The sequence below is a fragment of the Erwinia sp. L03-1 genome, assembly GCF_058686115.1.
The window spans coordinates 2,354,927-2,412,597 of sequence record NZ_CM178762.1 but is presented as its reverse complement, the minus strand read 5'-3'; the positions used below and the strand labels follow the sequence as shown (position 1 = coordinate 2,412,597).

Annotated in this window: 36 protein-coding genes and 7 pseudogenes (1 of these 43 cut by a window edge); 25 read left to right on the top strand and 18 right to left on the bottom strand. The window is 51.6% G+C overall.

Annotated features, from left to right (window positions below; all coding sequences use genetic code 11):
- Window positions 1–241: 241 nt before the first annotated feature.
- A complete protein-coding gene (locus AC4PCC_RS11165) occupies window positions 242–1,786 on the bottom strand; it encodes a methyl-accepting chemotaxis protein (protein ID WP_492127425.1) in 1,545 nt (514 codons plus the stop codon).
- Between the two features lie 496 nt (window positions 1,787–2,282).
- On the opposite strand from AC4PCC_RS11165, the gene AC4PCC_RS11160 reads away from it, so the two are divergent.
- The gene (locus AC4PCC_RS11160) at window positions 2,283–6,071 is read left to right on the top strand and encodes an NAD(P)-binding protein (RefSeq protein ID WP_492127424.1); all 3,789 of its coding nucleotides are present in this window, start codon (window positions 2,283–2,285) and stop codon (window positions 6,069–6,071) included.
- A gap of 96 nt (window positions 6,072–6,167) precedes the next feature.
- Here AC4PCC_RS11160 and idnD read toward each other — a convergent pair whose 3' ends face one another.
- Window positions 6,168–7,211 (bottom strand): L-idonate 5-dehydrogenase, encoded by a 1,044-nt coding sequence (gene idnD / locus AC4PCC_RS11155; protein ID WP_492127423.1) that lies wholly within the window; start codon window positions 7,209–7,211, stop codon window positions 6,168–6,170.
- 927 nt (window positions 7,212–8,138) lie between these two features.
- Between idnD and AC4PCC_RS11150 the strand changes: the two genes are divergently transcribed.
- From AC4PCC_RS11150 to AC4PCC_RS11130, 5 genes are all read left to right on the top strand, one after another.
- Entirely contained in the window at window positions 8,139–9,110 is a 972-nt protein-coding gene (locus tag AC4PCC_RS11150) for a glycosyltransferase family 2 protein (RefSeq protein ID WP_492127422.1), read from the top strand.
- Window positions 9,111–9,359: 249 nt separating this feature from the next.
- The gene (locus AC4PCC_RS11145) at window positions 9,360–10,889 is read left to right on the top strand and encodes a lipopolysaccharide biosynthesis protein (RefSeq protein WP_492127421.1); all 1,530 of its coding nucleotides are present in this window, start codon (window positions 9,360–9,362) and stop codon (window positions 10,887–10,889) included.
- Window positions 10,886–11,896: a glycosyltransferase family 2 protein gene (locus tag AC4PCC_RS11140; RefSeq protein ID WP_492127420.1), complete on the top strand. Its 1,011-nt coding sequence runs from the start codon at window positions 10,886–10,888 to the stop codon at window positions 11,894–11,896. Before AC4PCC_RS11145 ends, AC4PCC_RS11140 begins: the two co-directional genes overlap by 4 nt.
- 547 nt (window positions 11,897–12,443) lie before the next feature.
- On the top strand, window positions 12,444–13,253 hold the full coding sequence (locus AC4PCC_RS11135; RefSeq protein WP_492127419.1) for a DUF1460 domain-containing protein: 810 nt from the start codon (window positions 12,444–12,446) through the stop codon (window positions 13,251–13,253).
- Between the two features lie 80 nt (window positions 13,254–13,333).
- Window positions 13,334–14,086: a hypothetical protein gene (locus tag AC4PCC_RS11130; protein WP_492127496.1), complete on the top strand. Its 753-nt coding sequence runs from the start codon at window positions 13,334–13,336 to the stop codon at window positions 14,084–14,086.
- A gap of 165 nt (window positions 14,087–14,251) precedes the next feature.
- Here AC4PCC_RS11130 and AC4PCC_RS11125 read toward each other — a convergent pair whose 3' ends face one another.
- The 4 genes from AC4PCC_RS11125 to AC4PCC_RS11110 all read right to left on the bottom strand — a co-directional run bounded on the left by AC4PCC_RS11125 (window position 14,252) and on the right by AC4PCC_RS11110 (window position 19,606).
- Window positions 14,252–15,610, bottom strand: coding sequence for an amidohydrolase family protein (locus AC4PCC_RS11125; protein WP_492127418.1), 1,359 nt, complete (start codon window positions 15,608–15,610; stop codon window positions 14,252–14,254).
- 139 nt (window positions 15,611–15,749) lie between these two features.
- A complete protein-coding gene (locus tag AC4PCC_RS11120) occupies window positions 15,750–17,075 on the bottom strand; it encodes a c-type cytochrome (RefSeq protein WP_492127417.1) in 1,326 nt (441 codons plus the stop codon).
- Window position 17,076: 1 nt separating this feature from the next.
- Window positions 17,077–18,849 carry a GMC family oxidoreductase gene (locus AC4PCC_RS11115; RefSeq protein ID WP_492127416.1) on the bottom strand — a complete coding sequence of 591 codons (1,773 nt, stop codon included), beginning with the start codon at window positions 18,847–18,849 and terminating at the stop codon, window positions 17,077–17,079.
- 40 nt (window positions 18,850–18,889) lie between these two features.
- Window positions 18,890–19,606, bottom strand: a complete 717-nt coding sequence (locus tag AC4PCC_RS11110; protein WP_067702014.1) for a gluconate 2-dehydrogenase subunit 3 family protein — start codon at window positions 19,604–19,606, stop codon at window positions 18,890–18,892.
- A gap of 317 nt (window positions 19,607–19,923) precedes the next feature.
- Here AC4PCC_RS11110 and AC4PCC_RS11105 point away from each other — a divergent pair, with 317 nt between their 5' ends.
- From AC4PCC_RS11105 to AC4PCC_RS11095, 3 genes are all read left to right on the top strand, one after another.
- Window positions 19,924–20,964 carry a Gfo/Idh/MocA family protein gene (locus AC4PCC_RS11105; RefSeq protein ID WP_492127415.1) on the top strand — a complete coding sequence of 347 codons (1,041 nt, stop codon included), beginning with the start codon at window positions 19,924–19,926 and terminating at the stop codon, window positions 20,962–20,964.
- Window positions 20,965–21,007: 43 nt separating this feature from the next.
- Complete coding sequence (locus AC4PCC_RS11100; protein WP_492127414.1) at window positions 21,008–22,027, top strand: LacI family DNA-binding transcriptional regulator; 1,020 nt, start codon at window positions 21,008–21,010, stop codon at window positions 22,025–22,027.
- An 83-nt stretch (window positions 22,028–22,110) separates the two neighbouring features.
- Entirely contained in the window at window positions 22,111–23,001 is an 891-nt protein-coding gene (locus AC4PCC_RS11095; protein ID WP_492127413.1) for an oxidoreductase, read from the top strand.
- Window positions 23,002–23,175: 174 nt separating this feature from the next.
- Here AC4PCC_RS11095 and AC4PCC_RS11090 read toward each other — a convergent pair whose 3' ends face one another.
- On the bottom strand, window positions 23,176–23,874 hold the full coding sequence (locus AC4PCC_RS11090; protein ID WP_492127412.1) for a hypothetical protein: 699 nt from the start codon (window positions 23,872–23,874) through the stop codon (window positions 23,176–23,178).
- Window positions 23,875–24,123: 249 nt separating this feature from the next.
- On the opposite strand from AC4PCC_RS11090, the gene AC4PCC_RS11085 reads away from it, so the two are divergent.
- The 8 genes and pseudogenes from AC4PCC_RS11085 to AC4PCC_RS11050 all read left to right on the top strand — a co-directional run bounded on the left by AC4PCC_RS11085 (window position 24,124) and on the right by AC4PCC_RS11050 (window position 33,332).
- The gene (locus AC4PCC_RS11085; RefSeq protein WP_492127411.1) at window positions 24,124–24,516 is read left to right on the top strand and encodes a YgiW/YdeI family stress tolerance OB fold protein; all 393 of its coding nucleotides are present in this window, start codon (window positions 24,124–24,126) and stop codon (window positions 24,514–24,516) included.
- A 417-nt stretch (window positions 24,517–24,933) separates the two neighbouring features.
- Window positions 24,934–25,077: a con-10 family general stress protein gene (locus tag AC4PCC_RS11080; protein WP_067701999.1), complete on the top strand. Its 144-nt coding sequence runs from the start codon at window positions 24,934–24,936 to the stop codon at window positions 25,075–25,077.
- Window positions 25,078–25,659: 582 nt separating this feature from the next.
- On the top strand, window positions 25,660–28,545 hold the full coding sequence (locus AC4PCC_RS11075) for a M66 family metalloprotease (protein ID WP_492127410.1): 2,886 nt from the start codon (window positions 25,660–25,662) through the stop codon (window positions 28,543–28,545).
- Between the two features lie 254 nt (window positions 28,546–28,799).
- Window positions 28,800–29,825, top strand: coding sequence for a methionine ABC transporter ATP-binding protein (locus AC4PCC_RS11070; protein ID WP_492127409.1), 1,026 nt, complete (start codon window positions 28,800–28,802; stop codon window positions 29,823–29,825).
- A complete protein-coding gene (locus AC4PCC_RS11065) occupies window positions 29,818–30,486 on the top strand; it encodes a methionine ABC transporter permease (protein ID WP_345831494.1) in 669 nt (222 codons plus the stop codon). The genes AC4PCC_RS11070 and AC4PCC_RS11065 overlap by 8 nt, the downstream gene beginning before the upstream one ends.
- A gap of 16 nt (window positions 30,487–30,502) precedes the next feature.
- Complete coding sequence (locus AC4PCC_RS11060; RefSeq protein WP_067701985.1) at window positions 30,503–31,315, top strand: MetQ/NlpA family ABC transporter substrate-binding protein; 813 nt, start codon at window positions 30,503–30,505, stop codon at window positions 31,313–31,315.
- A gap of 996 nt (window positions 31,316–32,311) precedes the next feature.
- Window positions 32,312–32,641, top strand: a pseudogene (locus tag AC4PCC_RS11055) (ABC transporter permease); the annotation flags it as partial.
- Between the two features lie 160 nt (window positions 32,642–32,801).
- Entirely contained in the window at window positions 32,802–33,332 is a 531-nt protein-coding gene (locus AC4PCC_RS11050) for a colicin immunity protein (protein ID WP_492127408.1), read from the top strand.
- A gap of 16 nt (window positions 33,333–33,348) precedes the next feature.
- Here AC4PCC_RS11050 and AC4PCC_RS11045 read toward each other — a convergent pair whose 3' ends face one another.
- Together AC4PCC_RS11045 and AC4PCC_RS11040 are read right to left on the bottom strand one after the other, a co-directional pair.
- Window positions 33,349–34,593: an MAP7 domain-containing protein gene (locus tag AC4PCC_RS11045; protein ID WP_492127407.1), complete on the bottom strand. Its 1,245-nt coding sequence runs from the start codon at window positions 34,591–34,593 to the stop codon at window positions 33,349–33,351.
- Between the two features lie 366 nt (window positions 34,594–34,959).
- Complete coding sequence (locus AC4PCC_RS11040) at window positions 34,960–35,478, bottom strand: GNAT family N-acetyltransferase (RefSeq protein ID WP_067701968.1); 519 nt, start codon at window positions 35,476–35,478, stop codon at window positions 34,960–34,962.
- Between the two features lie 329 nt (window positions 35,479–35,807).
- On the opposite strand from AC4PCC_RS11040, the gene AC4PCC_RS11035 reads away from it, so the two are divergent.
- Window positions 35,808–36,791 (top strand): MsnO8 family LLM class oxidoreductase, encoded by a 984-nt coding sequence (locus AC4PCC_RS11035; protein ID WP_492127406.1) that lies wholly within the window; start codon window positions 35,808–35,810, stop codon window positions 36,789–36,791.
- Window positions 36,792–36,800: 9 nt separating this feature from the next.
- Window positions 36,801–38,144 carry an LLM class flavin-dependent oxidoreductase gene (locus tag AC4PCC_RS11030; RefSeq protein ID WP_492127405.1) on the top strand — a complete coding sequence of 448 codons (1,344 nt, stop codon included), beginning with the start codon at window positions 36,801–36,803 and terminating at the stop codon, window positions 38,142–38,144.
- A gap of 64 nt (window positions 38,145–38,208) precedes the next feature.
- Here AC4PCC_RS11030 and AC4PCC_RS11025 read toward each other — a convergent pair.
- The 4 genes and pseudogenes from AC4PCC_RS11025 to AC4PCC_RS11010 form a co-directional block, all read right to left on the bottom strand.
- Window positions 38,209–38,325: pseudogene (locus AC4PCC_RS11025) on the bottom strand (sulfonate ABC transporter substrate-binding protein); the annotation flags it as partial.
- 108 nt (window positions 38,326–38,433) lie between these two features.
- Window positions 38,434–39,558, bottom strand: coding sequence for an MFS transporter (locus AC4PCC_RS11020; protein ID WP_492127404.1), 1,125 nt, complete (start codon window positions 39,556–39,558; stop codon window positions 38,434–38,436).
- Between the two features lie 68 nt (window positions 39,559–39,626).
- On the bottom strand, window positions 39,627–40,721 hold the full coding sequence (locus AC4PCC_RS11015; RefSeq protein ID WP_492127403.1) for an amidohydrolase family protein: 1,095 nt from the start codon (window positions 40,719–40,721) through the stop codon (window positions 39,627–39,629).
- A 162-nt stretch (window positions 40,722–40,883) separates the two neighbouring features.
- Window positions 40,884–41,549, bottom strand: a complete 666-nt coding sequence (locus AC4PCC_RS11010; RefSeq protein ID WP_492127402.1) for a TetR/AcrR family transcriptional regulator — start codon at window positions 41,547–41,549, stop codon at window positions 40,884–40,886.
- Between the two features lie 512 nt (window positions 41,550–42,061).
- Here AC4PCC_RS11010 and AC4PCC_RS11005 point away from each other — a divergent pair.
- Together AC4PCC_RS11005 and AC4PCC_RS11000 are read left to right on the top strand one after the other, a co-directional pair.
- The gene (locus AC4PCC_RS11005; RefSeq protein WP_492127401.1) at window positions 42,062–42,766 is read left to right on the top strand and encodes a hypothetical protein; all 705 of its coding nucleotides are present in this window, start codon (window positions 42,062–42,064) and stop codon (window positions 42,764–42,766) included.
- 180 nt (window positions 42,767–42,946) lie between these two features.
- Window positions 42,947–43,207: pseudogene (locus tag AC4PCC_RS11000) on the top strand (acyl-CoA dehydrogenase family protein); the annotation flags it as partial.
- Between the two features lie 148 nt (window positions 43,208–43,355).
- Here AC4PCC_RS11000 and AC4PCC_RS10995 read toward each other — a convergent pair.
- The gene (locus tag AC4PCC_RS10995) at window positions 43,356–43,874 is read right to left on the bottom strand and encodes a hypothetical protein (protein ID WP_492127621.1); all 519 of its coding nucleotides are present in this window, start codon (window positions 43,872–43,874) and stop codon (window positions 43,356–43,358) included.
- Between the two features lie 80 nt (window positions 43,875–43,954).
- Between AC4PCC_RS10995 and AC4PCC_RS10990 the strand changes: the two genes are divergently transcribed.
- The gene (locus tag AC4PCC_RS10990; protein WP_492127400.1) at window positions 43,955–45,298 is read left to right on the top strand and encodes a hypothetical protein; all 1,344 of its coding nucleotides are present in this window, start codon (window positions 43,955–43,957) and stop codon (window positions 45,296–45,298) included.
- Between the two features lie 814 nt (window positions 45,299–46,112).
- Here the strand turns inward: AC4PCC_RS10990 and AC4PCC_RS10985 are convergent.
- Both AC4PCC_RS10985 and AC4PCC_RS10980 read right to left on the bottom strand, forming a co-directional pair.
- Window positions 46,113–46,777: pseudogene (locus AC4PCC_RS10985) on the bottom strand (SOS response-associated peptidase family protein).
- A gap of 95 nt (window positions 46,778–46,872) precedes the next feature.
- Window positions 46,873–47,139, bottom strand: a complete 267-nt coding sequence (locus tag AC4PCC_RS10980) for a helix-turn-helix transcriptional regulator (protein WP_492127399.1) — start codon at window positions 47,137–47,139, stop codon at window positions 46,873–46,875.
- Window positions 47,140–47,825: 686 nt separating this feature from the next.
- On the opposite strand from AC4PCC_RS10980, the pseudogene AC4PCC_RS10975 reads away from it, so the two are divergent.
- The 3 genes and pseudogenes from AC4PCC_RS10975 to AC4PCC_RS10965 all read left to right on the top strand — a co-directional run.
- A pseudogene (locus tag AC4PCC_RS10975) lies at window positions 47,826–47,909 on the top strand (hypothetical protein); the annotation flags it as partial.
- A pseudogene (locus tag AC4PCC_RS10970) lies at window positions 47,902–48,252 on the top strand (recombinase family protein); the annotation flags it as partial. The pseudogenes AC4PCC_RS10975 and AC4PCC_RS10970, both read left to right, overlap by 8 nt.
- 74 nt (window positions 48,253–48,326) lie before the next feature.
- Complete coding sequence (locus AC4PCC_RS10965; protein ID WP_492127398.1) at window positions 48,327–54,899, top strand: anthrax toxin-like adenylyl cyclase domain-containing protein; 6,573 nt, start codon at window positions 48,327–48,329, stop codon at window positions 54,897–54,899.
- A gap of 73 nt (window positions 54,900–54,972) precedes the next feature.
- Here the strand turns inward: AC4PCC_RS10965 and AC4PCC_RS10960 are convergent.
- Together AC4PCC_RS10960 and AC4PCC_RS10955 are read right to left on the bottom strand one after the other, a co-directional pair.
- Window positions 54,973–55,987 (bottom strand): annotated as a pseudogene (locus tag AC4PCC_RS10960) (Tn3 family transposase); the annotation flags it as partial.
- Between the two features lie 218 nt (window positions 55,988–56,205).
- Window positions 56,206–57,671, bottom strand: partial view of a glycoside hydrolase family 15 protein gene (locus tag AC4PCC_RS10955; protein WP_492127397.1) — the 3' portion only. 376 nt of this gene lie beyond the right edge of the window; only the last 1,466 of its 1,842 coding nucleotides appear in the window; its start codon lies beyond the right edge, outside the window; the stop codon is at window positions 56,206–56,208.

The following is a 57,671-nucleotide window of genomic DNA, read 5'->3' as shown; positions in this document are numbered from 1 at the left end:
ACGTGGAGAATTTGGCTGTTATATAGCAAAGAAAATTTAAGGCCGCAAATAATGTCGCTTTTTAATTTTCTTTATCATCCATCCAGAAAGGCGACAATAACTCAAACACAATAGCGTTATTAATACGTTAATAAATCCCCTGGGAACTTTTTACCCATATTGCGGGCAGGACAGAACATTTGCTGGCGACGCCGCAGCCCCTTGCCGTTGAACGGACCTGCGGCGGCGTGGGGGTATCCGGTTAGCCAGAAGTCAGGTGAAAGGCGGAGACCGCCTGGGTGAGATGACTGACCTGTTCTTCGAGCGAGGCGGAAGAGGCAGCGGACTGATGAACCAGCGCGGCGTTTTGCTGGGTCACGCTATCCATCCCGGTCACTGCCTGTTCAATCTGGCTGATGCCGCGGCTCTGCTCTTCAGACGCAATGGAAATCTGGTTCATCAGTGCATCCACCTGAGTAACCGAAGTGATAATGGCGTTGATGACGTCGCCCGTCTCTGATACCAGCTGTGAACCCGACTGAATACTGGCTACTGAGGCGACAATCAGACCCTCGATCTCTTTTGCAGCGACGGCACTTCGCTGTGCCAGCGAGCGGACTTCTCCTGCCACTACGGCAAATCCGCGTCCCTGTTCACCCGCTCTGGCCGCCTCTACCGCCGCGTTAAGCGCCAGAATATTGGTCTGAAACGCAATGCCATTAATTACCCCAATGATATCCTCAATTTTTTTGGAACTGCTGTTGATTTTCTCCATCGTCTGAATAACGTCGCGGGAGACGCGATCGCCTGAACGGGCATTTTCTACCGCCTGCTGCGTAAGGCGACTGGCTTCATAAACGTTCTCATTATTCTGTTTTACCGTGGCACCCAGCTCCTCCATGCTCGCTGCCGTTTGCGTCAGGGCGGCAGCCTGCTGCTCGGTGCGCGAGGCCAGATCGGTATTTCCGGCGGCAATTTCCTGCGAGGCGCTGGAGACGGTCTGTGCCGAGTGCCGCACCTGACGAATAATATCGGTGAGCGCGCCGCGCATCTGCTCCATCGCGCTCATTAATGCCTGGATTTCACTGCGTGACGGCGTCACAGGCAGCGGCTTATCCAGCACACCGGCCGCTATCTGACGGCAGTGGTCGCGGGCAAGCGTGAGCGGAGCCAATACGAAGCGGCGCAGCAGGATCAGCACGGCTGTAATGACGATCAGAAACAGCAGGCTAAAGGTGGCGATCAGACCCAGTCCGAACGTGAAGTTCCCCTGGGCCGTGGTATTAAGGTGTTTAGCATATTGCTCATGCAGGGCCAGAACTTTATCAAGCACGATCTCATACTGCCTGTCGAGCCGGACTACGTTCGGGATCTGACGATCGAATCCTGCCCGGTCGCTGGCCGTAGCCGCCAGGATAAGCGGTTGCAGGCCCTGCTGACGGTAGGCGAGATAAGCCGTGCGATACTCATCAGCCAGCGCCTGTTCATCAGACAGCTTTGGCGCTGCGAGATACGACTGGAAGGCCGCATCCGCTTTTGACATGACTTCATTAACACCTGCAAGCGTCGGTTTCGAGTAAAGCGTGGCGTTATTTTCCATGGCCTTCATATATTCCATCAGGCGAACGCGCAGGGTACGACTGTGGTTAATAGGATCAATAATTGAAAGCACCACGCGTATTTCTTTGTTGACCTTATCCAGCGAGGTGTTACTGCGCGTCAGAAGCCAGACGTTAGAGAGCATACTGGTTATAAAGAGGGTAAATAACACAAGCAGAACAAGCAGGGAGGACTTTTTCAGTGACATCGTAGCATCCTTATCTAAGAAAAGTTAAAAGTAATATCGGCAGCACTGCGGGAAAAATTACCCTTTTTTAAAAATGAGTAAGCTCTGGGTTGCTTTAATTTTCCACAATAATTTTAACGAGTTACGATGTTAGCGAGAAAAAACCGTGCGACCCGTCGCAATTTTGCAACCGCAGCGGAATAATTATTTTTTGCTCGCAGGCTTTGTTAATGATTTGCAAGGTTATTTGCCAGTGGGTGAAGAAATGATTTGTTAAAAATTAAATAATGGCTGAGTGATTAAGAGCTAATTTCTTTATTTGACTATACTTGGATGAAAAGGCTCGCTATTTTTAGTTGTCCCGTTCTGTTGTTAACATAATTCTACTACCAGTTTAACCTGAAGAATAATGTAGTCGAATAATAATCTTCCCTGAATATCATCGTATTTAACATTTATTTCATGCCCCTCGCGGGGAGAAATAGTTTTTAAACTGGATCTGGAACGGAGGAGAGGAATGGCCCCGTATGCTTCATTCTGGCAGGCAGGATTTGAGGGTGCCGATCACCTCAACCGACAGGGCGTGCGTCTGTCGATGATCGACGCTAACGGACACGGGGCGAAGGCAGGGGAAGATTACCTGGCGCTCGGTGAATTTGGCATCAGGACCGTACGTGAAAGTGTAGGCTGGCGGCTGTGCGACAGGGTAACAGGGTTTGATTTTAGCAGCGTCGACAAACGTATGCGGGCGGCAAAGCGGGCAAACGTACAGATATGCTGGACGATTTGCCACTATGGCTGGCCGGAAGGGACCGATCCCTTTCAGGTCGATTTTGTGCCGCGCTTTGCCCGGTTTTGTGCCGCCCTGGCAGCCCATCTGGCCCCTTACTACGAAACGCCGCCGGTCTATTCGCCGGTAAATGAAATTTCCTTTACCAGCTGGGCGCTCTCCGTGGGGTATTTTCCCTCGTCGGCCGGGCCGGGTCACTTAACCGGGATTGAGTCCAAACGGCAGCTGGTTCGCGCCGCCATTGCCGCCTGTGATGCAATCTGGCAGGTCGATCCCCGGGCGAGGATCATGCACTGCGATCCGCTTATCCATATTGTTCCGCCCCTGGGCGAGGAGGCGACATGGGGGGAGCAGGTGGCAGGTGAATGTCACGCCCAGTACCAGGCATGGGACATGCTTTGCGGCAAACTGGAGCCTGAGCTGGGCGGGGCGCCGCGCTATCTCGATCTGATCGGGGCCAATTATTATCACGACAATCAGTGGGAATACGTCAGTAATCACCGCCTGTGGTGGCACCTCGGCGATCCGCGCCGCGCGCCGCTGCATACGATGCTTCACTTTCTCTCACTGCGCTACCAGCGCCCCATACTGATCGCGGAAACCAGCCACGTGGGCAGCGGGCGGGGCGCCTGGATTAATCATATTGCCGCTGAGGCCGCTCAGGCCATGCTGATGGGCACGGAACTTACCGGCATCTGTCTCTACCCGGTGACCGATCGCCCCGAATGGGATAATGCCGATATCTGGCATCGCAGCGGCCTGTGGGATGTTATCCCTGGCGCCGCGGACCCTTTTATCCGCGAACTGGACCAGCCCTATGCCGACGCGCTTTATCAGGCGCAGGCGACGACAGCACATTTTCAGAACAAATGGATTCAACAGGATCATAATGAGGAGAGTGCAATGACAACCCCTACGCTGATTGTTTTTAGCCACTTACGCTGGGATTTTGTGTTCCAGCGTCCGCAGCATTTACTCTCACGGCTGGCCAGGCATTATCGGGTGGTGTTTATCGAAGAGCCGGTTTACGAGGCGGGTGAGGCCGGACTGCATCTCTCTCATCCGGCCCCCAATGTGACCGTGGCGCGACCGCATACCGACGTTCGCCAGCCTGGCTTTCATGACGATCAGATTGCGCGTCTCCAGCCGCTGATGGCGGCGCTCAGCCCCGAGGGGCGACCCATCGTCTGGTTCTATACGCCGATGGCACTGCCGCTGCTTACCCCGCTCGATCCTGCTCTGGTTATCTATGACTGTATGGATGAGCTGGCCGCCTTCGATCAGGCGCCGCGCCAGCTGTTACAGCGTGAATCTGCACTGCTCAAGCGGGCCGACCTGGTATTTACCGGTGGTCCCAGCCTGTATGATGCCAAACGCGCGCGGCACGCCAATGTGTACTGCTTTCCCAGCAGCGTCGATGCCATTCACTTTGAGCAGGCGCTGGACAGAAGCAATGAGCATCCTTTGCAGACGGCGATACCTCATCCCCGGCTCGGTTACTATGGCGTGATCGATGAACGGATCGACACCGCCCTGATGGCTCAGCTGGCCGATGCCCATCCTGAATGGCACTTTATTTACGTCGGCCCGGTCGTGAAAATCAGCCAGGCGGCGCTGCCGGTGCGCGACAATATTCACTATTTTGGTATGCAGCCCTATCAGGCGCTGCCGCAGTTTCTGGCCGGCTGGGACGTCTGTCTGATGCCGTTTGCGCTCAATGCCTCCACGCAGTTTATCAGCCCGACGAAGGTGCTGGAGTATATGGCCGCGGCGCTACCGGTAGTGAGCACCGCTATCAAAGATGTGGCCACGCCCTATGGCGAACTGGTGATGATTGCCCGCGACGGAGCCGATTTTGTGCGCCACTGTGAGCGGGCCATCGCCCTCTCCACCACCCAGCGGACCGCGATGACCGCCGGGATGAAGGCCGTGGTGAGCAACACCTCATGGGAGAAGACGGCAGATGAGATGGCTGGTCTGATCCAGCATGCGCTGGCCGGCCGCCAGGCGGCCTCCCCGCTGCGGCAAAAAACCTATCAGGCTGCGCTGACTACCGCGTCGCAGCGAGCGGCTCAGGCGGGATCCGTACAGCCCGAGACCACTCACCATGCCCGCTACCTGATCCTCGGTGCGGGACCCACCGGGCTGAGCGCGGCGCTGCAGCTGGGCAGTGAGTCGGTGCTGCTTGAGCGTAACAGCCGCGTGGGTGGCTGGTGCCGATCGGAGGAGCAGTCGGGATTTGTCTTCGACTATGCCGGGCATATTATGTTTTCCAACGATCCCTGGGTGCTGGAGATGTACCAGCTGCTGCTGGGGGATAACCTGCACTGGCAGATGCGTGAGGCCTGGATTTATACCGGGGGGACCTATACCCGTTATCCTTTTCAGGGGGCGCTTTACGGCCTGCCGCCAGCGGTCATTAAGGAGTGTGTGCTGGGCGCGATAGAGGCGCGCTACGGTCAGCCCCAGGCAGAGAAGGCCGCCCCGGTTGTCATTAAAGACTGCTGCGCCGACGGAAGCATCGCGGAAGCAGAGGGATGTTCGCTATCGCAGCGTGACCAGGCGGAGGAAAATTTTGAGCAGTTTATCTATCACACCTGGGGCCGCGGCATCGCCAGGCATTTCGCGATCCCTTACAACTGCAAGCTGTGGAAGGTGCCGCTAAGCGAGATGGAAACGTCGTGGCTGGGCGGTCGCGTACCGCTGCCGGATCTTGCCGCAATTATTGAGGGGGCGCTGGAGCCGGTGGGTAAACCGCTGGGTCCCAACGCTCGCTTTGGTTATCCGCTGCATGGAGGATTCCAGGCGCTGATGTCCGGTTTTCTCCCGCTGCTGCAAGGCACGCTGGAGACCGGCGCAGAAATTGTCCAGCTCTTTCCGGCACAGCATATTGCCGTTCTGCAGGATGGCCGACGCTATCAGTATGACCACCTGATCAGTACCGTGCCGCTTCCGGCCTTGATTGCCATGCTGGGTGTCCAGGCACCCGCGGAAATTCATGCCGCGGCGTCCGGGCTGCGTCACACCTCGGTACGCTGCGTGAATCTGGGGATTGGACGAGCTAACCTGTCCGAAAAACACTGGATCTACTATCCCGGCGAGACGGTATTTCACCGGGTTTTCCTCCAGGGTAACGCCAGTCCGCACTGCAATCCGGAAAATGGTTTTGGCCTGACCTGTGAAATCACCTATACGGATGAGATACCCCTGGCTGAGGAGGGGGAAGCCCTGATCCAGCGCTGTATCCGGGAATGTATCAGCGTCGGGCTGTTTACCGCCGAAGATAAGGTGCTTACCGCCACCGAGGCTGACATTCCCTATGCCTATGTTATCTACGATCATGCGCGGGAAACTAACGTCAGCCTGATCCGTGAATGGCTGCTGCAATACGATATCACCCTTGCCGGACGCTACAGCGAGTGGGAATATTATAATTCCGACCATGCATTTATTGCCGGTAAGAAGGCCGCTGAAAAAATTATGGCGCAGCCGGCTACGCGCGGCGCGGCAATATAATCGCCTGCTCAGGCGTCAGGCGTCAGGCGTCAGGCGTCAGGCGCTATGGGGTGCCTGACATCCTCAGGTCTGGCGTAGCGGCCGACAGAGGAGGGCTTAAAATACCACCTGCACCTTGGCGGCAAGGTTTTTGTCACAGGCGGTTTCCAGCGCCTTAACCACATCCGACTGGGGGAACTCGGCGGATAAGAGCGGCAGCGGGTTGATGCGGCCGCTCTCCAGCCAGCGCACGGCGGTTGCAAACTCGTTGATAAAACGAAAGGAGCCGACCAGCGTAATCTCTTTTACCAGCAGCAAGCCCAGCGGGAAAGCCGGACTTGCTGCGCCCATGCCCAGCTGAACAATGCGTCCTCCCGGGCGGGTGAAGCCAGGGGTGGAAGCGATAGCGGCCGCGGCGCCCGACGCCTCAAAGCAGACGTCAAAATAGCCACCATTTTCCTGCCAGGCATCGGTCACGTCGCTATTGCCCGGGTCTGCCGCACGGGAGGCACCCATCTCCAGCGCCAGCTTGCGGCAGCGTTCGCTCATATCCGTTGCCACGATTTCCGCCGCGCCGGAGGCCAGCGTAGCGGCGATGACCAGGCAGCCAATCGGTCCCGATCCGGTGACCAGCACTTTTTTCCCGACCAGGCTACCCGCCCGGTTAACGGCATGTATCGCCACGGCCAGCGGTTCGGCAAAGGCAATCACTTTCGCATCTGAGCTATCCGCATAGGGAATACACTGCTGCTCACTCACCGCCACGTAGTCAGCAAACCCTCCGTTTACGTGCGGAAGAAACTGAGCGCTGCCCATAAAGCGCATCTGCCCGCAGAGATTCTGTTTTCCCTCAAGACAGCGCGGGCAGCGGTTGCAGGGCAGCGAGGGATTGATGGCCACGCGCTGACCGACCTTAAGCGCACTCTCCGGTGGCGTTTCAGTCACGCGCCCAACGAATTCGTGCCCGAGAATCATTGGCTGCTTCAGCACGGACATTCCCGCCCGGCCATGTAAAAAATAGTGAATATCAGACCCGCAAATACCGCCACGCTCAACCCTGACTAACACCTGGTCTGCACCGTACGTCAGGGTACGGCGCTCATTGCGGACATCATGTGCCGCGCTGACCACGCTGGCGGTGATTTCTCTGCTGTAAGGCATAGGGATTTCCTGTTTAAAAGTGGAGGTTAGCGCTTATCGCGTTTTTAATCCGCTACCGCCCGATTGTCAGGCCAGCTTAACATTTGGCCGATAGCAATAACGACATGCTTAACTATAGAACGAATATGAATTCCGTTTCACCGCAGGATTGTATAAAAATCAGCCATTACAGGGACGCCGGGCAGTTCAATAATAACGACTGGTTTTTTATAGTGGAATTGTCTCAGAACACAGTTAAGGTTTTCTGTATAATCACAGCAGCGTGGCTAATGTTTCAGGGCAGGGGGTTGATACTTAAGTGGCATAGCTGTGGCTGAAGGCAGGAGAGGATCTGCTATTTCTGACTTAGAATTGTATCAAAGTTTCCCATTGCAACAATTCCCGCTCTCCACTGAATCCCTTCGTAGTTGTAAATAAAAAATAGTGTTATTACCACAACATCTCCATGCCGGGCAGGTTTTTTTGCGACGCGCCTCGCAATTTCTCTATATAATTCATTAGCTCCACTCCTAACGGCAAAAGCGTGTCGCAGGTCAGCTGGCGTGAGCTTATCCTCTCATGGAAATATTTAGAAACCGATTTCACCTAAGAATTATCCCATAACGTTACTTGTTTGCGTCCTGGTTAACGCTATTTTATTCACATTTGGCGGATTGAAATGTGCCAGGGGAGAAGTAAACTTCGAATAAATAAATTTAACGGAAGGTAAAGGAGGAAACGCTTATAAGGGCTTTTAAGGAAAACATACTCAAGAATAGATTGAGCATTGCAGACCAGCCAAAAATAGAATGACGCGTGAAAATTCTTAATTTCGCACAGAACAAGCCCTGAGCTTATTCTTATTAGTCTGCTGATTAAGATGTTCGCATTGATTTTACAGGGGCGCTGTTGTTTATTAAGAGGCAGCTTAAAGGTTGAGATAAAACTATGATGAAAAAGAATCTGTCAGTCGTGATCCCGGCATACAATGTGGGAGCATACATTATTGAGTGCGTTGATTCATTGCTGAGCCAAATTGCACTGCCAAATGAAATTATTATCGTCAACGACAGTTCAACGGATAATACGCTGGAACTGATCGAGCAAAAATATGGCGACTCACCCGTAGTGACTATTGTCACCATCCCCAATGGCGGTGCCGGAAATGCGCGCGATAAGGGCATCAGCCTCGCATCCGGTGAATTCGTCTTCTGCTGCGATCCCGACGATATCGTTTGCGCGGGATTTTATCAGGAGTTCAGCGAGGTCATTACCCGACATCCCGAGGTTGAGCTGTTTTGTTTTAATTCACAAACCTTCGTCGACGGTAATCCAACGCAGACCGGCGGTAAGGTAAAGCATGATACCTTTGGTCTGGTGCCCTCGCAGCACGTGATGGCCGGCCTGCTGCGTAACGGATCTTATACCTCTGCGCCCTGGAACTATGTGCTAAAACGCGAGATTATTACGCGCTACAACCTGCAATATCGCGATCGTCTGCACGAAGACCACCGCTATACGCTACAGGCCTTTATGCGTACGGGTATCGCGTGGGTAAGTAAAAACCTTTATTATCGCCAGCGTATCCGTCAGGGGTCCTTAACCAACAGTACGAAAGAGGAGGCCTATTTCCGTCATCGCTATGATGCTTTCCTCTGTTCGTACGAAAAATTAACCAGCCTGCCGGGGAACGATCCTTCCCGTAATGAACTCCGTCGTCTCTATTTGATTCACTCTTTTAAATTGATGATCCATTTATCGCTGTCTAATGGTACGCCGCTGCCGGAGTATGTTAAACAGGCGATTGGTTATTTAGGTCGCGATTTGGAGCCGGGTTCATTTATTAACTGGCTGATGCTTCGCCACCCCGACACGTACACCACTTTACTCGGTTTAAAAAAGAGAGTGCGTAAAGCCTGAACCCTTTCACCACCTGCAGCAGTATAAGGTAAATATTTAACCTCTATTCCTGTGTTGTAAGGTAACTATTTCCTGTCGGTTTTTACACCGATGGGTCTTTCCGGGCGGGAGAGTGGTCATGATTTGTTACGCGATAACATCTTTAAGGTCACTCTTTTAGGAAAAGTGCCCCTATCCCAGTTTCACCCCGATTGTTAGGGTGAATCACTTTATGGTGAATGGCGCTCCGCTAAGATAAAAGAAGAGACTATGTCGATTAAGCGTAATGCACTGGCGAATTATGTTGGACAGATTTACTCAACGCTGGCCGGAATACTCGTGGTGCCAATGTATATCCATCAGCTGGGCATGGAAGCCTATGGTCTGATTGGCTTTTTTTCCATCCTGTTAACCTGGCTTCAGCTGCTGGACGTTGGCGTATCGACCACGCTGCTGCGAGAGGCGGCGCGCTATCGTGCCAACAGTGAAGATAATCCCTACTTCCCCTCGCTGTTTGCCAGCCTGGGCAAATTCTTCCTGCTCACCTCCGTGGTGCTGGTGGTGCTGGGCTGGATTTTCACCCCCTATATTGCCGAGCACTGGCTTAACGCCAAAACGCTGCCGTACCGCGATCTGGTGATAGCCGTGGCCGTTATGGTGGTTACCGCCGCGATCCGCTGGCGCACCGGGCCATTCCGCAGCGTGATTGTGGGCTATGAACATCAGGTGTGGCTGAACGTCCTGAACGTTATCTCCATTACCCTGCGTACCTTCGGTGCGGTATTTGTTATCAGCTTCGCGCCCAATCCGGTAATATTTTTCTTTGCTTTCCAGCTCTGTATCTCCATTGCGGAAGCCGCCTGCTGCGTCTACAAATCTTACCAGCTGGTACCACGAGCTAAGCGGCAGAATCACTCCGCTGAGCTGAAAGGGGTCCTGAAGCCCTTTTTACGCTTTGCGGTAGGTGCGGCCTTTTCCAGCGCGATCTGGACCTTTATTTCGCAGATTGACCGTCTGGTGCTCTCTAAAACGCTGCCGCTCTCTACCTACGGTGCCTTTACCGTGGTGGCAACCGCCGCGACGGGCATTGTGATGCTCAGCAGTCCGATTATGCAGGCCATCGTGCCGCGTATGACCGGGATGCGCGGCAACAAAGAGCAGGGCGAAGCTGAGACGCTGACCCTTTACCGTTACACGACCCAGGCGGTCAGCATCTTTATGGCGCCGCTGAGCATTACCATCGCGCTCTATTCCGGTCAGCTGATCTGGGCCTGGACGCAGAATCCGCAAATTGTACAGCAGATGTCATTTGTAATGACGCTGTATGCGCTGGGAAGCGGGTTACAGGCGATTTGCGGTCTGCTGTACCACCTGCAATATGTTAACGGTCGCCTGTCGATGCACGTTAAGGGCTTCAGCCTGTTCGCCATCGTGCTTATCCCGATGAATATCTATGCCGCCATCCACTACGGTGCGCTGGGAACCGGTATCGTCTGGCTGGGGCAAAATATTTTCTATCTGCTGGTCTGGGCGTGGATTGTCCACCGCAAATTTGCGCCGACCATCCATGCGCGCTGGCTGACGCGGGATGTGGCGATGATCTGGCTGGTGTCGGCTGGCGTAGCGCTGCTGACGCACCTGATCCCCTTCGAGTGGAATCAGAACCGCTGGCTTAACCTGCTCTACCTGGGACTGATTGGACTGGTCAATCTGAGCGTATGCTGCCTGCTGCATACTAAGGTGCTGGAAAAAATTGGCAGAAATACGTTCAAGCGTATCAGCCTGAGGAGTGAGCCATGAGCCTGATAAATGCTGCGGATTTCCCCTCCATCGCCGTTATTATGCCGGTGTGGAACGGGCGGGAGTATATCGGTGAGGCAATAGATTCGCTGCTGAATCAGACGATACTGCCCACCCAGGTGATCGTTATTGACGACGGGTCGACGGACGGCACGCTGGCGCTGCTTGAGGAGTACGCCAGTAAGCACCCGCAGGTACAGCCGGTTCGTGCCGCGCACGGTGGCGTGAGCGCGGCCCGTAATAAAGGACTGAGTCTGGTTAGCAGTGACTACGTGTACTTTATGGATGCCGATGACGTGGTCGCACCCGAACTGTTTGCCGATTTTGCCCGCGTCTGGCGCGATCGTCCTGACCTGGAGCTGTTTGGCTTTTCGGCCCGCAAGTTCAATAATGCCCTGCCGGCGGAGCGCCACTATGAAGGGACGCACCCCCGTCATCTCAGCGGTGAGTTGAACGGTGGGGCGGAACTGCTCAGCAAACTGATCGCGCGGGGGTCAGCGCATCGGGTGCTGTGGACCAGCATTATTTCTAAGGCGCTGATCGACCGGATTAACAGCCCGTTTTTACCGATCCAGAACCACGAGGACGCCCCCTTTATGTTTGGGGTCTATACCCAGGCTAAGCGGGCGTTTTTCACCAGTACTGCTTATTACCTTAAGCGGGTGGTGGACACTTCGTTATCGATTAGTACGCGTGATTTCTCGTGGGTAAAAAACTATTTTATCGCCCGGGAAAACACCGACAATGCCCTGCGCCAGCATCCGGTGGCTAACGTTGACCGCGACCTGGTGGACGGCTATTACGCCGCGCTGATGGGCGGCTGTCTGATTGAAATTCGCAAAAACAGGATGGACGTGCCGCGCGAGTATGATGAGAAAATTGATCGCCTGGCCCGACAGATGACCCGTAACAACCTTAAGCTAAGGCTCCTGTGGCGCTATTATCCCCTCTACAGCGGGCTGCTATACTGCAAACGCCTGCTGCGAGGACAGCGCCAGGCAGGCTGATTAACGCGATGGGTAAAAGCAGGCAGGGTTTACCTGCCTGCTCACTATTCCGTTCTTAACCCATGCTACCCGTTATCGCCCATCCTGTTGCAGCTTTTACACAAATGATTATGCGCATTCTGATATTTCATATCGATGTGGACAATCCATTCACCGGCAGAAAACGCACCCGTCTGAAGTTTTAATCCCCCCCAATAAATTCTGCTGTTTTAAAAGGAATTCCGTGCTCAGTTCCAGACTGTAAGCGCTGAGGGGATGCCCGGAAGTAAAATCATCATTATCGCCTGTCGTCATGCCATTTACCTCACTTGTAACAGGGTTGTCGCTGCGGATATGCCTCGTGGTGTTGTCCGTCGAATTAACCCTGGCGAAGGGCAAGTGTCCGGTGGAACAAATGTTTAATTAAGCAAGGGAATATAATTGAATTATATTTTTTCTGTTCTCACCTGAAGTAAACAGATTTGAAACAGTATTCTGTTGGTGATTGTAAAGCTCATGAGGAGGGGGTACTAATGCCACTCAGTAAACTTCACCTAAAGGGAATATTATGATGAAGCTGGCAGTGATTATGATCCTCTTTCTGGCTTCCTGTACGGGAGCGCGTGGGAACGACTATCAGATCCAAATGGATGATTTCACAGCAAACAACGTTCGGGCAATTATTGGCACCCAGGTTATTCCCGCCGCCGGTGAGAAACCAGGAAACATTATTGCCGCCGTATCCTCCGCTTTTCTGACGACGCCCTATCAGGAAAATACCCTGACTGGATCGACTGAGGTCAATGAAGTTCTGGTAGCGGATTTCCACGGTGTGGACTGTTTCACCCTGATTGATTATGTCCAGGCGCTGTCGCAGGCGCATGACCAGAAGGCGTTTCTCAATAATCTTATCAGCACGCGATACGCTGGCGGCAGGGTGAGTTACCTGAGCAGAAAGCACTTTTTCACTGACTGGTTTGCGACGCTGCCGCAGAATGCGACGGATGTGACCCGGCAAATCAGTACGGAGGCGGTCACCGTCGTCAAACAGCTCAACCGTAAGGCAGACGGCAGTGCATATATACCGGGGCTGGCCGTTATCTCAAGGGAGATGAGCTATATCCCCGGCCATGCGATTGATTCAGCTGTACTCAGTAAACTGCAAACAGGCGATTACGTTGGGGTCTGGACGCCCCTTGCAGGCCTGGACGTGACGCACGTGGGGATCGTCATCAAGTCTGGCGACGAGGTGTGGTTCAGAAATGCCTCATCCCTGAGCATTAACAGGCAGGTGGTGGATTCCCCGTTTATTGCATATATGGCCAATAAGCCAGGAATAATAGTTTTACGAACGCGTCAGAATCCGGGGGAGGAGTGATTTTAGCGTTAGCATAATTGCGAATACCCTATGTGCCAATAACTGGAAAAGTCGTCAAATCATAAAAAGGAGTGTTAATGATGAACAAATTTATTCTGGGTGGATGGAGTCAGTCCCTGTCGCGGGAACCGCTTAAAGCATTTGATATAATGATGTATGGAATGGTGACCAATCTTGATGGATTGACTACCGGTACTGCCGCTGCGCCTGGCTGGAGTCCTGAAAAGACCGATAAACCCACCACGCCCTCTGATTTCAAGGGCAAATCGCTTTGGGTTTATGGCGGAGGAGGATGCTCACCAAATGAAAAACCGTCTGATTCAGGCGAGGTGGCAAGAATAGTCGCAGCGACGCGCATTCGCGGCTGGGATGGCGTAGATTTCGATGACGAATGTAATATGAATACCGGGCGGGTCATCGAAACGATGGAACAGCTTAAGTGCGAAGGTAAAGAGACCAGCTTTGGTTTTATTGCCGGTTATTCCTATAATCATCCTGATACCGGTAATGGGCCGAAACTGAATGAAAAGGTGAAGGCGATTATTCAGTCAGGTCAGTGCGACCGCTTAATCCATTACTGCTATGCAGCGGCAATGTGGAGTCAGGAGGACATTATTGGCAACGTTATTCCGGCTATAAAAAGAAGCCTGATTCTGGGTGCGGAAAATAAATCCTGTATTTTGGCCCTGACATCCCGGGGGCTTACAGACTGGAATTTAAATTATTTTATCGATCAGGTGCTTGATTTTAATCTGGGCGGATTATTTATCTGGAAGTATGAGAACTTATCCGATGCGCATTATAAAATCATTTGCGATCGGCTGTGGAAATAAATACCGCCTGATATCATGCCAGGCAGTTAAGGCATGACCTGCACGACCTGACTCATCAGGCGTGAATCGGGCATTGTCCTGATGGGGCATAATCCCCTCACCGCCTGCGAATACAAGCAAGCCAGCCGCAAGGCTGGCAAAAGAGCGAACGGGTTATGAAATGCATTATTTAGCGGCTTCTTCCCGCAGGTGTCGCGCAGATGCGTTTGCCCTTGCCACCAGCGCAGTGATATTGATGTGCTGCATCTGGCCTGACAGCTTCAGGATCCTTCCATCCACTATGACCGTATCGACATTTTCCGGCCCTGCTGAATAGACGATCAGCGAGGCGGGATCGCCGCCGCCAAACCCGCTCATATTAAGCGCCGCAGGATTAATAATCTGTATATCGGCGCGTTTACCCACCTCAACAGACCCGGTCACCCTGCCGAGTCCGGCGGCGTCGGCCGAGCGGCGGGTGGCCAGCTCCAGTAGCCGACGGGGATCCGGTCCGGTTTCATCCTGCGTTGCACCGCTTTGCGTCAGCGCGGCCAGCCGCAGCGTGGCAAACATATCTGCGCTGCCTGCCAGCGCGTTGCCGTCCAGGCCCAGCCCCTGACGGGTCACGCCTTTAAACTGGTCATAGCGGGTCAGGCCGTAACCGACCCGTTCTTCGCTTATCGGGGTGAGGGCCAGACTGCCTCCGGCCTTTTCCAGCGCGCTCAGCTGGGCGGGCGTGGCCTGGGTGGCATGAACAACGGTGACGAAGGGGGCAAGATAGTGTCGCTGGATAAGTGCGTTAAACATCGCATCAGCCTCGCCGCTCACGTGCACCTGGAGCGGCAGGTGATTATCACGGGCAAAGGCATATTCCCGATCGCGGGTCGTCCAGGCGGCCTTGTCATGGAGATCGCGCGGCAGCCGCCAGGCCAGGCCGAGTGAGACGCGGTCATGCGGTTTCGCCATCAGTTGTTTAAGATGCGCCAAATCAATCGGCGTGGCAGAGGTTTTATCCGGCCCGCCATAAAACATAATCGCTCTGATCCCCGCATCGCTTAGCGCCCGGTATCCCGCATCGCCCGAAGCCGGCCCATGGACGTTGTCGAAAAAGTCGCTGCTGGTGGTAATGCCCGAGGCGAGCAGTTCAATGGCCCCGGTATACATTGCCGTGTAGATATCATCCGGCTTCATCACGGCACCAAGCCGGTTGCTCACTGGAAAAAATTTGCCGTCTCTGTTACGAAACTGGCCCCGCAGAGTGGTGATCCACAGGTGTGAATGCGCATCAACAAAGCCGGGAAGCACAAACTTCCCGCTGGCATCAATCACTCTGGCATCCGCCGCGTGCAGATTTTTGCCAATGGCGGCGATGGTATCGCCCCGGATCAATACGTCGGTATTTTCCCGATCCGCTTCGCCCGCGCGCATCGACATCACGTAGCCATTTTTTATGAGTAAGGGGGAGGGAGGTTCAACAGCCTGAACGGTTGCAAGGGTGCTGGTCAGTAGTAGCGTGGACAACAACAGATGGTGTAACAGAGGCATAGCGTTTCTCCTGAGGGGGAGAGTCAACCCTGGCACAAAATGGTGGGGGAGAAAAGTAAAAGGCCACCCCGTTAAGGATGGCCCTGGTAAACATCGGCCCTGCTGTCAACAGGCACAGCAGGACGACGTCGCGCCAGCGTTACTGACCTTTCGGGCTGTTTTCCGGCATCTGCGAAGGCAGTTTTAACAGGCTGCGTTTACCTGCCACTTCCTTCGCGTCAATGGCCGGTGCGGCATTACCCCAGGCATTACGGATGTAGGTGGTCACCGCGGCGACCTGCTCATCGGAAAGCTTCCAGGCAAAGCTCGGCATCGCCCCGCTGGTTGGGTTACCCGCGGTGACCGCGCCGCGTCCGCCCTGAAGCACGGTGGTGATCAGCGAGGATCCATCCGGCCCCATAATTGCCGGGTTGTTCGCCAGGCTGGCGGCAAGGTTTGGAATACCTTTGCCGTTACTGTTATGACAGGCGGTACAGTTCACTGAGTAAACGTCTGCCCCCATTTTCATCTGCGCTGAATCTGCCGCCAGCGGTGCAGGTTTCTTACGATCCGAACCCGGCTGCGATTTAATATAGGTCGCGATCGCGTGCAGATCCTTATCACTCAGATGCTGGGTCGAATTGGTTACCGCCTCGGCCATGGGGCCTGATGCCACCGCCACATGGTTACTGCCCAGTTTGAGGTAGTCCACCACCTGATCTTCGGACCAGTTGCCAATACCGGTGTAGGTATTGCTGGTGATCTCAGGCGCGTACCACTCGCTGAGGTTGCTGCCCTGGAGATACGCGCTGGTATCACCCCCGATAATGTTTTTCGGCGTATGGCAGGCGGCACAGTGTTCAAGCCCCTGAACCAGATAGGCACCGCGGTTCCACGCGGCAGATTTAGAGGCGTCAGGAGTAAACCCTTTGTTTTCAAAAAACAGCAGGTTCCAGCCCATCATCGCCAGACGAATGTTATACGGGAAAGGAAGGTTAGTTTCCGGTGCCTTGTAATGCACCGGCTTAACCGAACGCATATACATCCACAGATCGTGCATGTCGGCATCGCTGACCTTCACGTAGGCGTTGTAAGGCATCGCCGGATAGAGATTTTCTCCGTGTTTCCCCTTACCGTGGCGAACGGCGCGGTAGAAGTCACGCTCGGTCCAGCTGCCGATGCCGTACTCGTTATCCGGGGTGATATTGCTGGCAAAGATACCGCCAAACGGCGTGCTGATGGCATAGCCGCCGGAGAAGGGCGCTTTGCTGCCGGGTGCGGTGTGGCAGGCCACACAGTCACCGGCAATCGCAATATATTTACCCCGCATCACGGCTTCAGCATCCGACGCCGCTGGCGGCTGTCCGGTCAGTACGCTGGTTCCGGCAACGTCATCCGCGCGGGTGTTGCCGTTTTGCCACAGCAGAGCCACGGCAACGGCGGCGGCAACCACAACGATACCGCCTGCTATTTTGATTTTTTTCATCTCACACCTTCACCAGCGGACCAGGGTTTTTCATGTACTGCTCCAGGATAGCTTTTGCCGTCCACAGGCTCAGTGCGCCAATCGTGCCCGTTGGGTTATAACCGGCATTGTTCGGGAAGGATGAGGCCCCCAGCACAAACAGATTGTGCGCGTCCCAGCTCTGCTGATAGCGGTTTAGCACGCTGGTCTTTGGATCGGTGCCCATCACCGCGCCGCCGATGGTGTGATCGCTGGCGAAGTTATAAGGGGAGTAGTGACCTGATGCGGAGTTGGTCCCCAGAACGATTTTGGCGCCCATGGCTTTGCCAATCTCAACGCTTTTCTCTTCAATGAATTTTGCCGCGCGGCGGTCATTTTCGTTGTAGTCGAAGGTGACGCGCAGCAGCGGGTTGCCATTGCTGTCTTTGTACTCCGGATCCAGATCCAGATAGTAATCTTCGTGGGAATAGCTGGTCCCCTGGCCGAAAATAAAGGTGCCGTTCTGGAACGCATGGGTATAGGCTTTTTTCCACTCTTTTCCCCAGCGTGGCGTACCGGGCGGCAGGGCATCGGCATTGCCGATTGGCCTTGCGCCACGGGCCACGACCAGAATACCGGCACCGCCGATAAAGCCGAGCTTGCTGTGGTCAAAGTTATCGCCGTTAAAGTCATCAACCTGCTGCGAGAGGGCGCCCGCGCCGATAAACTGGTTGAGGTTTTCATCTTCAAAAAACAGGCTGGCACCCGCCACCGTCTGGAAGCTGTAGGCACGTCCCACCACGCCGGTTTTACTGACCGGATCGTAAGGCTTGCCGATTTTGGACAGCAGCAGCAGGCGGACGTTTTGCATCTGGAAAGCAGACAGGATCACGATGCCTGCCGGTTGCTCCCACTCTTTTTTGTTACGGTCAACGTAGGTGACGCCGGTAACGGTTTTGCCATCTTCCGCTTTATTCACCCGCACCACCGCCGAGTCGGTCAGCACGGTAAAGTTTTCACGCTGCATCAGCGCCGGGATCACACAGGCGTTCGGGCTGGATTTAGAAAAATTGCCGCAGCCGTAATAGAGGCAGTAGCCGCAGTAGGTGCAGGGACCCATGCGCACGCCCAGCGGGTTAACGTAGGCTCGAGACGCCTGGCCTGCCGGCACCATAAAGGGGTGCTGACCGAGGGATTTGGCCGCATCGCGGAACAGGTCGGTCAGGCGCATGCCTTCCAGCGGCGGCAGCGGGTATTCACTGCTGCGATTGCCCTCAAACGGGTTACCGTCAGGAATGGTTTTGCCGTTGAGCCTGCCCGCTTTACCGGAGACGCCGGCGATTTTTTCAAAGCGATCGTAAAACGGCTCCAGCTCATCATAGGTTACGCCCCAGTCCTGTAGGATCAGGCCGTCGGCAATCTGCTTTTTACCGTAGCGCTCAATGGTTTGCGTGTAAGGCTGTAAATCAAACGGGGTAAAGCGCCAGGCCATACCGGCCCAGTGTGTGCCGGATCCCCCAACGTTATAGCCCAGCTCATTCAGGTTCCAGTCGCGGCTTGGCAGCGCTTTCTGGGTAATATTATTGCGAAAGGTGGTGGTTTCTACCGCAGGGGGGAGCAGCATGCTGCGGCGGGTATCCCAGCGCAGTTCGTCGGTATCTACCGACGGGGGAAAATCCGTGGCGGTTTCAAACCAGGGGCCGCGCTCAATCGCGACGACATTTAATCCGGCGCGGGTTAACTCTTCGGCGATCAGCGAACCACACCACCCCAGGCCGACGATAGCGACATCAGCTTTTGGACGTACATTATTCATCTTCAGAACTCACATTTGCTCAGAAACACAACGCCCAAATTTACAGGGTGTTATCTATCAGACTGGTCGGGATGATATTCAGCTTTTGCCCTTTTTTACTGAGCATGTCGCGGAAATCGTAGCGCGCGCCGGGAAAACCAATCATTTTCCAGCTGGTCATATCTTTATTACCGCCATAGATGGGGTCAGATAAGAATCCTTCGCGCACGTTTTGCAGCAGCAGTTCAAAAAAGACCTTCGTTTCGACGTCGGCGCCTAAATCGAACTTATCGGCTTCCATAGCGTGCAGGATGCTCTCCTGCTGTTCGCTGCTTAACCCAATAAAGTCCTGACCAAATCGCGCGCGGGTGGCACGATCCAGTGCGGCCAGGCCCTGACGATAACGCTGAGCGGGGGTGAGGGGAGACTGAGGACCCTGCTCAGGGGTGCCCTTAACGAAGCGGCCAAGGCGGTATTCGGCCACGGCATTGCCGTAATCACCCGCCAGCTGACGGTCAATAAACACGGCACAGCCAGCATCTTTGCCGCTGAGGCTCATTTCATCAGCCGGAATAAAGCGCTCGGCAATGATTGCGACCGTGTCGAATTCGTGCTGAGTGAGATACTGAAGACCCCCTTTACGGGGTGGAGGTGGTGGGGTGTTAATCTTACCGGGTTCCCATGGCTGTCCGCCATTCACAACCTCGGCCTGCGCAGCAGGCAGTGAGGAGGCGACCCCCAGTGCAACCACTGAAGTGAGAAATTCTCTGCGTTTCATATTTTTCCTGGTTAACTGATCACAATGCGTGGAACTATTTTTAGTTTTTTTAAGGCGGCGACTTGATGAAAAAAGCACCTGACCAGAGTTTTTCTTTATAAAATAACAAGCGAATTATTAACAATTTAACAACAGGGCCAGAATAATTTTTTCCCCCAGGCCAGGGAAGTTTTATGTTGAGGGTTTTCCATCATTTGTTGAGGGTTTTCCATCATCGGCCAGGTGTTATTCCCGCTGATGCCTTTCTATAGTGAACTCACCTGACCCTGCAGGCCGCCATACGCTGCGGCTTTCTTACAAAAAAAACTGGAGTGACTATGTTTCCTCGTACGCTACCGCAACCTGAAGTAATTTCTACCGATACCCTGCCCACGCTGCGCTGGGGGATTATCGGTCCGGGCTGGATAGCCGATCGCTTTGCGGCGGCGTTTCGTCACCATACCCGTCAGCAGCTGGTGGCAGTGGCGGGCCGCAATCAGGAAAAAACCGCTGCGTTTGCTGGACGCTGGGATATTCCGCAGGTCTTTACCGATGCCAGTGAAATGCTGGCGCTAAAAGATCTGGATGTCGTCTATGTCGCCACGCCGCATAATCATCACTTCCCTGATGCAATGAAGGTGCTCCAGGCCGGAAAGCACGTTTTGATTGAAAAACCGCTGGCCCTGAATGCGCAGGAAGGGGCAAAGCTCCAGCAGGAAGCCCGCGCCAGAAAATTATTCTGCCTTGAGGGGATGTGGTGTGACTTCACACCGAAGTATGATGTGCTGCGCCAGCTGCTGGCAAACGGCGATTTGGGCGATCTGCATACGCTGATTGCCGATCACGGCGAGTATTTTACGCCCGATCACCGTATCTTTAACCCGGACCTGGCGGGCGGGCCGATGCTGGACCTGGGGAGCTATCTTATCTCGCTAAGCATCACCGTGTCCGGCAGCGTGCCGGCTCAGGTGCTGGCGCAGGGGCAACCGGCACCCGGCGGCGTTAACGGACAGGCTTCCATGCTGTTCACTCACGACAACGGCATGCATTCAGTGTTGAATACCACGTTATTCAGCCGTACGCCTTCGGGTGCGGTGATTGCCGGACGGGATGCGACCCTGAGCCTTAACGGGCATTTCTACGCGCCCGGTGATTTTACCCTGGCGTCCAGCGAAGGTAATCAGCTCCTGCACTGGAAAGATAAGGGTGGACATTATGAACAGCTCTCGTATGAAATTGAGCACACCGCCTGGTGTATCGGTCAGGGGCTGATTGAGTCGCCCATCCGGCCGCTGGGAACGTCGCTGATGACGCTGAGCACCATGGATAACGTGCGGCGTCAGTTGGGCATCGTATTTAATGAGGAAAGGCAGGATTGAAGAGTAAGCGTTGCAGTTGTGGGTCATTTTTTTCGGAGCAGAAATGAAGAAAATGACCCTGGAGACGCTGGCCAGGCTGGCCGGCGTTGGCGTAGCTACGGTGGATCGGGTACTCAATGAGCGCGGCGGCGTCTCGCCGGAGACGGCGCGCAAGGTATTGCTGGCCGCGAAGCTGAACGGCCTCAACCGTATTTTGCCTGAGGCGTATCAGCATCCCTGGCGGATTGAGGTCATTCTCAGCGCCAACGGTTCCTATTTTTTCAAAGGCCTGGATGACAACTTCAGGGAAATTGCCAGCGCACTCGGCTATCGCCGGGTGACGCTGCATCGCACGTTTATCGCCGAATCCCACCCTGAAAGACTGGCCGCACACATTGCTGAGTGCGCCCACACGCGCGACGGCATCATTGTTTATGCACAGGATCACCCTGCGGTTTATGCCGCGCTGGCGAGCTGTCGCGAGCGTGGTATTCCGGTGATCACCATCGTAACCGATCTCCCGGATGCTGCCCGCCTGTGCCATGTCGGCATCAACCAGCTTCAGGCGGGGCGCACGGCCGGTTTGCTGATGGGGCAGACCCTGAAAACAGCGGGTGAGGTGGTGGTGGTTAGCGGTCGCTGCGACTACAGCGCGCACCGCGAGCGCATAGAGGGCTTCCGTCAGGTGCTTCTGCGGCGTGCCCCACAGATTACCCTGAAGGAGGTGCTGGCAGGGCAGGATGAACGACAGACCATACGGCGTTTGCTGGGCGAGACGCTGAAACAAAATGGCAATATTGTCGGGCTGTACAATACCGGATCCGGCAACACCGAAATCAGCGCCGAGCTGGATAATCACCATCTGCTGGGCCAGTGCGTCTATATCACCCATGAACTCTACAGCCTGACCCGGCGTCTGCTGCACAGCGATCGCCTCTCATACGTATTAGATCAAAACGCCCGGCAGCATGCCCAGCTGGCGATGGATATTCTGCTGAAAAAACTCAGCACCAATCAGGATGCTGACATCTATCAGAGCGGGAAGGTGGATTTCAATATTATTACCGCTGAAAACTGTGACTGATCCGGGAAAAATTCCCGCCCTCTCCACAAAGCGTAGCGCTTAAGGATGGGGGTTATCTGCCCCCCTTAAAGGAGTCCGCTTTCATGAATACTGAAATCCATACTGTTGTCGCCGTCGTGGGTCCAGGTGCCATCGGCACCACGGTCGCGGCGGCGCTGCACGAAGTCGGCCGTACACCCTTGCTGTGTGGACGCACTGCCCGCGATCGCCTCACGCTGCAAGAAGGCGACCGCTTTATCACCATACCCGGTCCCGTTCAGACCAATCCCAAACAGATTGCTCGCACTGCCGATCTTGTTTTTCTGGCAGTCAAGGCGACACAGATCGAGGCGGCAGAAGAATGGCTCTCGGTGTTGAGCGGTCCAGAAACCGTTGTGTGCGTTTTGCAAAACGGAGTCGAACAGTTGGATAAGGTCGCTCCACATTACGGACAAATCGTTCCTGCCGTTGTGTGGTTTCCTGCGCAGGCACAATCAGATGGCTCAGTGCGCCTGCGCGGCGACATGCGCCTCAGCCTGCCGGACTTATCGGCTTCCCGCGTGGTGGCCGAAGCGCTGAAAGGCACCCGATGCTACGTGGAGCTGGCCGCAAATTTCAGTTCCCTGGCCTGGCGTAAGCTGTTGCAGAACGCGGTGGCTGGACTTATGGCGCTTACGCATCGCCGTTCCGGTATGTTCGGCCGCTCTGACATCGCTAAGCTAACCCTCGCCTATTTGCAGGAATGTCTGGCCGTGGCCCGCGCAGAAGGCGTTGAGCTTGGTGACGAAGTGCCGCAGGAAATCCTCGATAAGTTCCAGGCAGCGCCTGCGGACATGGGCACCTCAATCCTCACGGATCGAGAAGCTGGCCGACCACTCGAATGGGATATCCGCAACGGTGTTATCTCGCGGCGCGGCCGGGTTCATGGCGTCCCGACGCCGATTAGTGACATCCTGGTGCCACTTCTTGCGGGGGCGAGCGACGGTCCGGGTTGAGCGCCATACTCCTTATATGCTGTCAAAGGTAAGCGTGTTTATCGATTTTCTCAGTGAGGAACAGGTGTTGAGAGGGGGTAAAGATGACAATCCGGTGCGCGGAGTCCCTTCCACGCAACGTTGAGCAGCCTGACGCCGGGAAAGGGATTTACCCGCCGGGTCAGACTTAAGCGCTTACTCCTGGGAGGATGTCTCCCCATAAGCATCAATAATCTGCTGCGTGGAGGCGGCTTCAGCCGCTGAGGTCGTACTATTCTCAGTTGCAGAGGGAGAACTTTGCTGCGCCGCAGCGGCAGCGGTCGTGGTGGTCTGCTGCGCTGCGGTTGCCGCAGGCTGAGCGGTCGTGGTGGTCTGCTGCGTAGCGGTTGCCGCGGGCTGAGCGGTCGCGGTGGTCTGCTGCGCTGCGGTTGCCGTGGGCTGAGCGGTTGCGGTGCTCTGCTGCGCTACCGCTGGCGCAGCCGGTTTTTCAGGCGCTGGAGGGAGCGGCGTTTCGCCCCGATCGGTAAAGGAGGGCTTATTCCGGGTGACCGAATAGGCAACATGCCTGACCTCACCCTTCTTCGAAACGACGGTGATAGGATCGATAGTCACGCGACCATAGCCGAACAGCGTACGAACATAGCCGCCCACTTTATGTTTCCCGTCGGGAATATGTAGGGCTTTACTCTCACCGCGGGTCAGCATGCCTCCCTCATTGCCGTCAATGGTCACAAATACCGAGGAACCATCATCGGCTTTGGTGGTTAAGTGTGAAACATCTATCTGGGAAGGACCGGAGAAGAAATCGGGTGGAGGCCCACCGGCCTGATTTTTAGCACATCCGGTGAGCGTTATGGCGGCCACAGCGGCGGCCAGGGTGAAACGATAAATCATAGTACCTCGTTATCCACTACGGCTTAGGACCTCCTATAGTACTGCTACGGCATCGGCATAAACAGTCACTTACCGTTAGGGTTCATCTTAAAATTGTTAGCATTTGGTAAAAGCGACGATCGCAGATTCATCGATATCATGCGTAATTATGCAGCAGTTGCGGGGGGGATATTACTCAAACCCCCAACGGTGTGCCAGGATGAATAACACAACGTTGCTTGAGATAGCCTGTAACATTAAGGAGATAAGATGAAAAAAATCCTGACGCTGGCAGCCCTGCTGGCTTTTAGCTTGAATGTAATGGCCGATGACGGGGGATTTAAAGGGGGAGAGGCACCACCACCGCCGCAGAAGAAGGATGCCGGGTATAAAGGCACCGAGGACACAACCGAAAGTCAGATCAGTGGCATTCGCGATCTCAGGGATGGGGCGTGGGTAACGCTGGAGGGGAATTTGATCAAGCAAACCGGGCGCGATACGTTTATTTTTCGCGATAAGTCCGGCACCATTGATGTCACCGTTCCTCATGCTGCATGGAAGGGGCGAAAATATGGTGCTGATGACCAGGTTCGCATCAGCGGCTACGTTAAAGGGCGTGGGCAGCATACGCGCGTAGAAGCGAAACAGGTTTCTGAGCCGTAACTCATGCCCGAATACGGTCGTTATCGCAGACCGGATGCGCCCCGGCAGTGATATCGAATCGCTGCCGCGGGGCGTATCGAAAGCCACCCATGATAAATGTTATTTTCCGCTATCCTTATCATCATTTTATTTATTGCGGACGGTTACATATAGCGACTGATAAATAAAAGGATTTCCTGAATTAATTCAGACAAGGGTTTTTTTCTTACATTCAGATATTCACCTGTATGATGTAATTTATAAGCTAATCATGAAGATAAGAATATTTATTATTTTGTGATTGATGTCGCACCCCATTCTTGCAAAGGCCCCGCAGCCTGCTAGCCTTATAAAGGCAAGAGGCCTGCTGGGGTGGCTTCCATTTTTAACAGGATTGTATTCCAGCAGGATATCTTTTAACACGAAGAGGAATTTTGTATGACTCAGCATCGTGAAAACGAAGATCGTGAAAAAGCATCAGACGCAGGTAAAAAGGGCGGCCAGGGCAGCGGCGCTGGCAACTTCAAGAATGATCGAGAAAAAGCTTCTGAAGCTGGAAAAAAAGGCGGATCAAAGAAATAATTTTCTTACCGACTTTAGGTAGGTAAAATTAATTCATCGCGTTACGCCTGCCGCCGTCATAGTATTCGCTATGGCGGCGGTAATTATTTCTGTCCATACAGAATGATCCCCCTCCGCTACGGATTTCTTCTCATATTTACTTTTCCCATGCACAACATTATTTAATTCTCAGGCAACTAATTTGATATTGACTTCACCCGCGAGGCTATTGAATGCGGATGGCAGATAACCTATGCTCAAATCCTTATGTGGGGGTGGCGAACAGGCTGCCTTAAGGTTATGCCATCTGTCCAGGTAGAGAATTCTATGAATATAATAAATGCTTTATCTGCTATTCCTGAAGTTTGCTTTAACACTAATCCGGTAAATGATGATCTTAATGGTGAACTTGTAGCAAACATTTTATTTGTGCAGAATAGTATTATCCCGCAAGGCAGGCATATCGCAGGGGATATTCAACCGCATTTAACGGCTAACCGTAAAACGATGGTGTTATTTAAGCCAGCGCCGGGTTCTGGAAATAATCCTTCAGTCGTTATGCGTGTGGAAAATGCTGCGGGCTCAGTGGTTGGGCGCTATACAATGCTTACACCGGAAAAGCTAACCCGGCCCGTGGCACTGGACGGGATTATCTACGGCGAAGGATTCTGGTCAGCTATATTACCTGCAACGCTGATTGAGCCGGGGATAAAACTTGAATTTGAGCATAATGGCAAGATGGGCAGCCTGCATGATATTACTGTGGGCGCGCCGTCTGAACTCATTATTCATACCATTGATTTAGGCATGTTGACCCCTTTTCGTGGGCATTTTACTTTTCAGTCTGTATCTGAGTATCACCGACAATATTTTCATCAAATACCGGTAAAAAAATTAGTGGTCTCACGTTACGAGCCTCAGTATTTCACTGAGGTTATGTTGCCAGATGGGCGTTTATTAAAAGATTATGACCCCAGCACCGGCGGCATCTACGATGGCACCATGCGGCAACGTATAGGCAAAGAACTGATCTCACTGGGTATTGATAATGCTAATTATGGTATCAATTCCTCTAAAGGAACCGGCGAAGACAGTCATCCTTATAGCGTTGCGCAGCTGGCGGCGCATAACTCCGTCGGAAAATATGTTAACGGAATAATTGTTCATGGATTGTCTGGCGGCGGTGGGATTGTTACCCTTGAAGACAGCGTGGGTAATGAATTCAGTCATGAGGTAGGTCATAATTTTGGTCTGGGCCATTACGAAGGTGATTTTGCAGGTTCGATTCATAATCGCCCCTCTGAAGTAAATTCCTGCTGGGGGTGGGACAGCGATAATAACGCATTTATTCCTAACGTTGAAAACGCGGTAACAAACCTGCCAACCTGTCAGGAGGGTATTTGTGCTGCACCCTTTGAGGGCCATAGTTTTGGGCGTGATGCCATGGCCGGTGGTAAACCTCTTTATAAAGATGCAAATAACTTCACACTTTATACCCCTTACGTACTGAATAAGGCCCAGATTTTCCTGGAAAATAAAGCTGTTTTTGATGCCGCGTCACCTACCGGGTTTAAAAAGTGGAACGCGACCGACAGAGCAATGGTTCCGTGGATAAATACCATATTGTCTGACCCGGCCAGCGGTCGTGAAGTTAAGATCCCCTTTAAACAGGGTGTTTCCGTAGTTACCCTGGTGGGCTATTATGATCCCTTTCAGATTATGACCAGCTATATGTATCCTCCACTTCACGGATCCTATGGTATGGTTTATCCCTCAGATGGAGAGACATCAAATCAGTGTTATATTGAAGTGCAAACCCAGGGCAACGGTAACTGGTATTTCAGGTTAGCCTATATCAGGTTTGGTGCTGAAGTAATGAATAAGTTTCATATAAATTTTGAGGCGCGGCTTAATCCGGTTAGGGCAACCCTTTTTATAAAAGGGAAGAGTGTAGCCTCAATGGATATCGGGCAGGCTACTGAAAGGAGTCTCTATACCATCAATGGCCATGAATTCAATAATGGCTATCCCGCCACGCTCTTAAACGCCTCCGCTGAGAGTGGCGATCTCTCTGGATGGACGCTGGATAAAGGGCAATTCAGGGTAGTTACCGGGCAGGATAATATTCTGGCGGCTGAGGGAGATTCCTTTTTTACCGCGCGTAGCGGCGGCTACTGGCCCGATAATAACGATCGTATGAGCCAGCAGGTGGCGCTTGATACTGTCATGGTTTCATCAGGTAAAACCGTAGCAACCCTGACATTTAAATCTAACGGGTGGGGAGACGGTGATTATGGCGAAGTGTGGCTGATTGCCAGGAATCGGTCTGGTATTGAGGTAGGCAGAACTTCCATCCTTTCCATTCATGCTAAAGGAGAGTGGACGGATAACCGCGTTTCACTGGAGTTGCCGATCGGTGCCGCTACGCTAATCGTTGAGGTTAATGCGTACAGACTCTCCGGAACGACCTCTGATGTCCACTTCGATCAGTTTGAACTGAACGTTGAGAGAGTCCTTCCCGCCGCACTACAAAACCCCTCAGCTGAGACGGGGAACCTGAATGGCTGGAAACGGGAAAAAGGGGAGTTTCGCACGATCGCTATGCAGGATGATATCCATGCGGCAGATGGAAACTACTTTTTCACCGGGCGCAATGGCGGCGACTATCCCGATAATCACGACCGGATAAGCCAGGAGGTGGCGCTTGATACCGTCATGGTCTCAGCGGGTAAAGCCCTGGCGACCCTCAGATTTCAATCTAACGGGTGGGGAGATGGGGATTATGGTGAGGTGTGGCTGATAGCAAGGGACCAAAGAGGCGTAGAGGTCAGCAAAACCTCTATCCGTTCGGTCCATAACCTCCATAAGTGGACGGATAACCGCGTTTCACTGGAGTTGCCGATCGGTGCCGCTACGCTAATCGTTGAGGTTAATGCGTACAGATTCTCCGGAACGACCTCTGATGTCCACTTCGATCAGTTTGAACTGAACGTTGAGAGAGTCCTTCCCACCGCATTACAAAACCCCTCAGCTGAAACGGGGAATCTGAATGGCTGGAAACGGGAAAAAGGACAGTTTCGGGCGATTGTCACCCAGGATGATATCTATTCGGTGGACGGAAACTACTTTTTCACCGGGCGTAACGGTGGCAGCTATCCCGATAACAACGATCGGATAAGCCAGGAGGTAGCGCTTGATGCTGACGTGGTCTCAACAGGTAAAGCCGTAGCAACTCTCAGGTTTCAATCTAACGGGTGGGGGGATGGGGATTATGGTGAGGTGTGGCTGATAGCAAGGGACCAAAGAGGCGTGGAGGTCAGCAGAACCTATACCCGTTCGATTCATAACCCCCGTAAGTGGACGGATAACCGTGTTTCACTGGATTTACCCATTAATACCGCGACGCTGGGGATTGAGGTGAATGCGTTCAGACTGTCCGGCACCACGTCAGACGTTCACTTCGATAACTTCATACTGAACGTCAAATAACACCCGCATAACTGCACCAATAGCTGGATGTACCAGCCTGCCCACCGCCTCAGGGCAGGCTATAATTCCCCGCAGTAAGCAGAGCGCAACCCTTATTCAATTTCGTTATAACTCATTTCCTAATGGTCCTTTTCACCCTCAATAGTCACCTCTACTATCGCGAGGACATTAGCCCAGACAATAATGTATTCATTTTAATCAGTTTACTTAATTGGTCGTCGATTTTTGTACATAACAACAGCAGGCTCCACCCGATGATAGTTTTGCGCAACGTTTCCAGGATTTTCAACACCAGCGCCGGTCCGGTCACCGCGGTTGACGATGTCAGCCTTGAGGTAGGACAGGGACAAATATATGGCATTATCGGCTACAGCGGCGCAGGCAAAAGCACGCTCATTCGCCTGCTTAACGGGCTGGAAAAGCCCACCGCCGGCAGCGTGACGATTGCCGGGCAGAATATTGCGACGACAAACGGCGAAGCCCTGCGCGCGGCAAGGCTAAAAATCAGCATGGTGTTCCAACATTTTAACCTGCTGTGGTCACGTACCGTCAGTGAGAATATTGCGTTTTCCCTGCAAATTGCCGGGGCCCCTAAGGCCCAGATACAGGCGCGGGTAAAAGAGCTGATTGAGCTGGTGGGACTGGCTGGCAAAGAGAATACCTATCCGTCAAAGCTCAGCGGCGGCCAGAAGCAGCGTGTGGGCATCGCCCGCGCGCTGGCGAATAACCCGGAAGTTCTGCTCTGCGACGAGGCGACATCAGCCCTTGACCCGCAGACCACCGATGCCATTCTTGAATTGCTGCTGGATATTAATCGCAAACTTCAGCTCACCATCGTGCTGATCACCCACGAAATGTATGTGGTTCGCAAAATCTGTCATCGGGTTGCGGTGATGGAGGAAGGCAGAATTGTGGAGGAGGGCGAGGTGCTGTCGGTGTTTACGCATCCGCAGAAGTCTATTACCCGCCAGTTTGTGAAGCAAACCACGGAATACAGCAGCGCCGATACGCCCTTTAACGCCGCACTGGTTGATGGCGACGCGGGCAGCGTACTGAAGCTGACCTTTGTCGGGCAGAATACCAGCCAGCCCATCGTGGGCGAGCTGACGCTGAAATACGCGCTGCCGTTCAATATCCTGCATGGAAAAATGACCCAAACCGCCCACGGCACCTTCGGTGAGCTGTGGCTACAGGTCCCGGCCAGCGGTGCTCAGCTGGAGAATATACTGGCCGATCTGCATGCCCGCGCCGTCACGACCGAGGTAGTCAATCATGATTGAGACACTTTTTCCGCATTTGAAGCTGGATCAGCTCTGGTCAGCAACCTGCGAAACGCTTTATATGACTGCACTCTCAGGCGTTGCAACCTTTGTGCTGGGGCTGCTGCTGGGGCTGGTGCTGTTTCTGACTGCGCGCGGCGGGCTGTATCAGAATCGCGTGCTCTATTCGGTCATTTCGATTCTGGTCAACGTGTTCCGTTCTATCCCCTTTATCATTCTGATCGTACTGCTGATCCCCTTCACCAAAACGCTAATCGGCACCATTCTGGGCGCGAATGCGGCACTTCCGGCGCTGATCGTCGGCGCGGCGCCTTTCTATGCCCGGCTGGTGGAGATCGCCCTGCGTGAGGTAGACCGTGGCGTGATTGAAGCCACGCGTTCAATGGGCGCGCGACTGAGTACGCTGGTGTTCCGCGTTCTGCTGCCTGAATCCTCTCCTGCGCTGGTTTCCGGTATTACGGTCACCCTGATAGCGCTGGTCAGCTACAGCGCGATGGCGGGGGTGATTGGCGCGGGTGGCCTGGGTAATCTGGCCTACCTTGAAGGTTTCCAGCGTAACCACAGTGACGTCACGCTGGTGGCAACGGTGATGATTCTGGTGATTGTTTTTATCATCCAGTTTTTAGGTGATGTCATTACTACACGGCTCGACAAACGTTAACGTTAAGGATGGAATAATGAAAAAAACACTGACGCTGCTGGCTGCGGCCACCCTGGGCGCGCTGAGTCTGAGCGCGTGGGCAGATACCCTGACCGTGGGCGCTTCCAATGTCCCGCACGCGGAAATCCTGGAGCAGGCAAAACCGATTCTGGCTAAGCAGGGTATCGACCTTGAGATCAAGCCTTTCCAGGATTACATCCTGCCGAACACGGCGCTGGCCAGCCACGACATTGATGCGAACTACTTTCAGCACGTTCCCTACCTGAACAGCGTGCTGAAAGATCATGCGGGCGATAAAAGCTATGACTTTGTCAGCGCGGGCGCCATTCATATCGAACCGATTGGCATCTACTCCAAAAAGTATAAGTCGCTGAAGGATCTGCCGCAGAATGGCAAAGTGATCATGCGTGACGCCGTAGCCGAAGAGGGGCGTATTCTCTCGATTTTCGAAAAGGCCGGCGTGATTAAGCTTAAGCCAGGCGTCAGCAAAGTGGATGCGCGCATCAGTGATATTGTGGACAACCCTAAGCATCTGCAATTCCTCGCAAACGTTGAGGGCGCACTGCTGCCGCAGATGTATAACAACGATGAAGGTGACGCGGTAGTGATTAACGCGAACTACGCGATTGATGCGGGTCTGGATCCGGTTAAAGATCCGATTGCGGTTGAGAGCGGCGAGAATAACCCGTATGCCAATATCATCACCGTGCATCGCGGTGATGAGAATAAGCCAGACATTAAAGCACTGGTTACCGTTCTGCACTCTAAATCAATTCAGGACTGGATCCGCACCAAATATAAAGGCGCGGTTATTCCCGTTAATAACTGATGCCACAGGCCGGGAAACCGGCCTTTTTTATCTTATACGTGCCACTGCAACCACTACATGCCCGCTAATTCAACCTCAGGCGCATGAAAACTTAAGTTAAATCGCCTGTGTTAGATTTAAATATCTCATAAATTTCTCTAAAGATAACCTTACTTCAACCGATAATCCTTGCAGGTCCATTAAAGCGCAGTAGCGCATAAGGAGAAGTCATATGGTAGGTCTGGTTAACCTCCCGCACACCTGTCCAAAGTGTAAAAAAATTACTGCATATACAGCTGGCGAGCTTCAGATTTTGTTTGGGTTGAGAACTGTACCTACCGGTGCAACGAATCAGAGCTGGTGCAGGGGTTGTCGTGCAGGCAACTAAGTCAATTTACTGTGAAAAATATAAGTCGCCGGTGTTGCCTTAAATACTCAAATCGAGGATATCCGTGGAAAAATTTAGAGGTATCAATTTTACTTTATACACATTCAGAATTTGCGCTGAACAAAACGAGATCGTGACGTGCAGTAATTGCCGTGAAACAGTATCTTATAATACTATTGTAGATAAAATAGACGATCCTGGTGATTTAGTAGCCTGTCCATATTGTGGGTATTTTGATTTTGATACAGACCACAGGCCATAAATCTATTTTTTAAAACAGGCCGCCAGTTAAGGCGGCTTTCTGTCATTATGGCAATGAAACATTACCTTGTATTATCTTGCAGATTAATAATCATCCGCTGTAGTTATAATGCATTCAAATAAATTGGGTTTAGTGCCGCTTCGATTTGCGCAATGGTCAGCCGGGGATCAAACAGCCCGGTCGAGAGATAGGTCAGGCCGCTGTCAGCCAGAATCACCACAATACGTTTGCCGGCGTTCTCCGGCCTGCGGCAATTTCACGCGCTGCAAAGAGCACCGCGCCGGAAGACTCCCCAACCAGAATACCGTCCGAAGTCGCCCTCGCAACGCTGCTGGGGAGAGTGCTTAACGGGCGGCTGTTCGACCCGCTGCGCAGGTCGGCACGCTGGCTGGTGGTGCTGGCCGTGCTGATTGCCCTGTGGGAAACGGTTACCGCCAAGCTGGCGCTGCTGCCCGCGCCTTTTTTCGCGCCGCCGCGTGCGCTGGTTGAGGCCTATGCCACCGACTGGCGACGGCTGGGGGACAGCGTGCTGAATTCGCTGCGGCTGCTGGCGGCAGGTTTTGTACTGGGCAGCCTGAGTGGCTTTATCACCGGCGTTGCCATCGGCTGGTCGCGTGGGCTGGGGTACTGGGTTCATCCGGTACTGCGCCTGCTGGGTCCGGTTCCCTCAACGGCGCTGCTGCCTCTGTCGCTCTATTCACGCTGCTGTTTACCCTGCGTGACCGGCTGCTATCATGGCAGCAGGGTGCGATGAAGTGGTGAGGGGATATCAGCAGGGTTGTTTGAGCGGTGTAATTACCTCCGGGATGGGTATATGATGAAAAAAAGGTGACCAGCACAGAGGCGAAGGAATCGCAATGCGGAGTATTGAAGAGGACAATAAATTAGCAAACAGGCTGTCCTATCTGTTTTTGTTGGCGGGTGTTATTCCGCTGGTAGTGATTTGGGCGATGGATTTGCATAACGCTGACTCCTTCATTCTGAAGGATATCGCAGCCAGAACCGCCGATCTTCCGGGATTAACATCTGCAAAAAATCCGCTGATGACTAAGGTCATGGATGTTTATTGCAAAACCGCGCCCATTTTGGCTTTTTTATGCTTTGCGTGTACGATAAAGATTCGCAAAGTGATTAAGAATGTTGACAGAGCGGCGCTTATACGCTCTTGTCTGCTCAGTCCATTTTTCTATGCATTTTGTTTTTATCTATTATTGTGCTGCGATCATGAACTGACCACCGCAGGGAGACCTCTCCGGCTGATGTCAGGGCATAATTCACTCTTACTGCTGGCGTATATTGGATTCTATTTTGTGATATTTATGTTGAGCTATGGCGTGCTTTTTATTCCTGTTATTGCTCGCAGGCTTTTAAAAGAAAGGCGGCAATGACCGCCTTTCTTTCCAGTTAATTTGCGGGGCGGATTATTTGCTGATTTAGTTTGTCAGCCACGTTGTCATCAATCAATGCTCCGACGATGGCAGCGAACATAATTCCTGATATTCCCACAGCTATCGCAGGAACGCCAGCATATAACAAAGCAAACCCAATTGTCGCTGAGAAAAAACCCAAGGCCAGACTGGCAGCTATCCCGCCCAGCACCCAGGACTCTACTTCCAGTATTAGCGGCCCCCAGTTTCCAGTTTCATATCCTTCGATACTTTTTTGCCTCACCTTCTCGACTTTCATCACTCTATCAGCAATTTTAAACGCTTTTCCGAGATTACTGAGTTTATTCGCCATATCCTGAGCATCTACATGCTTCCACGCATTAACAATCGCATCTTTGTCTGCTTTATTGATTTTCATCGCAGGGTTCGATGTGACTTTGCTCAGCGATGCCATCGCTTGATCGTAACTGCGAATATTTTTCCCCTGGAAGTTCTTTATATCATTCGCAATTTCGTTAGCCAGCGATTTATACTTATCTCCAAGATACTCACCCATTCGGTCACCTACATCAGCGATAAGCCCACTGGTTTTGCTCAGCGTCTCTCTTTCAGCACTGGCTTTCTCGGCCGCTTCCTTCTCACGCTGACGTGCCAGTTCTTCCTGCTCTTTTCTTACCCTGTCCTCTGCATCCTTTTGCTTTCGTGCATTATTAATCACCACCAGTTCAGCCTGTGCCAGCCACGTTGCCTGTTTCGCACGCACAATCCTCTGACCAGAATGGCCACTGTTTACCAGCGGTGCATTAGCGCTTATGATTTTATTCAGCGCGGCAATACGTGCATCGGAAGTATCACCTCTAAAGGAAATAGTAACGAGACCACCTGGATTTGAGCCTGCTTTCTTTCCATTATTTGTCGTCCCATTATTGTTGGGAATTAAACCGGGTGGTAGAGGACCGAGGTTCACTCCCACCCTGTATCCATCCACGGTGGGAACTGCTGGTGATAAAAGAGATACTTCGGCTATAATATCGCCGTTTCCATCGATATAATAGCCTGTGAACTCTTCTGGATTGATACCAAAAGAACGGGCAAGGGTATCACCTGCGGCTCGGGAGACTACACTGCTATTTCCCTTGTTATTATTGTGCGACCCATTATTTCCCTTGTTACCTCCGCTGTTACCACGTGGACTTTCTGAGCCTGGATTAGATGATGGGGCATCGACCGTTATAGTACCCTGATCATGGCTTTTGCTCATATTATTTTCCTTATCCTTAGGGTTTATAAGAGCTTGTAAATCTGTGGGGCTGCGTCCTTGAAGGTTCTGATGCTATCCCCAGAGAGTGATTTTCAACATATCATAACCGCACATTCCATTGTGATTTGGGAACTGACTCCTGTTATTTGAAAAATTAATAGCCTTTCCATCAATTTTGCAAAGCGAACATATTCAGGGTATCGCAGGATAATGTAGTCCATCTGTACTCTTGAAGCGCTCAGTGGTGATTTAAATAAATGCGATATTCACGCTGTCACCATTTACAGAGTACCAGCAGCAGCGGCAGCGATCGGAACAGCCAGACAGCGCGGAACGAACGGGATTATCGGACGACATCTCAGCTCCTTATGCACTCTGCTTCAGCGCGGACGGATGATACAGCGCTTTAGTAAAGGGCAGACGCCCGTCATAGGGCGGCAGGGAGTAACGTTCCGGATCGACGGAGGTATCAAACTGCGGCTGGTAGCCGTGGGACAGGTAGAGCCTGACCGCCTCCGGCTGGCGAAAGCCGGTGGTGAGAAACGCCTGCTGATAGCCCTGGAGTCGTGCCAGACGTTCCAGCTCGGCAAGCACCTTTTGCGCCAGCCCCTGGCGCCGCATAGAGCGATGCGTCCAGATGCGCTTAAGCTCGGCCGTGCGGGCGTCATAGCGTTTAAACGCCCCCATGGCGATCGGCGTCTCATGGCGCAGCAGGACGATAAAGGCACCCTCGGGTGGGGCGTACAGCCCCAGGGGCTCAACCTCTTCGGCCTGAGCCGCGAAATAATCACCGTAGCGCTGACGGTACTCCGCAAACAGCCCATCAAGCACCGGTTCAATCAGCGGATCGTCCGGACTGGTATGAATAAAGCGATCGTCAATCATCGGGTTCTCCCTGCTCAGTCGCCGAGGCCCGGCGGATTAATCTCAGAGTGGTCTATTTTCTCCACGCTCTCCTCCCAGCGATTCATCATTTTACTGTTTATCCGTATTTTCATTTTCCACTTTCCCTGCACTATTCTCCAGGGGGCGGATGAAGTAAAACAACAAAACTAAATAAACTAAGGGCGAAATAACAATAAGGGCTGATTAAAAACCACGGTGCTCCATTACCGGGAGGTTTGTGACAATAACGGAAAACCTAAGTCGGAATTAATATTTAATACCCGGCGGCTTATATGAAATTCTGATGCAAAACCGCGAGGAAGGCTGCCGTGAATTACCGACTGAGTTTATTAGATCAAAGCCCCATTGCTGAGGGAGAGCGTGCTGAACAGGCGCTCAGCACCACCCTGACGTTTGCGCTCGAGGCCGAGCGGCTGGGCTATCACCGTCTGTGGGTATCTGAACACCACGACAGCGATCGGGTGGCAGGCAGTTCGCCGGAGGTGCTGATCGCCTGGCTGCTGGCAAAAACCGCCCGGCTACGCATCGGCTCCGGCGGGGTGATGCTTCAGCACTACAGCCCCTACAAGGTGGCGGAGAATTTCCATCTGCTCGCGTCGCTGGCTCCCGATCGGGTGGATCTGGGCATCGGCAAGGCACCGGGCGGGCTGCCGCTTTCTACCCGGGCGCTTCAGGGCGCACGAGGGGAAAGCCGTGACGACTTCACCACGCAGCTCACCCGGCTGGACCAGTACCTGAATCAGGATGGGGCAAATGCTTCCGGGGACGAAGCCCGCGCGCTACCCGCCCCGGCCACCTCGCCGCAGCGGTTTCTGCTGGGGGCCAGTAAAGAGAGCGCACGTCTGGCCGCGTCCCTGGGCTGGAACTTTGTCTTTGCCGGTTTTATCAACCCCGACGAGGTCGCGATGACTGAAGCCGTGCTGGCTTACCATGAGTATGCCGGTGGCCGGGGTCAGGCACTGGTGAGCCTGGCGGCGCTGGCTGCCGATACCGAAGAAGAGGCGCGGGCACACGTGGCCGATCAGCATAACTTCCGCGTCACGTTGGGGGACAAACACGTCACCGTCGGTACGCGCGACCAGGCAGAGGCGTTTGTGCGTCAGGCGGGGGCCAGCGATTACCGCATTGATAAGCAGCCGCTGACCATTCTGCACGGCACCGCAGCACACATTCACGAAAAGCTGGCTGCCCTGCAGCAGCGGCTAAACATCTCCGAATTTATCCTGCACACGCCGCTGGCCGAAGCCAGCCAGCGTCTGCGTTCCATCGCCCTGCTGGCGGGCCAGCAGTAAGGAAATCTGATGAGCAACACGACCACGATTAAACTCGGACTGATGCTGCACGGCGCGGGCGGGCATATGAACGCCTGGCGTCACCCAAAGGCCCCGGTGGATGCCAGCGTTAACTTCCGCTACTTCACCGGGCTGGCGCAGCGTGCAGAGGAGGCGGGCTTCGATTTTCTCTTCGTCGCCGACGGCCTGCACATTAATGAGAAATCACTGCCGCATTTTCTGAACCGATTTGAGCCCATTACGCTGCTCTCCGCGCTGGCGTCGGTGACGCATAACATCGGCCTGGCGGGGACGGTTTCCACCTCCTACAGCGATCCCTTTACCGTCGCCCGCCAGCTGGCCACGCTCGATAATATCAGCGGCGGCCGGGCAGGCTGGAACGTAGTGACCTCGCCGCTGGAAGGGTCGGCGCGCAACTTTGGCAAGGCGCACCCGGATCACGCGCTGCGTTATAAAATTGCCGGGGAGTATATCAGCGTGGTGCAGGGGCTGTGGGACTCCTGGGAGGATGATGCCTTCATTCGCGACAGGCAGAGCGGCAGGTTTTTTGATGCGGCAAAGCTGCATAAGCTGAATCACCAGGGGGAGTATTTCTCGGTGGAAGGGCCGCTCAATATCCAGCGCTCCCCCCAGGGGCAGCCGGTTATTTTCCAGGCGGGCGCGTCAGAAACCGGCATTGCGCTGGCCGGCAAATCAGCGGATGCGGTGTTTACCAATGCCCGTACGCTGGAGGAGGCGCGGATCTATGCCGACAGGCTCCAGGCAGAAGTGGCGAAAAATGGGCGGGAGCCGGTGGGTATTTTTCCCGGCATCAGCCCGATCGTCGGGAAAACGGCAGAAGAGGCCGAGGCGAAATATCAGCATTTGCTTTCGCTGCTCTCGGCAGAGGACGTGCTGGCGTATCTGGGACGCTTCTTTGACCACCATGATTTCAGCCAGTATCCGCTGGACGGGCCGTTCCCGGATTTGGACGATCTGGGACAGAATACCTTCCGTTCGACCACCGACAGTATTAAACAGCGGGCGAAGGCGGAAGGGCTTACCCTGCGCCAGGTTGCCTTTGAAACCACGCTACCCAGGGGGGAGTTTTTCGGTACGCCAGAGCAGGTGGCTGAGACCTTTATTCGCTGGGTGGAGGAAGGGGGGGCCAGCGGCTTTATTATCAGTGGGCCGGTGCTGGTGGAGGCGCTGGAGGATATCACCCAGTTTGTCCTGCCGATCCTCGCCGCGCGCGGCTACTGGCAGCCATCAGACCAGACTACCCTGCGCGGGCGACTGTCGCTCCCCTTTAAAACCAGCCGCTATGCGACGACGGCGGAGCAGGCCAGACAGCCTGCGCGGGTGGAAGATTAAGGCATCTTCACTGCTGTGACCACAGGTGCAGGTGGGCAGCCGCGGCCGCCCACCTGCACAGGCGTTATTTCCTGTCGAGCGACCAGGTCGCGCTGCTGACGTCCACTTTCACCGGCAGCAGGCCGATTTGGGTGAACTTATCGGCCAGCTTCTGCTGCTCCTGAAACACGGCGGGGGTCATGCTGACGAAAATAACTAACCTTAGCCCAGCGGCGAAAATGCGGGCATGGCCCGGACCCGCGGGCGATTATCGCTAAGGCTTATCACCGAAGCCCGGACCCGCGGCCGGTTATTGAAAAGGCTTATAAATGAACGTCAGCGCGGCCATAGCGGCCGCAATGAGCGCTGCCGCAGTAAACACCGCCGTACTGTCCCCAGGAAGATACCCCATAAAGCCAGCCAGAAATTGCCCCAGGAACAGGGCCATGGAAAGGCGGGCAAGATTTCGCCCGCGCTGAGCCGGGCTGGAAAGCTGCACCATCAGATGATTCACCAGCGGGACCGAGAAGCCAAATGCACAGCCCATGACGATGCCGCCAGGCACAAAAAAGGGCATAGAGGGGGCAAAGGCAAACAGCAGATGCCCCACGGCATACAGTGTAAAAGCCAGGGCAAGCGTTACCCGCCCGGACAGGCGCCTGACCAGCTCTGGCATCAGCCACGCGGCAAAAACCGCTATCAGCGAGACGAAGGAGAGAAAATAACCGGTCTGCGCTTCACTCACCCCAATGGCGTTAAAGTGCAGCGGCAGCAGGATAATGGCGGTAAAAAAGCAGATCATCGAAAACAGTGCGGCGGTACAGGTCAGCCTTAGCGCACCGGTTTTGGCCCGCGCGGACGCGGCCATCTCTTCCGGTGCGGTGGGTGGGTCGCCCGGTATATAGGCCAGCACCATCGCCAGTAATACCCAGGCAAGCAGATAGAGCGTAAACGGCCAGCGCCAGCCTGCGGTGGCAAGTAGCCCGGCGAGAAACAAAAAGATGACGCCGCCCAATTCAATCGACATTCCCTGACGGGCAATCATTCGCATCCTGGCCTCGCCGTGATAAAACGATGAGATCAGCGCGGTGCCGCTGGCCATCACCAGCGCGGTGGGCATACCGAGTAGCAGCCTGTCGGTAAATACCGCCCAGTGCCCGTGTAGAAAAGCGCCACCCGCACCGAACAGGCCATATAAAAACAGTCCGATATGGAGTGAACGCGTCAGCCCCGCCCGGTCAATAATCCGTCCGGCCAGGGGACCAAAAAGGACCACGCCCAGTGCCGGAAGCGTCACAAGCCAGCCGGCGGCATTTTCCACGCCCAGATGGCGGGAAATGGAGGGCAGGCCCGGTACGATAACGCAGCCAACCATAATGGTCAGGCAGGCCACGGCCATCAGCGTAAAGCCACCCGTTTGTGGGAGTGTTTTCATAAATGACCTTTAATCAGTCAGGCGTGGTGACAATGTCACGTCAACCTGGGGGCTCGGGTAACGACAAATCAGAGCTTCATCAGCCGGGAGGCATTCTGCCAGGCGACGGCATTCCGTTCGGCTTCACTGACGCTCGCACTGCGGATCCAGCGGCTGGCGATATCCGTCTTCTCAAATGGATAGTCGACCGAGAACATCACATTTTCCGGGCCTATGCTGTCTAACGCACAGCGCAGCGCGGCATCGCAACAGACGCCAGAGGTGGTGATAAAGATATTCTTGCGCACGTAGTACGAGGGCACCTCTTTCAGGGCGTATTTCAGATTGGCGGTCTGGATCCGGCTGTCCAGTCGCCAGAGCTGGATGGGCAGGGTTTCCCCCATATGGCCGAGAATGATTTTAGCGCCGGGGAAACGGTCAAAGGTCCCGCTGAAGATCAGGCGCATCGCATGGCTACAGGTTTCAACCGCCCAGCTCCATACTGGCCCCCACATCTCAGGGTGATCGGTAAACATATGGGGACGATCCGGTGGATTACCCGGATGGAGATAGACAGGCACATCCAGTTCCTGCACCTTTTCCCAGAAAACATCGTAGCGGCGGTCGTCGAGATAGAGGCCGTTAGTTTCGCCGTTAATCATTGCCCCCTGCATTTTCAGCTGCCGGACGCAGCGCTCCAGCTCCCGGGCTGCCTCCTCTGGGTCCTGCATCGCAAGATGCGCAAAGCCACCATAGCGATGTGGATTGTTATGCATCTCTTTCGCAAGGCGATCGTTAGCGTAGCGGGCGAGCTTCACCGCCAGCTCTCTGTCTGGCTCAATCTGGACGCCGGGGCCGGAGAGCGACAGCACGGCGAAATCAATGCCGTTTTTATCCATCACCTCCAGACGGCCCGCACCGAAGTCGGACAGAACGGGCACGACGTTATTGAACAGCGCCGGTTTGATATTCTGTTTTGTTTCAGCCAGGTAGGTCACAAACTCCGGCAGCATAAAGTGTTCTTCCAGGGCAATAATCTTTTTCGGTGCCGATTCAGGCTCGCTGTGCGGCACGCTATCATCCGCCCTGGCCGATGACTGGCCTGCCGTCAGTAGGCTGCTGCCTACGGCAAGCGTCGCTGCGCCTGCCGCTGCGCTGCGTAAAAAGTGTCTTCTGTTACTCATCAGCCGGGTCCATTTGTTGTCGAAGGTGGAATATTAAGGAAACGGCTATCGTTTCCTTAATCGACTATACGGGCGATGACGCAGCAACATAAGCCAGCGGCTGTAAGCAACGGTGATAAAGGGTAAGCAGGCATAACGGCTGGACGGCTGGCGGCGAGACGGTTACGTCCGATGAAAGAGCAGCGGGGAGATAAACGTCAGGGCGTCGTTGATTCGGGGGCGGATATCATACGCCGGAACAGGGGGCGTCAGTCCCAGCAGGATCTCCCGCAATACGGGGGAGATAATCAGGGCCTGGAGCTGCTTAGCAGCATTCTGCGGCCAGTCAGAGTTGATAAAAGGCAGATGCTGAATGTGCTCGAACCACCTGTTCAGCAGCAGGCTTGCGTTTTCAATGCCCATCTCCTGATACATTCTCAGGAACTGCTGCTGCTTGCCCCTTTCGTCTTGCAGCAGCCTGAAGAGGGCGACAGATTCGGCAGATAGCGCCCGCTGCGCCAGCTCGGTAAAAAACAGGGTCAAAATGTGCAGGGTCTGTTCGCGGCTCTGCGGGATGGCCAGGTCGGGAATAACCCGCGTGGAGGACCAGTCCACGATAATCCTCTCAATGAGGCTCTCTTTATCGGCGTAAAACCGGTAAAAGGTTTTTTTCGCCACCCTGGCGTTCCGGCAGATCTCATCCACGCTGACCCCCTCAACGCCTTTTGTTTGCAGCAGATGAAAGGTGCTTTGCTGGATCTTGCTAATCAACGTCGCTTCCGGGACGGGCGGGCGACCCCGACGGGGGAGATCGGTTTCTGTGGCTGTACTGAGTGGATGATTTTTCATGAGGGTATTCTAATGCTTCCCGGTAATTAATCCACTGGCTAAGGCCGACAGGGGCGCCGTCACTCCTGCCACACCGCATCCATGATTATTTTCTTCCGTTTTATATTTCCCCGTGCCGGCTCGGTTTTCCCGGGCTGACTTACCTCAATCGTCACCTGGTCTGCTGCGTTAGTCATCGCTTCTGCAAATTCATCATCTGCCTTAACCTTCTCGCTGGGCACTGCCCCGAAAGTAAAGAAATCGATAATATGATCCAGGACATCCTTTAAAACGTCCCTTTGATGCTCAAAGCTTTTTGTTACTGGGTTTATTTAGTGAGCAGATGCAGATGTTACATTCATTGTGGTCACCTAACGCAAATAGATACACTTTAGTATAATTTAAATAAATTCTTTTAATATCAAAAAACGCCTATATCAGCATGTTGTATGCATAGATTAGCATCGAATCGTAAACTACTCTTATATAGCTATTCATTATCAACAGGCACTCATTTTTTAAAGGTGGAAATTATGATTGATGCAGATAAATACCAGCCGACTGGAGATGAAAGTGTAGGATACCCGCAAATATGCATACGGACAAATCGAACAGCTAAACGTACGAATATGAAGCCAATAATAGACAAGGCCGTGTCAATTGGCAAGCAATATCCCTGGAGTGAAAAGTACACAATAATTAAGGAAGTTTTTAAGTCTCTTGGAAGCGACTTCGGCGGTGGAGGATTTGGTCATGCATGGATTATTCACTTTAATAGTCCTGCGCCAGGGGATTACATTTCATATGCTTTTCATGAAGGTTATGGGTTTGTGAAAAACTCCGAGCACAGCAATATAAATGATTCAGCTGAAAGAAAATTCCACCTTCAACGTTGCATCAAGTTGAATAACAATTCAATAACACCAAGTCTAATAGAGGAAAAACTAATTCCAAAAATCATTGACGAAAGCAATATATTGTCAAAGCTGATGAAGCTTACGGATGCTGACTTGCCAAATGGAGTATACACACCAATAACGAATTGCTCCTGGTTTGCAGGGAATTTATGGAATGACATAATGAGCTTATCATATGAACAGTCCATCGAGAATGATATTAACATCGATGAATTGGCTGATAAAATGGGACTTCCATTTATAAAAAACATTAGAGCGATCGGAGATCCTGGTATGCTTGCTGAAAGTATCAAAAAAGGCCTTAATATATTAAAAAGATAATCGCTTAATAGTGATTATTGTGTTTGATAGGTTTGACCCAAGTCACCACAGTTTATTACTGAATTTGTGTCTCAAATGAGTACACCCAAAACAGGCAACCCTGTGGGACAGTTTTTCTGTCTCATTTGGGTTGTTTTCGTCTCATCCCGCTATTACGTTTTCATCATCCAGAGTTAAACGAGACAGGTGAAGCAGGATGCCCAGGTACTTCAGGTGGTGGGGCAGGTTGCCAGCTGGGCGTGGGCGGTTGAATCGACCGTCCAGCGCGCCACGCATTCGCTCCATCAGGCCTTTGAAACCCATAATAACGCTGAGGGCGAGAGTGCGATCCGGCACGCCAATATCCTTGCCGAGGTAGAATCTGCAAAAGCGCAGGTCATCGCCAGCGAACTGATTACCCGCGCGGCAGGGGAGTTATTTAACGCGCTGGGCGCATCGGATATATTGACCCGCGATGATATCCATCTCGTCCTGGGTAAATGTTGCGGGGTTTTGACCAGTACGGGCGGCTTTTCCCATTGCTAAGGTTTTCTCAGCGAGTGAGTGCAGCTCATCGGGAATATTAAAGTTATCATTTTCCTGTATGTCATCAAACAATACACCAGCTTCTTGTGCCGCATCGAGTGTCGGAGTGCACCCCTGGTAACGCCAGTTCAGACCATGCGGGTTTTACGCTGTTAAGGGCAAAATTATAACGGCACTCATGCGCCGCAGTGATATGAAAAACTTTCTCTGCCACGCCGGGGCGCAGGGTAAGTTTCACGGTTGCGCCCAGACCGGATACGCCCATCTTCTCCCTTGCACATTTCCCCAGAATACTGTCGGCTTCTGCATCGATAAGGTTGTAGTGCCTTGTGGTGCAGGCTTTCAGCATATTATCGGTATTCACGGCATTATTACCAGTACTGTCGAAAAACACACCGATGGTCAGCGTGATTTCCCGCTTTTTCTTCTTCGTAGCCTGCGCGTATTGCGAAGGCTCTGCGGTTGTCTCGCCGTTCATCCGCGCCAGCACGACATGCATCGGTTCGTCAGCATGAGGAGGTTCATCCGGACCGAACCAGTCTCCGGCGCGGGCTATCCAAATGAGACAGAAAAACTGTCTCACCGGATTGCCTTCTTTGGGTCTACTCTAATGAAACAAATAAAGCATTATCTTATGCTGGTTTTGAGTTAGGTTGCCTATTATTGTTGGCTGCATCAGCGAGCATCAGCGAGCATCAGAAGCTCACGGAAGGCTCTTTCATCAGTAGGTATCCCGTGCTCCTGTCCAACGACAGTGCAGGATTCACCGTTACTTACACGTTTGCCAGCGGGTCCACTTACGGCGAGCATCAGAAGCTCACGGAAGGTTTTATCATTAGTAGGTATCCCGTGCTCCTGTGCAACGACAGTGCAGGATTCACCGTTACTTACACGTTTGCCAGCGGGTCCGCTTACGGCGAGCATCAGAAGCTCACGGAAGGTTTTATCATAACCAGGTATCCCGTGCTCCTGTCCAACGACAGTGCAGGATTCACCGTTACTTACACGTTTGCCAGCGGGTCCACTTACGGCGAGCATCAGAAGCTCACGGAAGGTTTTATCATTAGTAGGTATCCCGTGCTCCTGTGCAACGACAGTGCAGGATTCACCGTTACTTACACGTTTGCCAGCGGGTCCTACGGCGAGCATCAGAAGCTCACGGAAGGTTTTATCATTAGTAGGTATCCCGTGCTCCTGTGCAACGACAGTGCAGGATTCACCGTTACTTACACGTTTGCCAGCGGGTCCTACGGCGAGCATCAGAAGCTCACGGAAGGTTTTATCATTAGTAGGTATCCCGTGCTCCTGTGCAACGACAGTGCAGGATTCACCGTTACTTACACGTTTGCCAGCGGGTCCTACGGCGAGCATCAGAAGCTCACGGAAGGTTTTATCATTAGTAGGTATCCCGTGCTCCTGTGCAACGACAGTGCAGGATTCACCGTTACTTACACGTTTGCCAGCGGGTCCACTTACGGCGAGCATCAGAAGCTCACGGAAGGCTTCACCATAACCAGGTATCCCGTGCTCCTGTCCAACGACAGTGCAGGATTCACCGTTACTTACACGTTTGCCAGCGGGTCCACTTACGGCGAGCATCAGAAGCTCACGGAAGGCTTCACCATAATCAGGTATCCCGTGCTCCTGTCCAACGACAGTGCAGGATTCACCGTTACTTACACGTTTGCCAGCGGGTCCACTTACGGCGATCATCAGAAGCTCATGGAAGGCTTCCTCATAATCAGGTATCCCGTGCTCCTGTGCAACGACAGTGCAGGATTCACCGTTACTTACACGTTTGCCAGCGGGTCCACTTACGGCGAGCATCAGAAGCTCACGGAAGGCTTCACCATAACCAGGTATCCCGTGCTCCTGTCCAACGACAGTGCAGGATTCACCGTTACTTACACGTTTGCCAGCGGGTCCACTTACGGCGAGCATCAGAAGCTCACGGAAGGCTTTACCATTAGTAGGTATCCCGTGCTCCTGTGCAACGACAGTGCATGATTCACCGTATTTAACCCTGGCGGATGCGACATCCAAAACAATCCTGGGGTTATTGTCAAACTTTAGTTCCTTACTAATTTCCTTTCTTACTGTATTTAATACGTTATTTGGGAAAGAAGTTCGGTTAAAAAAATCTAAAATTTCGATTACATTTGCAGTCCATAAGTGGGCACGGCGCGTAAGTGGAAAAATCAATTTCTCTGTAGCCAACTCAGATAGTTGACGAGGATTTTTCAGTGATGGTATTTTATCAGGTGTATTGGAAATATTACTGACTTTAGCAGCTATTTCTGTAACTGCCCTTTGATACTCAGAGTCTATTGTTAATGGGCTTGGTTGGGGAGCAGGTGCAGATGTTACAATCATTTTAATTACCTCACGCAAATAGATATATTTCAGTATAATTTCAATAAATATTTTTTAATATCAAAAATCGACTATATCAGCATGTTGATTTGCAGTTATTGTGAGCCCAATGAAATGGAATGCGAGCCTGTCAGGCAGATTGCGAGTCGGGGGGATTTCGATTGCGAGCCGCTACATCTAGCGGTTCGCAATCGCATCAGCTAACCATCAGCCGGGCAGACTCGCATTCCATTTTTGCCAGCTCACAATTACTGAAAATGAATAAAAGTTTCTTCTGGCTACAGATGTCGAATGGTGGGCGTTTAAGCTCTTATGAGGACGAGTGAATTTCTTAGCATCCTGCCTGTTCTGAGTAGGCAAAATTAGAATTTCAGCGTGTGGATAGATGAAAATTTCATTTTCACTTCGCGTGAGCCGTAAAAAGATGATTGCGGGCCGTTAAAAATACCTATTCTGGATCGATGAGACTCATCCCTTGATTTCTGACATTGCCAATTTTTTCAGATACTGGGTACCAGTCAAAATCTTCACAGGGGAGAGCGCTCTCGTGCATAAGTTCAGCCGCCCTGTCTGCCGACGTTTCTGAACTAACCCATTCCAAAGCCGCGGTGGCGTTGAGTACAAGCGGCATCCGGTCATGTATGTCTACCAGACCTACATCGCTGGCCGCAGTAACAATCACGAATCCCTCTCTGCCGGCTTCTTTGTCAAAAGGAGCGCGTCCTGTAGCCGCAAAAAATAGCGGCTTATTGTCGCGATGATATATGAAATAAGGCTGCCTCGCTTTGCCGTCACGTTTCCATTCATACCAGCAATTTGCCGGGACAATGGCTCGCCCATGACTGAAAAGCGGTTTAAACATCCGACCGATGGGGGCTGTTTCGCTTCTGGTGTTAATCAGGGGTGCCTTGTGCCACCACTCCGGGAATAGCCCCAGTAGACAGGATCTAAGTGATACTCGCCATCACGCTGACTAATGATGAGCACACGCGTTCCCGGCGCTACGTTGAAACGTGCTATGGGCTCCGCATCAAAAGTTATCTGCTCAGGTGTTAGCCCGAGGTCGCTAAAATATTCGTTCCTGCTACTGAACTGAGCAAATCGTCCGCACACATAACACCTCGGCCAGATCAAATATCATTACTTCTGAGTGTAGTTTGTGGTTATCACACAGGCGGAGATAAAGCTGAATGAAGGGGGCATACCTGTCATGACTGAACAGATAATCCGGACTGCAGGTACAGTTCCAGGACCTGAGCTGCAAAAGCGTCATCGAGAATATAAAAGTAGCACTCAGGAACATTAAGGACTCTGGCCAGTGCACATATAACCTGGAATGAGGCAGTATAGGTACCGCTTTCATACTGGGAGATACGCGATCTCGCCGTAGATTCGTCAATACCAGCAAGCGTACCCAGCTTCTCCTGTGTCAGGCCAGCGCGCCGTCGGGCATCTTTCAGTCTGTGTGGGATCATGATGCGTCGTCCGTAGAAAAGATTGACGACATGTTTAGCTTCACTTAACATTCGGTTTGTTTAGAGTTACTAAACACCCGGGGCGACGTACTCCGAAATATTACGCACGACATGAGCTCCTGACGGAACCGCGCATACTTACTGCTGAGAATTTCCAGCGCGGTATCCTTCGCGAAATCTGCATCTCGCTTTTCAGAAGATGCGATGGCGTTGCGTATTTTCTCGAAGGCATAGCTGAAATCACCCGGAGTCTTCATTGATGCAAACATAAATGTTCCCCATGTAATAATTAGGTGGTTTATAATAAATAAAGCAACCAATTAACTCGCAATCATTGACCACCTGATAATAAGCAGGCATACAGCCACGCATTTAAATTACCGTATCACCTTCTCTACAGAATCCGCTTTCTGCCCAATATAGCACTTTCCCGGAAGCGGCGATCCGCTGCAGATCGCACAGTGGCTGCAGGCCTGCCATGATTCCGGCATTGCCGTCCGGATGCAGCTTAATGAAAGCACCACACCGGAGGAGGGTACTCTGCCTGCGGAGCAGCAGCACAGACTGAATGAAATCCGGGACTCGCCGTAAGGCAGTCAGACCAGATAAAACCGCAGAAGCATCCTGCCTGCCAGATGCTGAAACCACCACACCTGGCACGAAAGATGAACTGAAAAGTAAAGGGGTCTGAAGCCTTTGTTCACGAACTGGCACAGCGTGTGCTGCAACACGGAGACGCACTTATGACCATCGCACAACAACTCGAGCAGTGTTCCCACTTCATGGCAGGCGCTGTCAGATAAAGACCCTTCGCTGGATGATTTAATCACCCGCGCCGTGATAACCGCCATCAATAACATGCTTATCGACCTGATGGCTGCGATGTCGCATAAGGACTGGTTGAGCCGTCGCCTGCGGCAAAAACAGGGGATTGAACGGGCCCACTCGCTGGGTAAATATCGGGGAAAACAGGCCGATCAGGAACGGCATCAGAAAGTCCTGTACTACCGACAGGTCAAGAAACTGAGCATCCGCGAAACCGCAGAGGCCACCGGGTACAGTTGTTCTCAGATATGCCGTATTCAGGCCCTCTACATAAATAAGGTGTTTTAATGAAATCAATTTTTTTTTAATGATGATAAATAAGGGGGGTTTAACAGCCCATTACGGATCAAGGATGGAACTATATGCCACATGTAAACCCACCAACCCCCACCTCATCAAACACTATATCCTGGGTATCCCGGGATCGTTCAAATCCGGAAGACCAGGATATCTGGTTTGACACCATCGACCACGTTGAAATGGAAGAGACCTGGTTTGACGCCAGTGAAGGGCATCATGCTGATCCGTCATCTTCTGCCGGAGAAGCCGCAGAGTCCCGGGTACCGTTCACGGAAGACTGTCGCCGCGGCGTTCAGCAGTTTGTCCGTACTCTGGGAGAATACGGGGAGAATAAAATGCTTTCTGCCTGCCTTTCTAAAATACTTCCCGGCACCCCGGCCAGTCTAGTCCTCGCGGCAATCAGTCTGTTTACCGCAGTTACTGAGCGACGGAATATAGATACCGCAGCACTGCATGCCCTCGGACTGGCATCAGGGTACCTTCCTGAGAATATTAATGTTGTATCCCGGCTGGCAAGCTTTATCCGGGATACCGTTACCGGCTGGACGGATGAGACTTTTCTGCAGCATTTTCTGGGCAACGAAGACAATCACACTTCCATCTACCTGTTTACAGCCCTGGCGGTTACGGCTATTGTGGCAGGGCGCTGGATGAAAGACGTAGGGCCCCCGCAGCGCGGTGTTCTGAAGGTCCCGGCCTTTATGGCTAATCTTCTTATCCGCGGCAGTCATTACTGGACTGCGCTGGGAAATATGGCGAGCAGTCCCCCGTCCGGCGTGGAAATCCCGGAAAACACCGGCATATCACAACACGCTCCCGCTTTTGAGGTCGATACACAGGTGGAAATGACCGGAGATGTATGTGATGCCACAGCTTCCGGCACCTCAGCACCACGGCTCACCGCATTCTCGTCAAATTCAACTGCCCATCCTGAGGCTTACACCCGGGCGACGTTACAGAACAGGCCCGCGCCCGGGGAAATTACCCGTCTCCCTGTGCCTGAACAGGCGCATTATCTGGCTGTGGAGAAACTCCGGCATGAAAGCGGTCTTTCAGACCTGCTGTACTGTACTAACCTGAAGACTGAGACCTGTCAGCAAACAAACGAAAAGATTATTACCAACACGTATTTCAATACAAAATGTGATGCCATCGCTTATCCTGAACCGTTGACGAAAGGGGCTGATAGCATACCTGTACACACAGAGATACCAGAAACACAGGTATCCTCGGCAGCAACAAGCCAGCGTGGCGGGGATGCTTTGCTTCCCGTGGCAGCTGCGGCGGTTATCGTGCCGGTGGTCAATACATATATCCAGCCGCTGAAAAGTAAAACGATGATTGGTGCAGTCTCTACTTCCGGTCTGACCGCAGCTATCGTGTGCGGGAAATGGCTGCTTGATTATTTCGTACCAGGGAATACTGGGAAAGGCAGCGAGGTAAATATAAAAAAAGATGAAAAAGCAAGACAGGATGAGATAATTCAACCTGATGGGTTAAATACACTGGAGGAAGTTCGAAAAGAACAAACCAAATGCCTTTCTGTTTTGTTTGAAAATAAAAATATGGATACTGGAAATGCACATGATGTAATAAATAATCTTGTCACTCACCTTTCCAAAGGGAAAAAAAATTCAAGAATGAATAAGGTGATCAACTGCTTGTTAGAACCATTCAATATATATGTTCCACGAAATAAAAATATCACTACGGATAATTTAAAGCGTTTAGTTTTAATAGATTACCTGAGTGCTTATATACTTGATTCTGATTTAGAAGAGTGGTTAGTGAATCAAATAGCAGACATTAAATCAAATAAAAAATTATCGCTCAGCAGCAAAATATTATCAGATAAGTTTAAAGATGTGATTAAAAAGCATCTGTCAGAACGTTTACTGACTAAAAAAACAATAGATTTTTATAAAAAAATAGTATCATATGAAATCCCAGCTTTACTTCCTGAATACATGGGAGGGGCAGGTGAGGATATAGCACATATTGATATATTTGAAGCACAATGGGGACTTGTGCATGCTGGTGCTCTTTTGCTCCGTGATAACAACATCAATATCAGCAATCTCAGCCTGGAAGAAATTGAAGAAGTAGGGATTTCCTTGAGTGTGATATTGAAAGAAGGTGCTATACCTGAAGAGTATAATCGATACTTAAACACACCAGTAGCTGCCTATTCATCATGGAATAAAGATGGTGCTTCCGTATCATCAAACGCAACTGAGAACGATATAAGCAAAGCTCGCAAGGATTATCATTCATACATTGATGGCTGGGTGGTAGAGAATAACCCATATTTAAAATTTAATAATTTGATTGAGAAATGGAAAACAAGAACAGAAATCGCCACTAATATTTTTCGTGAGAACAATATCAATATTGAAAAATATTTAACGTATTATTTGGATGCGCATGATAAATGGATATTCAGACAAGGTGAAATATTAGATATAATGGAAGGTGGCGAGCAATTAGTGGCAGCTAATGATATTACCCTTCCAGACATTGATGAAATATTTCAAAAACAAAATCAAGCGATAGCTGATATTATATACGATTTAGATAAATTATTGCTTCCGGTTTTATTTGATTCATCATTGAATGATGATGAGAAAAAATTCATACAAAATTCAAGAGTGGATTTAATAAAAGCTAACGTAGGCAATTTGTCATCTGGAGGAAAATCATCTGCTTCAGGAGATACAAAACATAGTATTCCTGAAGAGGTTGATTTTATTCTCTGTACCTCGGGAGAAAATGTTCGTTTCTACTCTATCTTTATGAATGAAAACAGCAAAAATTACACAATAAATCGAACGGACCCGGACAGAACAGCAGAAGATGATGAGAAAATGAAGGTTTTAGGGAAAGCTCTCATTGAGGCACAAAAGGATGGAAAACGGTATTATTTAGAATCTTATAAAACGATAAAAAAAGAAGGTGAGAGCATTTCTTTATTAATAGAAAATCTGTCTCAGGAACATAGATCCAGGATGAAGGATCGGCTTTATGAAACAGGTTATGACAAAACCACAGCAGAAAAAGTGAAAGAAACTTTTCTTAGCTTTATTCCTTTCTATAGTTGTATTTCTGAATCCATAAAAGGAAAAACAGGACATGCATTAGCGAGCTGCTCAGTGGATATACTTTCAATGTTACCACCCGCATTCAGTGCTGCAAAAATAGCGGGAAGATTTGGTCAGGCTCTGACATCCACGGGAATTACAGCGATAAAGTATGGTGCCAGACAGGCTATGATTTCTCAAATGATAAAACAGGCAGGGATAAAATTTATCGAGTTATCGCCAAATATTGCGAAAGAAATATCGCCCGCGACGCTTAAAGGTCTGGGTATCTCATTGTTACGCGCTCTGGATCCAGGGGGAGAGTTAATCGTCCTGGGTAGCTATAAGGGGGTCGGCGCATTGAACCGGCTTATCCAGAAAATTTCTGGTGAAGGTGCTGGAATTAAGAAACTTTCCGCAGCTATGCGTACTCGTGCTTTCATGCATACTGATGCTTCAAAAATAAAAACCAAGTATTATCCTGGAGATGGTCCCGGACTGGGCAGGGAAATTAATGTCGTCAGGGTTGATAGTTATCAGGGTAGTGATATATGGGCTGAGCTCAATTCAGAGTTAGGTGTCCCTTTTGGAAAGAAATATATAAGTGATAACGATTATATTATTATGGACGCTCCCAAAGCACATCGAAGCAAAATGCCAAAAAAACAAGGTCCAGGCACAGTAAATAATGGGGGGGAGAGATTTCCTTTGTTAGCCGCACTTCCTGGTGCGTCTGATGTTATATTATATAACAAAGCGATACAACGTACTGCCAAAAAATATGGTGTTATAATTAGTGTCAGATTTCCAAACCCACGGGGTACGACTTTATTAAAAGAAGGCTATCCCTCTAAAAACTTTCATTTAAAAGCAAAATCCAGTGGAACAGGACCCACTTCAGGATTTATTGCTGAAAACCCCCATTACTCAAAGGTTTCCCCTGATAATTATGAGAAGCAGAGTAAAGCGATAGAGGAGGCCATGGGAAAAGGGGCTGAAAGTGTTCAGTTAATATTGAGTAAGGCCAGAATACAGGAATTGATCGCCACTGGAGAAATATCTCATCTGCAGTTGGATACTTACTCAGCAATCTATCCGGGAGGAAAAAAAATATTTCATATCGGTGACGATGGGGCGGTTTTTGACGATAATCATCTGCCTGTTAAAGTATTGACAAACCCACCGGAAGCAGGAGCGAGTTCAGGAACGAGCAATATTAACTCCAGGCCTGTCACGGCAGATTATGATTTATTCTGCATTATCCCCAGACAACAGCAAGACTATAATATTAACCCGATTGAATTAAGACCTGTTCTTATAAAAGGAAAGTTTGAACTTGTATCTTTAAAAAATAAAAAAATAGGAGATAAGGGGGAGGATAAAAATAAAGGAAATATTAATTTTTTCACGGAAACAATAATTAATAATTTGAATAAAGAAGTTAATATTGAAGGTTATCAGGGTGGTAAACTATTCTGGCATAATGATGAATCGATGAATCCTTTTAGCCCTGGCCTGGATATGAGTGATAAGCCGATTTTCTTTCTTCCGTCAGGACAGATGACTCAAGCCCATACAACTGAACAGTTAAGAAATCTATACTCAACATTTAAAGAAAATGGTTTCCATGCAGAATTCAGTCCCAGATTCAATGTTTATTCGCCTGCCATAAGTAAAGTCTCGATGGAGGAGAAAATTATCAATAAACTATCCGTACCAACAAAAAGTTTCACTGTTGATTCTCTGGAAAGCAAATTGGTTATCGTTGATGGAAAAAATAAGAAAAAAATAAAGTGCATTGAAATGAAAGGCAAGTATCTTCCTTACAAAATTAACCGTAATGTAAAAGGAGGGGCAATTTCGGTTTACGACCTTAACGATAAGGATAAGTGGGGGTATCCAGTTTATATGAATGCTAATAATGAATGGACCTTTGGTGTCTTTGGGAGTGGGCTTAGTTTTGCTTTCTCTGAGGAGAATATAATTGGTAGTGCGCTGTATAATAAAATTACGAATAATTTACCAGGCATCCCTTTTGTGCAAAAAAACTTCTCTCCGGTAAACTCAAGAAATATTGTTGAGAATGCCAAAGGAGAAAATTTTATTAAAATAAATAACAAGTTGTTCAGGATAGTTCCGAATCCATATTATAAAGGACATTATATTCTAGGGGAGCCTGGAGGGGATCATTTATATTGTAAGTATGACAGTGTAACTGACAAATATGTGAATGTAGAAAACTATTTAAGAAAAAGTGGTATTGATGAGCGTAAATATCATAACCCTGATTCTCCCGGGTCAGATGAATTTGATTCAGATTTATCTATTAATTCAGATATAGAGGAAGAGTCATATTCAGACATTCTGGTACCAGAGCAACAATTGCCAGTACAACAATCGCCACATCCGGATTTCAGTTTAGTATGGCGCTCCTCTCTGAGGAATGCCTTTCCGGAAATTCCGGACGGTGCTTATGCAGATTTGATTAGTAGAGATGGGGCTATCTATCATTTCCCTAACGGCCCCCTGAAGGCTTTTGATGCTACATTCCCACCTAAAATAATGACAGAACAGGCATATCAATTTAGTTTACAGCAATACCTTAGCCAGACGTTTGGCGAAGGCAATGTTATTATTTCAACATGTCAGAACATCATTAACTCTGAAAGCGAAAACATGAGGGTGCTTGGAGGGAAAATAATAAATTCTGCCAGAACAGCGCTAGAGCAATCTGAGCGGCTCGTAGCGTTATTTGGTGAGTCATTATCACGTCATAGAGTGGCTGAACATTTAAAAAATTTGTTAGGTATTGATGATGATGCTGTGATTAATGAGGCTGTTAACTTTATTGAAATGGCAGTAAATAAAAATGTTGAAATTCTGCAAAAAACTACTTCAAATAACTTCAAAAACATTTACATTTATAAATTCAATCAACTTGAAAGTATATTGGAAAAAGGTGAGGCAACGAGTACGAATGCTTTTACCTATTCTCAAGATCCTGAGAACAGAATACATTTTAACGCAGGAACCATGATTGATAATACAGCTAAAATAAGGGGAAGGAGAGTTTATTTGGCAAAAAAAGACATTACGAGCATAAGCCAGGAGTATCAAAATATGATATTTTTGCATGAGCTAACTCATTTGTCCTCTAATACTGAGGATTACCTGTATGCATATAGTGAGGGAGGAACATGGGATTATGCTTCAGCACAGGAATCTATAAATCAGTTTAAGGAGCGCGCGGTTGGCGGTAAAATGAATGATAACTTCTATTATGATGTAATTGGAAGGAAAACAATGCGTGAAGCCCTAATTACAGATATAGAGAAAAAAATGGCCATTGATATTCTTAATATAGATTATATGCTGAAAGCTAAGCTTATTCTTAATAATGCGGATAACCTTGCAACCATTATTAATGATATCGATAAGGAACTTCTTCCTGCCTCAAGGAGAAAAAGATACGCGGCTTATATAACATCATCAGAACATCTCAATTTCATGAGGGTTTTGTATGCCATGGCGGGGTATCCTGTATTAAGTGGGAACTGAACTAAAAAAGTAGAGCATAAAAAAATGTAGAACAATTTTATGGGGTTCTACGCCGGAACCCCAGATTTTTCCGTTATCCCAGTTTCAGCCCGGCAACCAGCGCATCCAGGTCAATAATCTCATTGCTGCTCTGGAAGGTATAATGCCCGTTCAGCAAAATATGCTGCCAGGCCACCGGTGATATTCGGGCCAAAGTCTCAATGCCCTTGGCGTTGCCTTCCGCTTCCAGTCGTTCCAGCAATCGCGACAGGATCGCCGAGTTGTAATACACGATCGCGTTGGAAATCAGCCGCCCGCACTGTATACGTGCACAGTTTGCGGACCAGCGTCCCCTGAGTCATTTCTTTCAGCCCCAGCGTGGCGACGATGCGATCGAGATTGCTTTTTTCGCGGATGATAAGGTCCCGGTCAATCTGTCCGGCGGGCTGGATCAGGCATTTTTTATAGGCCGATGGATCTCTGATGCAGTACAGCTCCTGCAACTGCCGGTTCAGGTCCGTAAAATGAGGTTCAAAGCGCAGGCCAAACCAGTGCAGGATCGCAAAGTTGGCTTTATTTATGCTGTGCATGTCGCCGGTGATGGCCGTGGGTTTCACCTCTGAGGTGTTGCGGTACCAGATATCAAATACATGGTGGGCTTCATAGTCGTTCGTGCCAATCAGGTAACCGTTGATCGGGATGTGGTTACACAACAGTGTGTAGGCCACCATGCCTTTACCGCGGCCGAAGTATTTACGTGAATGTCGGGCCTTTACTGTCGGCCGTTCAATGCCAAACTTCTGCCCGTCAACGGCACCATAAAGCATTTCCGGATCAAACGAATAGTGCGGAAAAATAGGCAGGGCCTCTATGGCATCGGTGATGCAGTCATTAGCCGTGACCAGTGACGCCAGGCGGAGGTACTGTTCGTACGTGGTTTCCAGCACATGGAACGGAATATCGCTGGTTCGTGCCATCACATGATTACCGTGATTCATCGCCTGGGCAACGATGACCGCCATCAGGCTGTCTGCATCGGCATTCTTTTTGGCATAGCGTGGCTGTAGCGGCTTCATGGCATGAAGAAAACGGCACTGCCCGTTAACAAACATCCTGGGCCTCGATCAGGCTATTAGTTACAACATACAATAAGCTATCATTGATTTCACCTGACCATTAGCGTAGATTTTTACTCTGTTAAGCACAGCAGAAGATGAGAGGTAAAATGCCGCTATAGTGGTTCTTCGCTGTATTTTAGCCCGGCGATGACACCGGGCAGGGGAGCAGAGTTAGCTTACGCGGCATGAATGCGTCCGCGATTGATATATCATTCAGTGTTGCTACCAGAATGTGCTTCGCCAGCCGTCGAGATCCTCTGGGCGGCACAGATGAGCGCGAGGTGGCTAAGACCCTGAGGCAAGTTGCCGCGCCAGCTGCCCGTTCTGACGTCAAACATCTCATTGAAGGTCTCAACGTTACCGCGATCGCACAGGCTGTCGAGGATCTCATTCATGGCATTTTCTGCCCGCTCGCGTTCGCCCATGGCCGCCCAGGCCTCAGCCAGCCAGAAAGAGCAGGCGACAAAGGTGCTCTCCTCCTGTTCAACGCCGCTGTAGCGATAAAGCATCGCCGTATCATGCCCCAGTTCCTTCTGAATCGCCTGATAGGTTGACAGCATCCGCTGCGGATTTACCGTATTGCCATAGTGGTAAACCAGTGCCATCGAGGCATCCAGTCCGGCTTCGCTCTCGGGGTAGAACAGATACGCCTGTTTTGATTCGGACCAGCAGTGCGTTTCAATCCAGTCGCGGATGCGATCGCGCTCACGCTGCCAGCGCTTAACCCAGGTCGGCTCAATATGCTTGCCTTCCGCCATGGCTACCGCTGAATCCAGCGCCAGCCAGCAGGCCATTTTAGAGTGGGTATAGTGCTGCTCTTCAGGCAGTTCCCAGATGCCGGAATCCTTCTGCCGCCAGCTGTCGGCGCAGCAGTTAGCCAGTTCTCCCAGCATACGTGAAGTCGCCAAATCCAGCACGTGACCCGCTTCGATAAACAGCTGCGCGGTCGCCAGCATATCGCCATACATACTCAGCTGGACCTGATCGCGCGCGTTATTTCCCACCCGCACCGGCTGGGATCCCTGATATCCCTTCAGCGGCAGGTAGCGCTCTTCCGGGACAATTCCGCCCTCGAGGGTATAACAGGCACGTAGCTGCACGCCGTGACGAATGATGGTGCGGGTTAACCAGGAGAATGCCGCCTTACAGTCTTCCAGTGCACCAAGGTAGACGAAAGATTTGATAATCAGGCAGGCATCACGTACCCAGGCATAGCGGTAATCATAATTTTTCTCGCCGCCAATGCCTTCCGGCAGGGAGGTGGTGGCGGCAGCGGCCAGTGCGCCAGTCGGTGAGTACCACAGAAATTTTAGCGCCAGCGCAGAGCGCTTAACGTGACCGGGGAACAGCCCCTCGTAGCTCAGGCTATTGACCCAGTCGCACCAGGCCGTATGGCTGGTTTCGATTCGTCCATCGATAGCAGTCAGTTCGGGCACCGCCAGCGGCTCTTTTTCCGTCGCCAGAAGCGCAATCAGCGAACGTGAGCCAGAGGAGGTAGTGAACTGACCGGTTATCTGCTCGTCGCTGCTCTCTTCAAGGGTCACGTCATCACTGGTGCGCAGCATAAGCATCAGATCCGCAATGTGAAAAACGGTTCCCTGCTGCGTTTCCGCACGCCAGGGAGAGCGGGTTTCCGCCACGGTGCCAGGCCGCATGCAAAGCGTAAACGCCACTT

What these genes read in the sequence shown, in the direction of transcription:
- AC4PCC_RS11075 (WP_492127410.1), top strand. Translation starts at nt 25,660, where the DNA reads ATGCTTACACCGGAAAAGCTAACCCGGCCCGTGGCACTGGACGGGATT.
- AC4PCC_RS11130 (WP_492127496.1), top strand. Translation starts at nt 13,334, where the DNA reads ATGAACAAATTTATTCTGGGTGGATGGAGTCAGTCCCTGTCGCGGGAA.
- AC4PCC_RS10980 (WP_492127399.1), bottom strand. Translation starts at nt 47,139, where the DNA reads ATGATCCCACACAGACTGAAAGATGCCCGACGGCGCGCTGGCCTGACA.
- AC4PCC_RS11005 (WP_492127401.1), top strand. Translation starts at nt 42,062, where the DNA reads ATGATTGATGCAGATAAATACCAGCCGACTGGAGATGAAAGTGTAGGA.
- AC4PCC_RS11115 (WP_492127416.1), bottom strand. Translation starts at nt 18,849, where the DNA reads ATGAATAATGTACGTCCAAAAGCTGATGTCGCTATCGTCGGCCTGGGG.
- AC4PCC_RS11050 (WP_492127408.1), top strand. Translation starts at nt 32,802, where the DNA reads ATGCGGAGTATTGAAGAGGACAATAAATTAGCAAACAGGCTGTCCTAT.
- AC4PCC_RS11090 (WP_492127412.1), bottom strand. Translation starts at nt 23,874, where the DNA reads ATGATTTATCGTTTCACCCTGGCCGCCGCTGTGGCCGCCATAACGCTC.
- AC4PCC_RS11105 (WP_492127415.1), top strand. Translation starts at nt 19,924, where the DNA reads ATGTTTCCTCGTACGCTACCGCAACCTGAAGTAATTTCTACCGATACC.
- idnD (WP_492127423.1), bottom strand. Translation starts at nt 7,211, where the DNA reads ATGCCTTACAGCAGAGAAATCACCGCCAGCGTGGTCAGCGCGGCACAT.
- AC4PCC_RS11165 (WP_492127425.1), bottom strand. Translation starts at nt 1,786, where the DNA reads ATGTCACTGAAAAAGTCCTCCCTGCTTGTTCTGCTTGTGTTATTTACC.
- AC4PCC_RS11020 (WP_492127404.1), bottom strand. Translation starts at nt 39,558, where the DNA reads ATGAAAACACTCCCACAAACGGGTGGCTTTACGCTGATGGCCGTGGCC.
- AC4PCC_RS11110 (WP_067702014.1), bottom strand. Translation starts at nt 19,606, where the DNA reads ATGAAACGCAGAGAATTTCTCACTTCAGTGGTTGCACTGGGGGTCGCC.
- AC4PCC_RS11015 (WP_492127403.1), bottom strand. Translation starts at nt 40,721, where the DNA reads ATGAGTAACAGAAGACACTTTTTACGCAGCGCAGCGGCAGGCGCAGCG.
- AC4PCC_RS11070 (WP_492127409.1), top strand. Translation starts at nt 28,800, where the DNA reads ATGATAGTTTTGCGCAACGTTTCCAGGATTTTCAACACCAGCGCCGGT.
- AC4PCC_RS11160 (WP_492127424.1), top strand. Translation starts at nt 2,283, where the DNA reads ATGGCCCCGTATGCTTCATTCTGGCAGGCAGGATTTGAGGGTGCCGAT.
- AC4PCC_RS11060 (WP_067701985.1), top strand. Translation starts at nt 30,503, where the DNA reads ATGAAAAAAACACTGACGCTGCTGGCTGCGGCCACCCTGGGCGCGCTG.
- AC4PCC_RS11100 (WP_492127414.1), top strand. Translation starts at nt 21,008, where the DNA reads ATGAAGAAAATGACCCTGGAGACGCTGGCCAGGCTGGCCGGCGTTGGC.
- AC4PCC_RS11040 (WP_067701968.1), bottom strand. Translation starts at nt 35,478, where the DNA reads ATGATTGACGATCGCTTTATTCATACCAGTCCGGACGATCCGCTGATT.
- AC4PCC_RS11030 (WP_492127405.1), top strand. Translation starts at nt 36,801, where the DNA reads ATGAGCAACACGACCACGATTAAACTCGGACTGATGCTGCACGGCGCG.
- AC4PCC_RS11140 (WP_492127420.1), top strand. Translation starts at nt 10,886, where the DNA reads ATGAGCCTGATAAATGCTGCGGATTTCCCCTCCATCGCCGTTATTATG.
- AC4PCC_RS11080 (WP_067701999.1), top strand. Translation starts at nt 24,934, where the DNA reads ATGACTCAGCATCGTGAAAACGAAGATCGTGAAAAAGCATCAGACGCA.
- AC4PCC_RS11065 (WP_345831494.1), top strand. Translation starts at nt 29,818, where the DNA reads ATGATTGAGACACTTTTTCCGCATTTGAAGCTGGATCAGCTCTGGTCA.
- AC4PCC_RS11010 (WP_492127402.1), bottom strand. Translation starts at nt 41,549, where the DNA reads ATGAAAAATCATCCACTCAGTACAGCCACAGAAACCGATCTCCCCCGT.
- AC4PCC_RS10965 (WP_492127398.1), top strand. Translation starts at nt 48,327, where the DNA reads ATGCCACATGTAAACCCACCAACCCCCACCTCATCAAACACTATATCC.
- AC4PCC_RS11145 (WP_492127421.1), top strand. Translation starts at nt 9,360, where the DNA reads ATGTCGATTAAGCGTAATGCACTGGCGAATTATGTTGGACAGATTTAC.
- AC4PCC_RS11120 (WP_492127417.1), bottom strand. Translation starts at nt 17,075, where the DNA reads ATGAAAAAAATCAAAATAGCAGGCGGTATCGTTGTGGTTGCCGCCGCC.
- AC4PCC_RS11150 (WP_492127422.1), top strand. Translation starts at nt 8,139, where the DNA reads ATGATGAAAAAGAATCTGTCAGTCGTGATCCCGGCATACAATGTGGGA.
- AC4PCC_RS11085 (WP_492127411.1), top strand. Translation starts at nt 24,124, where the DNA reads ATGAAAAAAATCCTGACGCTGGCAGCCCTGCTGGCTTTTAGCTTGAAT.
- AC4PCC_RS11125 (WP_492127418.1), bottom strand. Translation starts at nt 15,610, where the DNA reads ATGCCTCTGTTACACCATCTGTTGTTGTCCACGCTACTACTGACCAGC.
- AC4PCC_RS11045 (WP_492127407.1), bottom strand. Translation starts at nt 34,593, where the DNA reads ATGAGCAAAAGCCATGATCAGGGTACTATAACGGTCGATGCCCCATCA.
- AC4PCC_RS11135 (WP_492127419.1), top strand. Translation starts at nt 12,444, where the DNA reads ATGATGAAGCTGGCAGTGATTATGATCCTCTTTCTGGCTTCCTGTACG.
- AC4PCC_RS11095 (WP_492127413.1), top strand. Translation starts at nt 22,111, where the DNA reads ATGAATACTGAAATCCATACTGTTGTCGCCGTCGTGGGTCCAGGTGCC.